The organism is Streptomyces sp. NPDC007088 (assembly GCF_042869355.1).
Lineage (GTDB): Bacteria > Actinomycetota > Actinomycetes > Streptomycetales > Streptomycetaceae > Streptomyces.
This window is the reverse complement of sequence record NZ_JBIAFO010000014.1, coordinates 96,847-154,517: the sequence shown is the minus strand read 5'-3', so window position 1 is coordinate 154,517 and position 57,671 is coordinate 96,847. Positions and strand designations below refer to the sequence as shown.

Annotated in this window: 43 protein-coding genes and 1 pseudogene (1 of these 44 running past the window's edge); 19 read left to right on the top strand and 25 right to left on the bottom strand. The window is 73.2% G+C overall.

Going from position 1 to position 57,671, the window contains the following annotated elements; translation table 11 throughout:
- The 3 genes from ACFYMP_RS22610 to ACFYMP_RS22600 form a co-directional block, all read left to right on the top strand.
- Positions 1 to 7,302, top strand: partial view of a type I polyketide synthase gene (locus ACFYMP_RS22610; protein WP_388860546.1) — the end only. It extends 9,981 nt beyond the left edge of the window; the window shows 7,302 of its 17,283 coding nt (coding positions 9,982–17,283); its start codon lies beyond the left edge, outside the window; the stop codon is at positions 7,300 to 7,302.
- Positions 7,303 to 7,443: 141 nt separating this feature from the next.
- Complete coding sequence (locus tag ACFYMP_RS22605; protein ID WP_388860525.1) at positions 7,444 to 8,292, top strand: methyltransferase domain-containing protein; 849 nt, start codon at positions 7,444 to 7,446, stop codon at positions 8,290 to 8,292.
- 227 nt (positions 8,293 to 8,519) lie between these two features.
- Positions 8,520 to 9,434 carry a HipA family kinase gene (locus ACFYMP_RS22600; protein WP_388860522.1) on the top strand — a complete coding sequence of 305 codons (915 nt, stop codon included), beginning with the start codon at positions 8,520 to 8,522 and terminating at the stop codon, positions 9,432 to 9,434.
- A 122-nt stretch (positions 9,435 to 9,556) separates the two neighbouring features.
- Here the strand turns inward: ACFYMP_RS22600 and aceB are convergent, their stop codons facing one another.
- Complete coding sequence (aceB, locus tag ACFYMP_RS22595; RefSeq protein WP_388860519.1) at positions 9,557 to 11,182, bottom strand: malate synthase A; 1,626 nt, start codon at positions 11,180 to 11,182, stop codon at positions 9,557 to 9,559.
- A 192-nt stretch (positions 11,183 to 11,374) separates the two neighbouring features.
- Positions 11,375 to 12,022 (bottom strand): NTP transferase domain-containing protein, encoded by a 648-nt coding sequence (locus ACFYMP_RS22590; RefSeq protein WP_388860516.1) that lies wholly within the window; start codon positions 12,020 to 12,022, stop codon positions 11,375 to 11,377.
- Positions 12,023 to 12,233: 211 nt separating this feature from the next.
- Between ACFYMP_RS22590 and ACFYMP_RS22585 the strand changes: the two genes are divergently transcribed.
- Positions 12,234 to 12,593, top strand: a complete 360-nt coding sequence (locus ACFYMP_RS22585; RefSeq protein WP_388860513.1) for a DUF5955 family protein — start codon at positions 12,234 to 12,236, stop codon at positions 12,591 to 12,593.
- Between the two features lie 44 nt (positions 12,594 to 12,637).
- Here the strand turns inward: ACFYMP_RS22585 and ACFYMP_RS22580 are convergent, their stop codons facing one another.
- Positions 12,638 to 13,444: an IclR family transcriptional regulator gene (locus tag ACFYMP_RS22580; RefSeq protein ID WP_388860510.1), complete on the bottom strand. Its 807-nt coding sequence runs from the start codon at positions 13,442 to 13,444 to the stop codon at positions 12,638 to 12,640.
- 359 nt (positions 13,445 to 13,803) lie between these two features.
- Between ACFYMP_RS22580 and allB the strand changes: the two genes are divergently transcribed.
- The 3 genes from allB (at position 13,804) to ACFYMP_RS22565 (ending at position 16,925) form a co-directional block, all read left to right on the top strand.
- The gene (gene allB, locus ACFYMP_RS22575; protein WP_388860507.1) at positions 13,804 to 15,156 is read left to right on the top strand and encodes an allantoinase AllB; all 1,353 of its coding nucleotides are present in this window, start codon (positions 13,804 to 13,806) and stop codon (positions 15,154 to 15,156) included.
- Entirely contained in the window at positions 15,153 to 16,271 is a 1,119-nt protein-coding gene (alc, locus tag ACFYMP_RS22570) for an allantoicase (protein ID WP_388860504.1), read from the top strand. The genes allB and alc overlap by 4 nt, the downstream gene beginning before the upstream one ends.
- A 231-nt stretch (positions 16,272 to 16,502) precedes the next feature.
- Complete coding sequence (locus tag ACFYMP_RS22565) at positions 16,503 to 16,925, top strand: ribonuclease (RefSeq protein ID WP_388860501.1); 423 nt, start codon at positions 16,503 to 16,505, stop codon at positions 16,923 to 16,925.
- A 113-nt stretch (positions 16,926 to 17,038) separates the two neighbouring features.
- Here ACFYMP_RS22565 and ACFYMP_RS22560 read toward each other — a convergent pair whose 3' ends face one another.
- The 3 genes from ACFYMP_RS22560 to ACFYMP_RS22550 all read right to left on the bottom strand — a co-directional run bounded on the left by ACFYMP_RS22560 (position 17,039) and on the right by ACFYMP_RS22550 (position 19,687).
- The gene (locus tag ACFYMP_RS22560; protein ID WP_388860498.1) at positions 17,039 to 18,202 is read right to left on the bottom strand and encodes an oxygenase MpaB family protein; all 1,164 of its coding nucleotides are present in this window, start codon (positions 18,200 to 18,202) and stop codon (positions 17,039 to 17,041) included.
- A 161-nt stretch (positions 18,203 to 18,363) separates the two neighbouring features.
- On the bottom strand, positions 18,364 to 19,419 hold the full coding sequence (locus tag ACFYMP_RS22555) for a polyprenyl synthetase family protein (protein ID WP_388860495.1): 1,056 nt from the start codon (positions 19,417 to 19,419) through the stop codon (positions 18,364 to 18,366).
- Positions 19,409 to 19,687, bottom strand: a complete 279-nt coding sequence (locus tag ACFYMP_RS22550) for a polyprenyl synthetase (protein WP_388860492.1) — start codon at positions 19,685 to 19,687, stop codon at positions 19,409 to 19,411. The genes ACFYMP_RS22555 and ACFYMP_RS22550 overlap by 11 nt, the downstream gene beginning before the upstream one ends.
- Before the next feature lie 282 nt (positions 19,688 to 19,969).
- On the opposite strand from ACFYMP_RS22550, the gene ACFYMP_RS22545 reads away from it, so the two are divergent.
- The 12 genes and pseudogenes from ACFYMP_RS22545 to ACFYMP_RS22490 all read left to right on the top strand — a co-directional run bounded on the left by ACFYMP_RS22545 (position 19,970) and on the right by ACFYMP_RS22490 (position 36,184).
- Complete coding sequence (locus ACFYMP_RS22545; protein WP_388860489.1) at positions 19,970 to 21,319, top strand: sensor histidine kinase; 1,350 nt, start codon at positions 19,970 to 19,972, stop codon at positions 21,317 to 21,319.
- The gene (locus ACFYMP_RS22540; protein WP_388860486.1) at positions 21,316 to 21,981 is read left to right on the top strand and encodes a response regulator; all 666 of its coding nucleotides are present in this window, start codon (positions 21,316 to 21,318) and stop codon (positions 21,979 to 21,981) included. Before ACFYMP_RS22545 ends, ACFYMP_RS22540 begins: the two co-directional genes overlap by 4 nt.
- Before the next feature lie 401 nt (positions 21,982 to 22,382).
- Positions 22,383 to 23,147: a GntR family transcriptional regulator gene (locus ACFYMP_RS22535; protein ID WP_388860483.1), complete on the top strand. Its 765-nt coding sequence runs from the start codon at positions 22,383 to 22,385 to the stop codon at positions 23,145 to 23,147.
- A gap of 271 nt (positions 23,148 to 23,418) precedes the next feature.
- Positions 23,419 to 24,423, top strand: a complete 1,005-nt coding sequence (locus ACFYMP_RS22530; RefSeq protein WP_388860480.1) for a sugar ABC transporter substrate-binding protein — start codon at positions 23,419 to 23,421, stop codon at positions 24,421 to 24,423.
- Positions 24,420 to 25,484 (top strand): ABC transporter permease, encoded by a 1,065-nt coding sequence (locus ACFYMP_RS22525; protein WP_388860477.1) that lies wholly within the window; start codon positions 24,420 to 24,422, stop codon positions 25,482 to 25,484. The genes ACFYMP_RS22530 and ACFYMP_RS22525 overlap by 4 nt, the downstream gene beginning before the upstream one ends.
- Positions 25,481 to 26,362 carry an ATP-binding cassette domain-containing protein gene (locus ACFYMP_RS22520; protein WP_388860474.1) on the top strand — a complete coding sequence of 294 codons (882 nt, stop codon included), beginning with the start codon at positions 25,481 to 25,483 and terminating at the stop codon, positions 26,360 to 26,362. The genes ACFYMP_RS22525 and ACFYMP_RS22520 overlap by 4 nt, the downstream gene beginning before the upstream one ends.
- Positions 26,363 to 26,478: 116 nt before the next feature.
- A complete protein-coding gene (locus tag ACFYMP_RS22515) occupies positions 26,479 to 27,615 on the top strand; it encodes an ROK family glucokinase (protein ID WP_388860472.1) in 1,137 nt (378 codons plus the stop codon).
- Between the two features lie 59 nt (positions 27,616 to 27,674).
- Positions 27,675 to 28,187, top strand: a complete 513-nt coding sequence (locus tag ACFYMP_RS22510; RefSeq protein ID WP_388860469.1) for a sugar kinase — start codon at positions 27,675 to 27,677, stop codon at positions 28,185 to 28,187.
- A gap of 212 nt (positions 28,188 to 28,399) precedes the next feature.
- Positions 28,400 to 31,267 carry a DEAD/DEAH box helicase gene (locus ACFYMP_RS22505; protein ID WP_388860466.1) on the top strand — a complete coding sequence of 956 codons (2,868 nt, stop codon included), beginning with the start codon at positions 28,400 to 28,402 and terminating at the stop codon, positions 31,265 to 31,267.
- A gap of 1,214 nt (positions 31,268 to 32,481) precedes the next feature.
- Complete coding sequence (locus ACFYMP_RS22500; RefSeq protein WP_388860463.1) at positions 32,482 to 33,732, top strand: SWIM zinc finger family protein; 1,251 nt, start codon at positions 32,482 to 32,484, stop codon at positions 33,730 to 33,732.
- 235 nt (positions 33,733 to 33,967) lie between these two features.
- Positions 33,968 to 34,837, top strand: a pseudogene (ispG, locus tag ACFYMP_RS22495) (flavodoxin-dependent (E)-4-hydroxy-3-methylbut-2-enyl-diphosphate synthase); the annotation flags it as partial.
- Between the two features lie 684 nt (positions 34,838 to 35,521).
- The gene (locus ACFYMP_RS22490) at positions 35,522 to 36,184 is read left to right on the top strand and encodes a response regulator transcription factor (RefSeq protein ID WP_388860460.1); all 663 of its coding nucleotides are present in this window, start codon (positions 35,522 to 35,524) and stop codon (positions 36,182 to 36,184) included.
- 165 nt (positions 36,185 to 36,349) lie between these two features.
- On the opposite strand, the gene ACFYMP_RS22485 is transcribed toward ACFYMP_RS22490, so the two are convergent.
- From ACFYMP_RS22485 to fabG, 19 genes are all read right to left on the bottom strand, one after another.
- Complete coding sequence (locus ACFYMP_RS22485) at positions 36,350 to 36,787, bottom strand: DUF6069 family protein (protein ID WP_388860457.1); 438 nt, start codon at positions 36,785 to 36,787, stop codon at positions 36,350 to 36,352.
- Between the two features lie 112 nt (positions 36,788 to 36,899).
- Entirely contained in the window at positions 36,900 to 38,432 is a 1,533-nt protein-coding gene (locus ACFYMP_RS22480) for an FAD-dependent oxidoreductase (protein ID WP_388860454.1), read from the bottom strand.
- 225 nt (positions 38,433 to 38,657) lie between these two features.
- Positions 38,658 to 39,326 carry a DsbA family protein gene (locus ACFYMP_RS22475; protein ID WP_388860451.1) on the bottom strand — a complete coding sequence of 223 codons (669 nt, stop codon included), beginning with the start codon at positions 39,324 to 39,326 and terminating at the stop codon, positions 38,658 to 38,660.
- 88 nt (positions 39,327 to 39,414) lie between these two features.
- Positions 39,415 to 40,371 (bottom strand): Gfo/Idh/MocA family protein, encoded by a 957-nt coding sequence (locus ACFYMP_RS22470; RefSeq protein WP_388860448.1) that lies wholly within the window; start codon positions 40,369 to 40,371, stop codon positions 39,415 to 39,417.
- Positions 40,368 to 41,771 (bottom strand): NDP-hexose 2,3-dehydratase family protein, encoded by a 1,404-nt coding sequence (locus ACFYMP_RS22465; RefSeq protein WP_388860446.1) that lies wholly within the window; start codon positions 41,769 to 41,771, stop codon positions 40,368 to 40,370. The genes ACFYMP_RS22470 and ACFYMP_RS22465 overlap by 4 nt, the downstream gene beginning before the upstream one ends.
- 135 nt (positions 41,772 to 41,906) lie before the next feature.
- A complete protein-coding gene (locus ACFYMP_RS22460; RefSeq protein ID WP_388860443.1) occupies positions 41,907 to 42,833 on the bottom strand; it encodes a hypothetical protein in 927 nt (308 codons plus the stop codon).
- 102 nt (positions 42,834 to 42,935) lie between these two features.
- The gene (locus tag ACFYMP_RS22455) at positions 42,936 to 43,700 is read right to left on the bottom strand and encodes an NAD-dependent epimerase/dehydratase family protein (RefSeq protein ID WP_388860440.1); all 765 of its coding nucleotides are present in this window, start codon (positions 43,698 to 43,700) and stop codon (positions 42,936 to 42,938) included.
- Between the two features lie 44 nt (positions 43,701 to 43,744).
- Positions 43,745 to 45,049: a lipopolysaccharide biosynthesis protein RfbH gene (rfbH, locus tag ACFYMP_RS22450; protein ID WP_388860437.1), complete on the bottom strand. Its 1,305-nt coding sequence runs from the start codon at positions 45,047 to 45,049 to the stop codon at positions 43,745 to 43,747.
- Between the two features lie 2 nt (positions 45,050 to 45,051).
- Positions 45,052 to 46,104 carry an NAD-dependent epimerase/dehydratase family protein gene (locus ACFYMP_RS22445; RefSeq protein WP_388860435.1) on the bottom strand — a complete coding sequence of 351 codons (1,053 nt, stop codon included), beginning with the start codon at positions 46,102 to 46,104 and terminating at the stop codon, positions 45,052 to 45,054.
- The gene (rfbB, locus tag ACFYMP_RS22440) at positions 46,094 to 47,077 is read right to left on the bottom strand and encodes a dTDP-glucose 4,6-dehydratase (RefSeq protein ID WP_388860432.1); all 984 of its coding nucleotides are present in this window, start codon (positions 47,075 to 47,077) and stop codon (positions 46,094 to 46,096) included. The genes ACFYMP_RS22445 and rfbB overlap by 11 nt, the downstream gene beginning before the upstream one ends.
- Positions 47,074 to 48,141, bottom strand: coding sequence for a glucose-1-phosphate thymidylyltransferase (locus ACFYMP_RS22435; protein ID WP_388860429.1), 1,068 nt, complete (start codon positions 48,139 to 48,141; stop codon positions 47,074 to 47,076). Before ACFYMP_RS22435 ends, rfbB begins: the two co-directional genes overlap by 4 nt.
- Positions 48,142 to 48,186: 45 nt before the next feature.
- Positions 48,187 to 49,317: a nucleotide disphospho-sugar-binding domain-containing protein gene (locus ACFYMP_RS22430; RefSeq protein ID WP_388860543.1), complete on the bottom strand. Its 1,131-nt coding sequence runs from the start codon at positions 49,315 to 49,317 to the stop codon at positions 48,187 to 48,189.
- A gap of 2 nt (positions 49,318 to 49,319) precedes the next feature.
- On the bottom strand, positions 49,320 to 49,901 hold the full coding sequence (locus tag ACFYMP_RS22425; RefSeq protein ID WP_388860425.1) for a dTDP-4-dehydrorhamnose 3,5-epimerase family protein: 582 nt from the start codon (positions 49,899 to 49,901) through the stop codon (positions 49,320 to 49,322).
- Positions 49,901 to 51,097, bottom strand: coding sequence for a nucleotide disphospho-sugar-binding domain-containing protein (locus tag ACFYMP_RS22420; protein ID WP_388860422.1), 1,197 nt, complete (start codon positions 51,095 to 51,097; stop codon positions 49,901 to 49,903). The genes ACFYMP_RS22425 and ACFYMP_RS22420 overlap by 1 nt, the downstream gene beginning before the upstream one ends.
- Positions 51,098 to 51,123: 26 nt before the next feature.
- Entirely contained in the window at positions 51,124 to 52,416 is a 1,293-nt protein-coding gene (locus ACFYMP_RS22415; RefSeq protein WP_388860420.1) for an activator-dependent family glycosyltransferase, read from the bottom strand.
- Positions 52,417 to 52,545: 129 nt separating this feature from the next.
- Positions 52,546 to 53,757, bottom strand: coding sequence for an MFS transporter (locus ACFYMP_RS22410; RefSeq protein WP_388860417.1), 1,212 nt, complete (start codon positions 53,755 to 53,757; stop codon positions 52,546 to 52,548).
- 17 nt (positions 53,758 to 53,774) lie between these two features.
- Positions 53,775 to 55,802 carry an SDR family oxidoreductase gene (locus ACFYMP_RS22405; protein ID WP_388860414.1) on the bottom strand — a complete coding sequence of 676 codons (2,028 nt, stop codon included), beginning with the start codon at positions 55,800 to 55,802 and terminating at the stop codon, positions 53,775 to 53,777.
- Positions 55,802 to 56,737: an aromatase/cyclase gene (locus ACFYMP_RS22400; protein ID WP_388860411.1), complete on the bottom strand. Its 936-nt coding sequence runs from the start codon at positions 56,735 to 56,737 to the stop codon at positions 55,802 to 55,804. The genes ACFYMP_RS22405 and ACFYMP_RS22400 overlap by 1 nt, the downstream gene beginning before the upstream one ends.
- 19 nt (positions 56,738 to 56,756) lie before the next feature.
- Complete coding sequence (gene fabG, locus ACFYMP_RS22395; protein WP_388860408.1) at positions 56,757 to 57,542, bottom strand: 3-oxoacyl-ACP reductase FabG; 786 nt, start codon at positions 57,540 to 57,542, stop codon at positions 56,757 to 56,759.
- Between the last annotated feature and the right edge of the window lie 129 nt (positions 57,543 to 57,671).

Genomic DNA, 57,671 nt, shown 5'->3' with positions numbered 1-57,671 from the left:
GCGCCCTGCGACGTGGCCGACCGGGAGGCGCTGGCCGCCGTACTGGCGGCTGTTCCGGCGGACCGGCCACTGCGCGGAGTCGTGCACACCGCCGGAGTGCTCGCCGACGGCGTCGTCGAATCGCTCACCCCGGAGCGCGTGGACGCGGTCCTGCGGCCCAAGGTGGACGCGGCGGTCAACCTGCACGAGCTGACCGCGGCCTCGGACCTGTCGGCCTTCGTGGTGTTCTCCTCCGCGGCCGGCACCTTCGGCACCGCAGGACAGGCCAACTACGCCGCCGCCAACGCCTTCCTCGACGCGCTGGTGTGCCACCGCAGGGCCTCGGGCCTGTCCGGCCTGTCGCTCGCGTGGGGCCTGTGGGACACATCGAGCGGTATGGCGGGCGGCCTGGACCGGACCGGTCTGCGGCGCATCGAGAGGTCCGGCGTGGTGGGACTGTCGCCCGAGGAGGGGCTGTCCCTGTTCGAGACCGCCTGCGCGACGGACACCCCGGTGGCCGTCCCCATGCGGCTGGACACCGCCAGGACCCGGGACGCGGGTGAGGTGCCCCACGTACTCCGTAACGTGGTGAGGCCCACGAACCGCCGGGCCGTCGACGCGGGCACCGAGGCGGGCGCCTCCCCCTTGGGTGAACAGCTGGCCGGCGTACCGGCCGCCGAGGGCGAACGCCTCCTGCTGAACCTCGTACGCCGTGCCGTCGCCGCGGTTCTGGGGCACGCGGACGCCGGGACCGTGGAGCCGGGGGGCGCCTTCAGCGACCTCGGATTCGACTCGCTCACAGCCGTGGAACTGCGCAACCGGCTCACCACCGCCACCGGGCTGCTGCTGCCGGCCACGCTGGTGTTCGACTACCCGACGCCCGCCGACCTGGCCCGGCATCTGCGCCAGGAGATCACCGGCCGGGACGACCTCGCCCGCCGCACCGCCCCGGCGGCCCCCTCCGGGACCGGCCGCGACGAGGACCCCGTGGTCATCGTCTCCATGGGCTGCCGGTTCCCGGGAGGCGTCCGCACGCCCGAGGAGCTGTGGGCCCTGCTCGCCGCGGGAGAGGACGCCGTCTCCGGCTTCCCCGCAAACCGCGGCTGGGACACTGAGGGGCTGTACGACTCGGACAAGGACACCGACGGCAAGAGTTATGTGCGCGAGGGTGGTTTCCTGCACGCGGCGGGGGACTTCGACCCCGCGTTCTTCGGAATCTCGCCGCGTGAGGCGCTGGCGATGGACCCCCAGCAGCGACTGCTCCTGGAAACCTCCTGGGAGACCTTCGAACGGGCAGGTATCGATCCCTCGTCCCTGCGCGGCAGTACGACCGGTGTCTTCGCGGGCCTGATGTACCACGACTACGGGTCACAGTTGCGGAGCGTTCCGGAAGGTGCCGAGGGCTACCTGGCGACGGGCGGCTCGGGCAGCATCGCGTCCGGCCGCATCGCCTACACCTTCGGCCTCGAAGGCCCGGCCGTCACCATCGACACCGCCTGTTCCTCGTCTCTGGTGGCCCTTCACCTGGCCGCACAGTCGCTGCGCCAGGGCGAATGTGATCTGGCACTGGCCGGTGGCGTCACCGTGATGTCCACCCCGGCGACCTTCGCCGAGTTCAGCCGGCAGCGTGGGCTGGCAGCGGACGGCCGGTGCAAGCCGTTCGCGGCTGCCGCGGACGGTACGGGCTGGGGTGAGGGTGTCGGGCTGCTCCTGCTGGAGCGGTTGTCGGACGCCCGCCGCAACGGACATCAGGTGCTGGCGGTGGTGCGGGGCTCGGCGGTCAATCAGGACGGTGCGAGTAATGGTCTGACGGCGCCGAACGGTCCGTCGCAGCAGCGGGTGATTCGGGCGGCGTTGGAGAGCGCGCGACTGTCGGCGGCCGAGGTCGACGCGGTCGAGGCGCACGGGACCGGGACCCGGCTGGGCGACCCGATCGAGGCGCAGGCGCTGCTGGCCACCTACGGGCAAGGCCGCCCGGAAGGTCAGCCGTTGTGGCTGGGGTCGATCAAGTCGAACATCGGGCACACGCAGGCCGCGGCCGGGGTCGCCGGGATCATCAAGATGGTGCTGGCGATGCGGCACGGCGTACTGCCGCGCACCCTGCACGTCGATGAACCCTCCCCGCACGTGGACTGGACGGCCGGAGCGGTCGAGTTGCTCACCGGGGCCACGCCGTGGCCCGAGGCCGACCGTCCGCGCCGGGCCGGGATCTCCTCGTTCGGCCTCAGCGGCACGAACGCGCACATCATCCTCGAACAGGCCACGGCAGCCGATGAGACGGAGGGCAGCCCGCGCGAGCTGCCGTCCCCGGTGCCCGCAGTGGTGCCGTGGGTCGTGTCCGCCAAGTCCGAGACGGCAGTGCGGGCACAGGCGGACCGGCTGGCCGCACATGTCCGGCGGGAACCGGCGCTCCCGGTGAGCGATGTGGGGCTGTCCTCGGCCACCACGCGAACGGTCTTCCAGCACCGGGCCGTGGTTCTGGGCAGCGACCGTGACGGCCTCCTGAGCGGCCTTGAGTCGCTGGCGCGGGGCCGTGAGAGCGCCGGTGTCGTCCGGGGTGTCGCGGCGGGTGCGGATGGCCGTGTGGTGTTGGTGTTCCCGGGTCAGGGTTCGCAGTGGCTGGGTATGGCGGCGGAGCTGCTGGAGTCCTCTCCGGTGTTCGCCGGCCGGGTGGCGGAGTGCGGTGCGGCGCTGGCCCCGTTTGTCGACTGGTCGTTGACCGAGATCCTGCGTGATGCCTCTGGTGACGAGGCGTGGCTGGGTGAAGTCGACGTGGTGCAGCCGGTGTTGTGGGCTGTGATGGTGTCGTTGGCCGAGGTGTGGCGGTCGATGGGTGTCGTACCGTCCGCCGTGGTCGGTCACTCGCAGGGGGAGATCGCCGCCGCGTGCGTGGCGGGTGCCTTGTCCTTGCAGGACGGGGCGCGGGTGGTGGCGTTGCGCAGTAAGGCGCTCAAGGTCCTGTCCGGCCGGGGTGGCATGGTGTCGGTCTCGCTGGGCGAGGAGGCCGTTGGTGGTCTGCTCGCCCGGTGGGAGGGCCGGCTGTCGCTGGCGGCTGTGAACGGTCCCGGCGTGGTGGTGGTGTCCGGTGACGCGGATGCCCTGGACGAGCTGCTGGCCGTCTGTGAGGCGGACGGAGTACGGGCGCGGCGGATCGCGGTGGACTACGCCTCCCACTGCGCGCACGTCGAGGAGATCGAGGCCGTTCTGGCGCGGGAGTTGGCAGATGTCGCCCCGCGCACCGCCTCCGTGCCGTTCTACTCGACGGTGACCGGCGGAGTGCTGGACACCTCGGGTCTGGACGCCGGCTACTGGTATCGCAATCTGCGCCAGACGGTGCGTTTCGCGGAGACGGTGGACGCGCTGCTGGATGACGGTTTCCGGTTGTTCGTGGAGTCCAGTGCTCACCCGGTGCTGACGATGGGGATCGAGCAGACCGCCGAGGCCCACGACACCGCAGTGACGGCGGTGGGTTCTCTGCGCCGGGGTGAGGGCGGCCTGGAGCGCTTCCTCACCTCGGCCGCCGAGGCCTTCGTCGGTGGCGCGGCCGTCGACTGGGCCACCCTGTTCGAGGGGACAGGCGCACGCCGCGTCGAGCTGCCCACCTACGCCTTCCAGCACCAGCGTTACTGGCTGGAGTCGGACCCGACGGCCGGTGTGGTGGGTGACGTGGCGGCGGCTGGTCTGTCGGCCGCCGGTCATCCGCTGCTGGGCGCGGCCGTCACTCTTCCGGCGACGGACGGCGCCCTGCTGACGGGCCGGCTGTCGCTGCGGACGCATCCCTGGCTGGCGGACCACGCGGTGGCCGGGGTCTCCCTGCTGCCGGGGACGGCCTTCGTGGAGCTGGCGCTGCGGGCCGGGCAGGTGGTCGGCTGCGACCGTGTGGACGAGCTGACCCTGGAAGCCCCTCTCGTGCTGCCCCCGGACGGAGCGGTCGCGATCCAGGTGGCCGTCGAGGGCCCCGACGAGTTCGGCCGGCGCTCGATGAGCGTCCACTCACAGACCGAGGACGGCCCCTGGACCCGGCACGCCACCGGCGCGCTCACCGAAGCCGGGCCGGTCACCGACCCCGGCACTGAGGAGGTGTGGCCGCCGGCCGGTGCGGAACCGGTCCCTGTCGAAGGGCTCTACGAGAGGTTCGCGAGGAACGGTTTCGGTTACGGTCCCGCGTTCCAGGGGCTGCGTGCCGTATGGCGCCGGGGCCAGGAGGTGTTCGCGGAGGTCGGTCTGCCCGAGGAGCAGTGGTCCGAGGCCAGGCACCTGGGCGTGCACCCGGCTCTGCTGGACTCCGCGCTGCACGCGATGGCCTTCGGCAACTTCGTCCGCTTGCCCGACACCTCCGCCGAGGGGGCGCCGGAGCGAGCCGGCCGGGACGGGCAGGCATCCGGTGGGGACACCGGGCGCGTCCGGATGCCCTTCGCCTGGAACGGTGTGTCGTTGCACGCGGAGGGGGCGTCCGTACTGCGCGTACGACTGGCACCCGCGGGGCCCGAGGCGGTGGCGCTCTCGGCCGTCGACACGTCGGGCCGTCCGGTGCTCTCGGTGGGCTCGCTCGTGACCAGGCCCATCTCACGGGAGCAGCTCGGCCGGGCGCACGGAACGTTCCACGAGTCCCTCTTCCGGCTGGAGTGGAACCCGGTGGCGGTCACCGGCGCCCCCGTCCCCCCGGCCGGGTGGGCGGTACTCGGCGACGGCGAGACGTGGTTGCCGACGGCCCTGAAGTCGGCCCGCGTCGCCGGGGCGCAGGCCGAGAAGTACCCGGAGCTTTCGGTTCTGGCAGAGTCCGTGGCGGACGGCCGGACAGCGCCGGACCTCGTGTTCGTCCCGCTCTGCGCGCCGGACGCGTCCGGCCCCGGGGACGACGGGCCCCGGCCGCTCTCGGCCGGGCGCGTACGCGACGCGGCGCACCGGGCGCTGCGACTGACGCGGGAATGGCTGGCCGACGAGCACTTCGAGCGTTCCCGGCTGGTGCTCGTCACCCGCGGTGCGGTCGCCACCCGTCCCGGTGAGCGGATCGCCGACCCGGCCCAGGCCGCGGCATGGGGCCTGGTGCGGGCGGCGCAGTCGGAGAACCCCGACCGGTTCGTCCTGCTCGACCTGGACGAGCGGGAAGCCTCCTTCGCCGTTCTGCCGCAGATCCTGGGCGGGGAGGAACCGCAGCTCGCGGTGCGCGAGGGACGGCCCCTCGCGGCCCGGCTGGCCCGGGTGCGCGCGGCTCGGACCGACCGCGACCAGCGGGGCGCCGAGCGCGGGGAGACCCCGGCCCTCGCGCCGGTGTGGAACGCGGAGGGGACGGTACTCGTCACCGGGGCGACCGGTGTCCTGGGAGCCAGGGTGGCACGGCATCTGGTGGCGGAACACGGCGTACGCCACCTGCTGCTGACCAGCCGCCGGGGACGGTCGGCGGCCGGTGCCGCCGAACTGGTGGAGGAGCTGACCGCCCTGGGGGCGTCGGTGCGGATGGCCGCCTGTGACGTCGCCGACCGCCCCGCCCTCGCAAAGCTGCTGGCGACCGTGCCCGGCGAGCACCCGCTGACCGGAGTGGTGCACTCGGCCGGTGTCCTCGACGACGGAGTCCTCGGGTCGATGACACCGGAGCGCCTGGACGCCGTGCTGCGCCCGAAGAGCGACGCCGCCGTGCACCTGCACGAGCTGACCAGGGAGCTGCCGCTCTCCGCGTTCGTGCTCTTCTCCTCGGCGGCCGGCGTGTTCGGTGCCGGGGGCCAGGCCAACTACGCGGCGGCCAACGCCTTCCTCGATGCCCTGGCGCAGTACCGCAGGGCGGAGGGCCTGCCCGCGGCCTCACTGGCCTGGGGCCTGTGGGCCGAACGCAGCGCCATGACCGGCCACATGGAGGAGGGAGACGTCCAGCGGCTGGGCCGTTCCGGAGTCGCCGCGCTGACCTCGCAGGAGGGGCTCGCCCTGTTCGACTCGGCGGTCGCGGCGACGCACAGCCGAGCGGACGACGCCCCCGGGGCGGACCCGCTCTTGGTGCCCATGCGCCTGGACCTCGCGGTCCTTCAGGCGCAGGCCGCCTCGGTCGGGACACCCGCCCTGCTGCGCGGCCTGGTCCGCGCCCCGGCCCGCAGGGTGGTCGACGGCGTGGCCGGTACCGCGCAGGACACCGGCGCGGCACCACTCGGACAGCGGCTCGCGGGGCTGACGGAGGCCGAGCAGATACGGACCCTGACCGCCCTGGTGCGTACGCACACCGCGACGGTCCTCGGTCACGACTCGCCGGACACCGTCGACGAGGCCAGCGCCTTCCTGGAACTCGGCCTCACCTCGCTCACCGCGGTGGAGATCCGTAACCGGCTCAACCACGTCACCGGCCTCACCCTGCCGGCGACACTCCTCTTCGACCACGGCACGCCGGCCGCGCTCGCGAGCCACCTGCGCACCCGCCTGGTGCCGGGCGCACCCGGCACCACGCCGTCCGACGAGCCGTCCGCCGGGAGTGGCGCGAGCGGGCAGGCGGCCACCGCCCCGGCGGCCGGGAACGACACCGGTTCCACGATCGAGGCGCTCTACCGGCAGGCCTGCAACGACGGGCAGTACGTCGCGGGGACCCAGTTGCTGATGGCCGCGGCCCGTCTGCGCCCCTCGTTCCGTACGGCCGCCGAGGTGACGGCCGCACCCAAGATCGTCCGCCTGTCCAAGGGGAGCACGGCGCCGGGCCTCGTGTGCTTCCCGTCACTGGTGGCCATCTCCGGGCCCCGGGAGTACGCCCGCTTCGCGGCGGGCTTCCGCGGCCGGCGGGATGTGACGGTGCTGCCCGAACCCGGCTTCGCCAAGGGCGAGTTGCTTCCGGCTAGTATCGACGCGGTGGTGGAGATGCAGGTGGAGGCGGTGCTCCGGAGCGCGGGCGAGGGCCCGGTCGTGCTCGTCGGACGCTCCTCCGGCGGGTGGATCGCCCAGGCGGTCGCCGGGCGGCTGGCGGAGCGCGGAAGCACCCCGTCCGCCGTCGTCATGCTGGACACCTACCTCCCCCGCAGCGAGGCGCTGCCGTGGATTCAGACCAACCTCTCCGGACAGATGCTCGATCGCGAGAAGATGTTCGGCGCGGTGGACGAGAGCAGGCTCACCGCGATGGGCGGATACCTGCGCCTGTTCTCGGACTGGGGGCCGGCCCCGATCGGCGCACCGATCCTCGCGGTGAAGGCCGAGGAGTCCTTCACCGGTTCGGAGCAGGGGGTCGACGAGGAATCGGCCTGGGGAGCCGAACTGACCCGGATCGAAGTGCCCGGAAACCACTTCACCATGATGGAGGACCACGCGGGCACCACCGCGGCGGCCGTCCTCAACTGGCTTGCGGAACACGTGTGACGCGCGGCCCGGCACCCGGCCGGGCGCGCGCTCACGCGACGCGAGATGAGGAAGAGAAGGAAGCCGGAAGGGCGGGCCCGGGGCGTTCCCGGCACGCGTGCCCTTCCGTTGACGCAGATCGCACACAGCAGGAGGAAGTAAGTGACGTCATCGAGTTTCACCCCCGTAGGTCAGCAGGTCGGCCAGTTCTACGACCAGCTGGTGGGTGCGTTCGACGCCTCGCTGTACGGTCCCAACATCCACGTGGGCTTCTGGAACAACCCGGACGACGCCACCGGCCTGGAGGAGGCCGCCAACCGGCTCACGGACATGATGATCGAGCGGCTGCAGGTGGGCCCCGGTGACCGGGTGCTCGACATCGGCTGTGGTGTCGGCGGGCCCGCGATCAGGCTGGCCCAGGTGACCGGTGCCGAGGTGGTGGGTATCAGCGTCAGCGGCAAGCAGGTCGAGAAGGCCAACGAACTGGCCGAGGCCGCCGGCATGAGCGGAAAGGTCAGCTTCCAGCACGGCGACGCCATGGACCTGCCCTTCGACGACGCCTCCTTCAGCGCCGTATGGATGCTGGAGTCCGTCATGCAGATGCCGGACCGGAAGGCGGCGCTCACCGAGGCGGCCCGGGTCCTGCGTCCGGGCGGGCGGCTCGCGCTCACGGACAACTACGAGCGGGAGACCATATCGGAGGAACGCCGGCCCGTGATCGAGGGCATCCTCAAGCGGTACCTCACCCAGTCACCCGCCTCCTTCGATGCGTACCCCGCGCTCCTGCGCGAGGCGGGGCTGCGTCCCACGGAGATCGTCGACGTCAGTGAGAACACCACCAGGCAGTCGGTCAAGCGACTCGGTGAGGCGCTCGCCAAGAACATGAGCGAGCTGGCCTCGAAGATCGACCCCGAGGTCTTCGCCAAGCTGAAGCCCGCCGATGGCGAGAACATGGAGATGCCCGAGCTCGGCTACCTGATCGTGACGGGACGCCGCGCCGCGGCCGTCTAAAAGCGGTCCCGGCCGGGACCGGTACGCGGACGGGGCGGGGCACATCGCCACGGCGGTGCGCCCCGCCCGCTGACCCGGTCCGCGATCACCCCGGGTTACTATGCCCACTTCATGCGGGAAGACGACGCGGGGGAGGGGCGGACCCCGACGGGGCGGCCGGTTCGCCCGGCGAGCGCCTCGGAGGTGGATGTGGACGGCAGGGTCAGGAAGACGGGCTGGCCGGGGACATGCTGACAGAGGTCACCGCCACCCGCTACGTCGAACCGCTCCACGGCGGTGGCTCCGTGCCCGGCGTCGTCGAGGCCGACGACCTCGGGACCTACGTCCTCAAGTTCACCGGCTCGGCGCAAGGCCGCAAGGCGCTCGTCGCCGAGGTGATCGTCGGGGAGCTGGCCCGGCGGCTCGGGCTGCGGGTGCCCGAACTCGTACTCGCCCACTTCGACCCGGCCCTGGGCACCGGCGAACCGCACCAGGAGGTGCGGGACCTGCTCGCGGCCAGCGCGGGGCTCAACCTGGGAATGGACTACCTCCCCGGAGCCGTCGACTTCGTGCCCGGAGGCGACGGGCCCGTCTCGGCCGGGGCGCTGGAGGTCGGCCCCCTGGAGGCGGGGCGCGTCGTGTGGCTGGACGCGCTCACCGCCAACGTGGACCGCACGGTGCACAGCCCCAACCTCATGGTGTGGCCGGTCTCCGGGACGGCGCCCGCCCGGCTGTGGCTCATCGACCACGGGGCCGCGCTCGTCTTCCACCATCGCTGGGACAGCGCGGCGGCCTCCGCCGGCAAGGCGTACGACTTCCGGGCCCACGCCCTCGGCGCCTACGCGCCCGACGTGCGGGCCGCCGACGCCGAACTGGCGCCGCTCGTGACCCGCGAGCTGCTGCACGAGGTCGTCTCGCTCGTGCCCGAGGGCTGGCTCACGCACGAACCGGGGTTCGCCGGGCCGCACGAGGTCCGTGAGGCGTACGTCTCCGTACTCGCCGCGCGCGCGGCGGTCTCCGCGAGCTGGCTGCCCACCGACTTCCCGACGGCCCGTGAACTCCTTGCCGCCGAGGAGCGGCGGCGCGCGCACACCCGCGCGGGACGGCCCGCCTGGCTCCGGCACGTGCCCGACCTGCACGGCAGGCGGGACGACGGCGGGTGAGACGACGGCAGGCGGGACGACGGCGAGGAGGGGGGGAGCGGGCCGGAGGCGTCGTGTCTCCCGGCCCTGACCCCCGGCCTTCCCGGCCCCGTCCCCCGGCCCCCTCTTCCGGCCCCGCCTCCTCAGCCGAGCCGCTCGTAGGCGGGAACGGTCAGGAAGTCCGCGTAGTCCTCGTCCAGCGACACCTTCAGCAGCAGTTCGTGCGCCTCCGACCAGCGGCCGGAGGCGAAGGCGTCCTCACCCAACTCGGTGCGCAGGGAGGCGAGTTCCTCGTCCGCGACGGCGCGTGCCAGTTCCCTCGTCACCGGCACCCGGACGCCCTCCCGCTCGACCTCGACGCCCGCGTTGATCCACTGCCAGATCTGCGAACGGGAGATCTCGGCCGTCGCCGCGTCCTCCATGAGGTGGAAGATGGCCACCGCGCCCGAGCCGCGCAGCCACGCCTCGATGTAGCGGATGCCGACCTGCACGGCGTTGACCAGGCCCTCGTACGTCGGTTCCGCCGCGAGGGAGTCGATCGCGATCAGGTCTCCGGCGGCCACCGAGACGTCCTCGCGCAGACGGTCCTTCTGGTGCGGGCGCTCCCCGAGCACCGCGTCGAAGGACTCCCGGGCGACCGCGACGAGATCGGGATGGGCGACCCACGAGCCGTCGAAGCCGTCGGCGGCCTCCCGGTCCTTGTCGGCGCGCACCTTCTCGAAGGCCACCCTGTTGACCTCGGGGTCCCTGCGCGAGGGGATGAAGGCGGCCATCCCGCCGATCGCGTGCGCGCCCCTCTTGTGGCAGGTGCGCACGAGGAGTTCGGTGTAGGCGCGCATGAACGGGGCCGTCATCGTCACCGCGTTGCGGTCCGGCAGGACGAACTTCCGGCCACCGTCACGGAAGTTCTTCACGATGGAGAACAGATAGTCCCAGCGGCCCGCGTTCAGCCCCGAGGCGTGCTCGCGCAGTTCGTAGAGGATCTCCTCCATCTCGTACGCGGCGGTGATGGTCTCGATCAGGACGGTGGCCCGCACCGTGCCGTGCGGAATGCCGAGCGCCTCCTGCGCGTACGTGAAGACCTCGTTCCACAGCCGCGCCTCCAGGTGCGACTCCGTCTTCGGCAGATAGAAGAACGGGCCGAGTCCGCGTTCCGCGAGCCTGCGCGCGTTGTGGAAGAAGAACAGGCCGAAATCGACGAGAGCGCCCGGCACCGGCCGCCCGTCCACCTCCAGGTGCCGCTCGTCGAGGTGCCAGCCGCGCGGGCGCACCACGACGGTCGCCAGCTCCCCGGCGGGCCGCAGCGCGTACGACTTGCCGGTGCGCTCGTCGGTGAAGTCGATGCGCCGTTCGAAGGCGTCGATCAGGTTCGCCTGCCCGTGGACCACGTTCTCCCAGGTGGGCGCCGAGGCGTCCTCGAAGTCGGCGAGCCACACCCGCGCCCCCGAGTTCAGGGCGTTGACGGTCATCTTGCGGTCCGTGGGGCCGGTGATCTCCACCCGCCGGTCCTCCAGGGCCGCCGGGGCGGGGGCCACCCGCCACGTCTCGTCGGCCCGTACGGCGGCCGTCTGCGGCAGGAAGTCCAGCGAGGAGGTCGCGGCGATCGAGGCCCGCCGCTCGGCGCGCAGCGCGAGCAACTCCTCGCGCCGGGAGGCGAACCTGCCGTGCAGCTCGCCGAGGAAGGCAAGCGCGGCGGGCGTGAGGATCTCGTCCCGCCGGCTCAGCGGCGGGGCGTCGGCGGTGACGACGGCGGGCGCGGACGAGGACATGGGCGGCTCGCTCCTTCGGCGGCCGGCACGGGTGCCGGGGCTCGGTACGGAGAGCGGGGCCCGCCCTCCGGAGATCAGCGGTACTTCTGTTCTGTGGATACTAGTTTTCTCATTGTGGAACTTCAATGCTTTGTTGAGGCCGGGGGTGGGGCCGGGGCGGGGCGGCTGGACGCCGGGCGAGGAGGCCCGCCCTCACAGTGCGTCCAGCCGTCCCAGGTCCGCCGCCGTGTCGATGTCGTAGGGCTGTGCCACGTCCCCGCACTCCACGAGCGTCAACTCCGCCTCACGCGCCCGCAGATACCCGCGCGCGCCCCGGTCGCCCACGGCGCTCGCGGCCACCGCGGGCCAGCGGTCGGCCCCCAGCAGCACCGGGTGGCCGCGCCGGCCCCCGTACGCGGCGCAGGCCAGGCTGCCGCCGTCCCGGTACGCCCGCGCCACCCGGTCCACCGCCGCCGCCCCGATGCCCGGCTGGTCCACCAGACAGACCAGCGCCGCGCCCGCCCCGGTACCGTCGAGCGAGGCCAGGCCCGCCCGCAGCGAGGAGCCCATCCCGGACTCCCAGTCGGGGTTCTCCACCCAGGTGAGCGACTCCGCGAGCCCCGTACCGCCGAAGCCCCCACCCGTTCCCGCCGAGCGCTCCTCGACCTGCCGCCGCACCGCGGCGGACCGGGCCCCCAGCACGACGTGCACCGGTGCGCACCCCCCGTCGCGCAGGGCCGCCACACCCCGCTCGACGAGCAGCAGACCGCCACCCTCCAGCAGCGCCTTCGGCCGGCCGCCCAGGCGGCGCCCGCCGCCCGCCGCGAGCAGCACCCCCGCCACCGTCTCCCGCGTCCGCATGGCCCGCCGCCTCCCTCTTTTCTCGCTCTTCTCCGCCGCCTCTCCGCTCCCGGACCTTACGGGTCACGGAGCGCCGGATACCGACTGGCGCGTCGGCCCGGGGTGGCGAATACTGGCGGCGGTCCCCCGCACCGGAGCCCGACCAGCCCTGGTGGGGACCGCGGTACGGCACAGGAAGACGCACGCAGAAGTGCGAGGGGGGGGTACCGTCATGCACGGTACGGATCAGGCCGCGGCGAGGGAGCTCGACCGGGCGAAAGAGCCGGGAACACGGCGCACGGTGTGCGGCGAGGACGATCCGAGGATCACCGGGCTGTGCGCGGCCGTGAGCGGGCTGCGCCGTGAAATCGCGGCGTACGCGGTGGAGTTCGCCGACCGGGCCGTCGCCGAGAGCGAACTCGCGGCGCTCGCCTCGACCGCGGAGGGCGGGTCCCCGGAGGTCGCGCGGCTGCGCCGGTCACTACTCCTGGTGACGGCGGCCGTCGGCTCGGTCAGCGCGCTGGCCCCGGCGCTGGCCCACGTGCGCGCGGCCATAGAGCTGTTCGGGCCGGCCGCGCCCGCCGCCTCGTAGCGGAGGACCTGGGGAGCGGGTCCTGCCGGCCTCCGGCCCGCCGTTCAGGCCCCGCGCCCCGAGGCCGCCAGGATCTCGGACAGCTCCCGCGCCACCTGCTGGAGTACCGGGACGATGTGCCGGGTCGCCTCGTCGGTGACGCGGCCCGCGGGCCCCGAGATGGACAGCGCCGCCGTCGTGGGGGAGCCCGGGACCGGGACGGCGAGGCAACGCACGCCGATCTCCTGCTCGTTGTCGTCCACCGCGTAACCCGTGGCACGCACCTGCTCCAGCGCGGAGAGGAAGGCGTCGGGGGTCGTGATCGTGCGGTCGGTGGCGGCCGGCATGCCGGTACGGGCCAGCAGCGCGCGCACCTCGGCGGGCGGGAGGCCCGCGAGCAGCGCCTTGCCCACCCCCGTGGAGTGCGGCAGCACCCGGCGCCCCACCTCGGTGAACATCCGCATCGAGTGCTTCGAGGGCGCCTGTGCGACGTAGACGACCTCGTCGCCGTCCAGCAGGGCCATGTTCGCGGTCTCCCCGGTCTCCTCGACCAGGCGGGCCAGGCAGGGCCGCGCCCACGTGCCCAGCAGCCGGGAGGCGGACTCCCCGAGCCGGATCAGGCGCGGGCCGAGCGCGTACCTGCGATTGCTCTGCTGCCGGACGTACCCGGACGCGACGAGCGTGCGCATGAGCCGGTGGATGGTCGGCAGGGGCAGGCCGCTGCTGCTCGACAGTTCGCTCAGCCCCACCTCGCCCCCCGCGTCCGCCATCCGCTCCAGCAGGCCGAAGGCGCGTTCCAGCGACTGCACTCCGCCCGCGGCGGGGGACTTGGCGGCAGGGGAGGTGGCGTCGCTGGCGCTCGACGTCGGCACGGCGCGGTCCTTTCGGGCAGACGGGCAAGTCAGCAGCCTACCCGGCAGGGCGCGGCGCCCCGGCGCCGCGCGAACAGCCCCGCGCCGCGGGCCGCGCACCGGACGCCCGCGGCCGGAACGGGCGCCCGCACGGAACGCCGTACGGCACGTGTTCCACCCTGGTTTCACGGAAGTGTATTTCCGGTTACCGGAAAAAGCGAGAGGGATACGGCCCGCGGGCACCCCTTGACGAGCGTGCGGCGCGGGCCCAGACTCGCCGCGAAAGGTCTTCAACAGAACGTTGAATCCGCAGGGGTGGGCAGCGCCGCCGACAGGGCCCCGCGGCAGGTGTGCCGACCCGTATCGGAGGCTGAGCGACCGTGTCGCCTGAACAGGACCTCGTACTGCGCTCCACCCGCGTCTGCCTCCCCGAAGGCACCCGCCCCGCCTCCGTCCTCGTCTCCGGCGCCACGATCGCCGCCGTACGCGAGCACGCGGCCCCCCTGCCCAGCGGCGCCCGGCTCGTGGAGCTGGGGGACGACGCGCTCCTGCCCGGACTCGTCGACACCCACGTGCACGTCAACGACCCCGGCCGCACCCACTGGGAAGGGTTCTGGACGGCGACGCGCGCCGCGGCGGCCGGCGGGATCACCACCCTCGTCGACATGCCGCTCAACTCCCTGCCGCCCACGACCACCGTGGACCACCTCAAGGTCAAACGGGAGACGGCCGCGCCCAAGGCGCACGTCGACATCGGGTTCTGGGGCGGCGCCCTGCCCGGCAACACCGCCGACCTGCGGCCCCTGCACGAGGCGGGGGTCCTCGGCTTCAAGTGCTTCCTCTCGCCCTCCGGCGTCGAGGAGTTCCCCGAACTCGACAGGGCCGGACTGGACCGCGCGCTCGCCGAGATCGCCTCCTTCGGCGGACTGCTCATCGTGCACGCCGAGGACCCCCACCGGCTGGCCGGCGCCCCCCAGCGCGGCGGGGCCCGTTACGCCGACTTCCTCGCCTCCCGGCCGCGCGCCGCCGAACACGACGCGATCCGCGCCCTCCTGGAGGCGGCCGCCCGCCACCCCGGTGCCCGGGTCCACATCCTGCACCTGTCCTCCGCCGGCGCGCTGCCGCTCGTCGCCGGGGCCAGGGCGGCCGGGGCCCGCGTCACCGCCGAGACCTGCCCGCACTTCCTGACCCTGACGGCCGAGGAAGTCCCGGACGGCGCGACCGAGTTCAAATGCTGTCCGCCCATCAGGGAGGCCGCCAACCAGGACCTGCTGTGGCAGGGGCTCGCCGACGGGACGCTGGACTGCGTGGTCTCCGACCACTCGCCCTCCACCGCCGACCTCAAGACCGGCGACTTCGCGACGGCCTGGGGCGGGATCTCCTCGCTGCAACTCGGACTGCCCGCCGTGTGGACCGCCGCGAAGGCGCGCGGACTGGCCCTGGACGACGTGGTGCGCTGGATGTCCCAGGCCCCCGCGCGGCTCGCCGGGCTCGACACGAAGGGGGCCATCGCCCCCGGTGCGGACGCCGACTTCACCGTGCTCGCCCCCGAGGACACCTTCACCGTCGACCCCGCCCGCCTCCACCACCGCAACCCGGTCACCGCCTACGCGGGCCGCACCCTGAACGGAGTGGTGCGCTCCACCTGGCTCGGAGGCCGGCGCGTCCTGCACGACGGAGCCTTCACCGGCCCGCACGGCCGACTACTCGAAAGGAACACCCCCGCACCGTGACGGCGACACCCGCGACCACCTACGCCGACAACGCCCGGCCCTACACCGGCGGCGACCCCTACGCCGACTACCGCACCGCCGAACTGCCCTTCACCCGGCTCCTCGACCTCGCCGACCGCGACCTCGGCGGCAGCGTCCTCGCCGCCAACGACGAGTTCTTCGCCGAACGCGAGAACCTGCTCCTGCCGCGGCCGGCCGTCTTCGACCCCGAACGCTTCGGGCACAAGGGCAAGATCATGGACGGCTGGGAGACGCGCCGTCGGCGTGGGACGGGACCCGAAGAGCCCTGGCCCGCCGAGGAGGACCACGACTGGGCGCTGATCCGGCTCGGCACCCCCGGCGTGATCCGCGGACTGGTCGTGGACACCGCCCACTTCCGGGGCAACCACCCGCAGGCCGTGTCCGTCGAGGCGGCGGCCGTGGACGGCAGCCCCTCGCCCGAGCGGCTGCTCGCCCCCGAGGTCGACTGGACTCCCCTCCTGCCGCGCACCCCCGTCGGCGGCCACGCCGCCAACGGCTTCACCGTGGACGTGGAGCGGCGCTTCACCCACGTACGGCTCAACCAGTACCCCGACGGGGGCATCGCCCGGCTGCGGGTGCACGGCGAGGTCGTGCCCGACCCGTCCTGGCTCACCGCCCTCGGCTCCTTCGACCTCCTCGCGCTGGAGCACGGCGGCCGCGCCGAGGACGCCTCCGACCGCTTCTACTCACCGCCGGACAACACCCTGCGCCCCGGCCGCTCCCGCAAGATGGACGAGGGCTGGGAGACCCGCCGCCGTCGGGACCGTGGCCACGACTGGGTGTCGTACGCGCTCGGGACGCGCGCGCGGGTCCGGGCGGTCGAGATCGACACGGCGTGCTACAAGGGCAACGCGGCCGGCTGGGCGAGCCTCACCGTGCGCGACGGCGCCGGCGCGTGGACCGAGGTGCTGCCGCGCACCCGCCTCCAGCCCGACACCGTCCACCGCTTCGCCCTGCCCGCCCCCGTGACCGCGACCCACGCCCGCCTCGACATCCACCCCGACGGCGGCGTCTCCCGGCTGCGGCTGCACGGCGAGCCCACCGCCGACGGACTGGCCCGGCTGCGCGAGCGGTACGAGGCGCTGCGCGGCTGAGGCCACACCGCCGCATTCGAGGACCGGCGCGCCCACGCCCTGACCGTGGGCGCGCCCCCGCGCCCCCGCGTCGTACGCCTGCCGGGGGGCGCGCCCGGCTCGCGGTGGTCGCGCGCCCGGCGCCCGAAAGGCGCGCGTCGCACATCTCGTGCACCGCCTGTTCACCAACGCACGGAAATTTCACCCGGGTTGACATGGACAGCGGTCATCTACGCGCGTCATCGTTGAGGCATGCGCATTCACCCCCCACGTATCGCAGCCCTGACCGCTCTCGCCGCCACCCTGCTCCTCGGCGGCCCGGCCACCGCCGAGGCCCTCGCCCCCGCCACCGCCGCGCGTTCGCACCCGGTCCTCGTCTCCGTGGCGGCCGTCGGGGAGATCTGCTCCTCCGACCTGCCCGCCCAGGCCCACGACACCCTCGACCTGATCGCCAAGGGCGGCCCCTACCCGTACAAGCAGGACGGCACCGTCTTCCAGAACCGCGAGGCCGTCCTGCCGTCCCAGTCCACCGGTTACTACCACGAGTACACCGTCAAGACGCCCGGCTCCTCCGACCGGGGCGCCCGCCGCATCGTCACCGGCGCCAAGTCCCGGGAGGACTACTACACCGCCGACCACTACGCGAGCTTCGACCGCGTCGACTTCGGCTGCTGACTGACCCTCCCCACCCGGCGCCCCGCCCCGCGACCCCCCACAGCACCATGGCGCGGGCGGGGCGCCCCCTCGCGTGCCGCCCGCCCGGCCGGCCCCGGTCACGGGCCGACGGTTCAGGGGCCGACGGTCGCGGCCGGCGGGGTCCACCGGCGGGTGCGCGCGGCGCCGGAGGAGACGCCGTAGTCCTTCTTGAGGTCCTCGGGGATCGCGTAGTGCATGACGCGTCCCCGGGTGAGAGAGGACAGTTCGAGGACCGTGGTCAGATGGCCGAGCCGGTCCAGCGCCCAGGCGCCGAGGGGTGAGCGGTCCTCGATGGTCTCCAGTACGCCGAGCAGACGCGGTACGGCCCTGACGAGGGTGTCGAACGGTGTGCGGGGCACCTCCAGCCAGTCGGCGCAGGTGTCCCCGACGAGGTAGCGGACGAGGGCCGGGACGACGGGGTCGAGCAGGGTGCCGGGGACGACCTCCTCGTAGAGGTCGAGGAGCTGCCGGGTCAGGTGAGCGCCCTCGGGGGAGGGCCCCATGTGCCGGATCATGTACAGGTCGAGGAAACTCCGGGCCTCCTCCAGGGTCCGGGGGACGGCCTCCTGATCGACGCCGAGCATCGCGCCCACCACGCGCCACGCGTAGTAGTAGGACTCCGCTCCCTCCGTGGACATGTGGATGCCGAGCCGGTGCAGGCTGTCCAGGACGAGCATCGAGAAGAACATCTGCCCGCCGATCATGTCCTCCTGACAGATCGGCACCCCGAGCGCCCCGGCGTCCCAGCGGTTCTCGCGCCGCAGGTGATGGCGGATCGAGGCGTGCAGCAGACGCACCTTCTGCGCCGCGGGGATGAAGCGGCTGCCGGCCTCGAAGGCGTCGGGCTGCATCAGGTAGACGGTGAACTGCCCGGTCTCCGCCATCCGCTTGGACGGGTACTTCAGGCCGTGCGTCGCCGACAGCAGTCTCGCCACGTGCGGCACGACGTAGCACGCGGGCATGGACGCGAAGGACAGCGCCGTGGAGATGTGCACGTTGTTGTCGACGAAGAACAGCCGGGCCTTCTCCATCTCCGTCCAGTCCACCCAGGACGGCGGGGCGCTCGTGGCGTGCAGGTACTCCCGGGCCACCTCGGGCAGCCCGTCCGGGAGCGGGGCCCCGGCAGTGGACACGTAGCGCATCAAGGTGTTGAACGTCCCGACCTCCCCGCGTTCGAAGAGGGTGGCGACCGTGGCGTCGGCGAGTTCGTCGCCGGCCTGTCGCAGGGCGTCCATCGAGGACTCGGTGTACGTCATGGCGGCACTCCTGTGGTTGGTGGGCGCCTTCCGGGACCCGGTCAGGGACGCGGGAGGCCGCCGGGGACGCGGGGTTCTCGTCGGGAACGCTGAGGGAGCGAGGACTCACCGGGAACGCCGAGCGGGCGAGGACTCACCGGGAACGCCGGGCGGGCGAGGACTCACGAACGGCGGACCGCCGCCGAGGACGCCAGCGCGGTGAGCGCGGCGGCGGCCGGCGCGGGCAGGCGCAGTTCGTCCAGCGCGCGCAGCGCCTCCGCGACCCGGTCGGCGATCATGTCCTCGACCCGTTCGGGCGCCTTCACCCGGCGCATCACCTCGCGTACGGCCGCGAGGTGGTCCCCGTCCGGATCGCGGCGCCCCAGAAGGGAGTCCAGCCGCGCGCGCTCGGACTCCCCGGCGAGCCGCCAGGTCTCCGCGAGCAGGGCCGTGGGGCGACGGCCGCGAAGGTCGTCGCCGTCGGCCTTCCCGGTCAGCTCGCGGTCCCCGAACAGGCCGAGCAGGTCGTCCCGGAGCTGGAACGCCTCGCCCAGCGGCAGCCCGTACGCGGTGAAGCCCTCGCACGCGCGCCGGTCGGCCCCGCCCAGGACGGCGCCGATCAGCAGGGGCTGCTCGACGGTGTACTTGGCGGTCTTGTAGCGGACGACCTTCAGTGAGGCCGCCGTGTCCGGGGCGGCGCCGGTGTGCAGGATCTCCAGGCACTCGCCCGCGATCAGCTCCCGGGCCAGCGCCGCCCACAGCGGCCGGGCCCGGCCCAGATAGGCGGCCGGCAGACCGCTGGAGACGAACAACTGCCCGGCCAGCGACATCAGCAGGTCCCCGGCCAGCATCGCCAGGGCGCGGGCCGCCACCGCGGGCTGCGGATGGTGGGTGACGGCGCCGCGCAGGGCCACGTGCGCGGTCGGCCGCCCGTGCCGCAGCGCGCTGTCGTCGATCAGGTCGTCGTGCACGACCGCGGCGGCGTGCACCAGTTCCATCGAGGCCGCCGCTCGCAGCAGCGCCGCGCTGTCCGGCTGCCCCACCGCCCGCCAGCCCCAGTAGCAGAAGGCCGCGCGCAGCCGCTTCCCGGAGGCCGCCGCCTCCTCCACCTGATCCGCGACCGGCCCCAGGGCGGGATCGACCAGCGTCAACAAGCCGGCCTCCTCGGCGACGAAGCGCTGGAGCACCTCGTCGACGCGCGCCTTGAAGGCGACCGGCTCCCACCGCTCAGACGTCATCGGCGGCCCTCCGGGCCAGCGCGTGGCGGGCCAGCGTCTCCAGATGCGCGGGCGGCGCGCTCGCGTACCGGTCCAGGGCCAGGCGGCCGCGCGCCGTCAGGTCCCGTTCGGCCTCCGCCGCCAGCTCGGCGGCGTCCGAGCGCCGCAGCAGGCCCCGCACGGCACCGAACGCGGAGCTGACACCGCTCACCGCCAGATCCGCGAGCCCCGCGGCCAGCAGCACCGCCTGACCGTCCAGCCCGCCCCGGGCTTCCGTGTCCCCGGCCATACCGTCCCCCATCCGCCGTGCGTCGAGAGCGGCACCCTGCCTGGTCCGCTGCGCCCAGGCTCGGGCCGCGCGCGACCCGGCGGACCCCGAACTCACCAACGAGTGACCGCTCGCCACGGCGTACGAACCCGGCTCCTCCCGGTCGCTGCCCGCCCGGTGCGCGGAAGGCGGGGCGGGCGGGCGTCCCGAGGAGTCCTCTTAAGTAGCCTCCGCGCCGACTTTCGTATCCGCTCCCGTCGCACGAGGGGAGCGGGCACCGGGGAGTGCGTAGATTTGTCGACCATGGCTGCTACGACCTCCCGGACCGGTGCCGCGCCCGAACGCGGGTGGACGGCGCGCCTTCGGCGTCCGGTGCGGCGTCGCCCGCGACCCGACGGGGCCGGAGAGGGCCGGGGCGCGGGGCGGGGCCGCTCCGAGTACCCGTGGCTGCTGCCCTCCGCCGTCGTCGGCCCGGACCCGGGGGAGGGGGCGGCAGGGTCCGGCGGGCCGCCCCGCCGGACCCCCAGGGACTGGTTCGTCGACGCCCTGTGCTTTCTGTTCGCGCTCCTGCTCGGCTTCCTGGGCCTCGACACCCTGACCCGCGATCCGCACCTCTCCGACCTCGCCCTCGGGGCCGACGTCGTGATCGGCGCCCTGTCCTGCTGCGCCGTGTGGCTGCGCAGGCGGTGGCCCCTCGGCCTCGCGATCGCGATGCTCGGAGCCGGACTGTTCTCCGAGACCGCCGGTGGCGCGGTCGTCGTGAGCCTCTTCACGCTCACCGTGCACCGCCCCTTCCGGTACATCGCCTGGGTCGGCGGCCTGACCCTGCTGCTCACCGTGCCCCACTACTACGTCCGGCCCGACCCGGACCTGTCCCTGCGGGCCGCGGCCCTGTTCGTCTGCCTCGTCTACGTCACCGTCATCGGCTGGGGCATGTTCGTGCGGGCCCGCCGTCAGCTCGTCCTGTCGCTGCGCGAGCGGGCCCGGCGGGCGGAGGCCGAGGCGGCGCTGCGCGCCGAACGAGCGCAGCGCCTCGCCCGCGAGGACATCGCGCGCGAGATGCACGACGTCCTCGCCCACCGGCTGAGTCTGCTGAGCGTGCACGCCGGGGCGCTGGAGTTCCGCCCCGACGCCCCGCAGGCCGAGGTGCAGCGCGCGGCCGGTGTCATCCGGGACAGCGCGCACGAGGCGCTCCAGGACCTGCGGCAGATCATCGGGGTGCTGCGCACCGGCGAGGAGCCCGGGGCGGAGGGCAGACCGCAGCCCACGTTCGCGGCCCTCGCCCGGCTGGCCGAGGAGAGCCGGACGGCGGGTGCGCGGGTGGTCCTCGACGTCGCGGTCACCGATCCGGAGACCGTGCCCGCGGCGCTCGGGCGCAACGTCTACCGCATCGCGCAGGAAGGGCTGACCAACGCGCGCAAGCACGCCCCCGGCGCCGAGGTCACCGTCCGCGTGCACGGCGGCCCGGAGGAGGGCCTGTCGGTGGAGATCACCCACCCCGCGCCGCCCGGACGGGTGCGGCCGGTGCCCGGTTCCGGGCAGGGGCTCATCGGCCTGCGCGAACGTGCCGCGCTGGCCGGCGGCCGGACCGGCCACGGACCCCTGCCCGGGGGCGGCTTCCGGCTCTCGGCCTGGCTACCGTGGGCGCCATGACCCCTCTCAGGCTGCTCATCGTCGACGACGACCCGCTCGTCCGGTCCGGGCTGCGGCTCATGCTGGGCGGCGCCGAGGACCTCCAGATCGTCGGCGAGGCGGCGGACGGGAACGAGGTCCCCGAACTCGTCGGCCGCCTCGGCCCCGACGTCGTCCTCATGGACCTGCGCATGCCCGACGTGGACGGGCTGACCGCCACCGAACGGCTGCGCGCCGAGCCGGACGCCCCCGAGGTCCTCGTCCTGACGACCTTCCACGCCGACGAACAGGTCGTACGCGCCCTGCGCGCGGGCGCCGCCGGATTCGTCCTCAAGGACACCCCGCCCGCGCGGATCGCCGAGGCCGTCCGCAAGGTCGCCGCGGGGGAGCCCTTCCTCTCACCCGTCGTGACCCGGCAGCTCATCGGCCAGGTCGCGGCGGGCCCCGCCCCGCACGCGCGCCGCGCACAGGCCCGCGCCCGGCTCGCCTCGCTCGGCGAACGGGAACGCGAGGTGGCCCTCGCGGTGGGCCGGGGCAGCTCGAACGCGGAGATCGCCGGCGAGCTGTACATGAGCGTCGCGACCGTCAAGACCCACGTCTCGCGCGTGCTCGCCAAACTCGGCCTCAACAACCGCGTCCAGATCGCCCTGCTGACGTACGACGCCGACCTGCCGGAGCGGTGAGCGCGGGAGCCCGGCGCGGGGCCGAGCGCGCCGACTGCGCGCGGGCACTGACGACCGGCCCGGGAGCGCGGAGCAGGAGGCCCGGCGCGTGTGGCCGAAGGAGGCGTGACCACCCCGCCGTACGTCCTGACAGGCGAGACCACCTGCCGTGCGTCCGGGCAGGCGGGGCGCTCCGCCCTGCGTCCGGACAGGGCGGGGCCGGTCGCCGTACGTCCGGACAGGGCGGGGCCGGTCGCCGTACGTCCGGACAGGGCAGGACCGATCGCCGTACGCCCGGACAGAGCGAGACCATCCGTCGCATGTCCGTACAAGTCGCATGTCCGGACAATCTGACTTCCGTACTTCCCGTCACGACCCCGCCGCACTACCCTCGCCCCCGTGTCCGAACCAGTGGGGGACCCATGGCCAGACCAGTGAGGCAGCCGGGCGGGCCGCTCGCTCTCGGCGTGGACCGCTCCAGCCCGGTACCGCTCTACTACCAGCTCGCGCGGCAGCTGGAGGCGGCCATCGAGGACGGCCGCCTGACCCCCGGGAGCCTCCTCGGCAACGAGATCGAACTGGCCGCCCGGCTCGGCCTGTCCCGGCCCACGGTGCGCCAGGGCATCCAGACCCTCGTCGAGAAGGGCCTCCTGGTCCGCCGCCGGGGCGTCGGCACCCAGGTCGTGCACAGCAGGGTCCGGCGCCCCATGGAACTCAGCAGCCTCTACGACGACCTGGAGTCCGCCGGTCAGCGGCCCGCGACCTGCGTCCTGTCGGTCACCACGGGCCCCGCCGACGCCGAGACCGCCGCCGCCCTCGCCGTACCCGAGGGCAGCGAGGTCCAGCTCGTGGACCGGCTGCGGCTCGCGCACGGCGAACCCCTGGCCCGGATGCGCAACGCGCTGCCCCCCGGACTGCTCGACCTGGAGGCCGAGCGGCTCGCCGCGACCGGGCTCTACCGGCTCATGCGGGCCGCCGGGATCACCCTGCACAGCGCCCGCCAGTCCGTCGGCGCGACCGTCGCCGCCCCCGAGGAGGCCCGGGAGCTGGACGAGCGGCCCGGTGCGGCGTTGCTCACCATGCGCAGGATCACGTACGACGACACAGGGCGCCCGGTCGAGTACGGAGCGCACACCTACCGGGCCGGCCGCTACTCCTTCGACTTCCGGCTCCTGGTCAGCCACTGAGCCCGCCCGCCCGCCGGGTACGGGCTTCTCGGGCCCCCACGGGCGCGAGGCCCTGCCCCGGGCGGGCGCCTCGTGCCGATTGACGCGGGCCACCGCGCCCCGCTACAACTCGGCGGGGCCGCCGGGGCGGCCCGGGACCCGCCGCGCACGCCCTTTTGGCGCGTGCACGATACTTGGTCGGTCGGGGCGGCCCGCGCCGCCCGCAGCCAGGACGGTAATCCCGGCCTCGCTCCATCCGCACATACGGCAAGACGAAGAAGGGCATGTCCTCGTGGCACGGTTTCGGACCTGGGTGAGCGTCGCGGTCGCAGCGGCGCTCGGACTCTCCCTCGCGGGTTGCAGCAGCACCGGCGGCAAGCGCGCGGAGGACGCCCGCAAGGCCGCGGCCGCGGGCGGCAGGGCGGCGGTGGACACCCCGCGCTGGACCTTCGCCATGATCACCCACTCCGGCGACGGCGACACCTTCTGGGACATCGTCCAGAACGGGGCCAAGCAGGCCGCGCTCAAGGACAACATCAAGTTCCTGTACTCGCACAACGACCAGGGCCAGCAGCAGGCCCAGCTCGTCGACGCCGCCGTCGACAAGAAGGTCGACGGCATCATCGTCACCCTCGCCAAGCCCGGCGCGATGAAGGCGGCCGTGGCCCGCGCCGAGAAGGCCGGCATCCCCGTCATCACCGTGAACTCGGGCTCCGAGGACTCCAAGAAGTTCGGCGCCCTCACCCACATCGGCCAGGACGAGACCATCGCCGGCGAGGCGGTCGGCGAGGAGCTGAACAAGCGCGGCAGGAAGCGGGCGCTGTGCGTCCTGCACGAGCAGGGCAACGTCGGCCACGAGCAGCGCTGCGCCGGAGCGAAGAAGACCTTCGACGGCACGATGGAGAACATCTACGTCACCGGCACCAACATGCCCGACGTCCAGGCGTCCCTGGAGGCCAAGCTCCAGTCCGAGAAGAACATCGACGCCGTCGTGACCCTCGGCGCCCCCTTCGCCGACGCCGCCGTCCAGGCCAAGGACGGCGCGGGCAGCAAGGCCGAGGTCGACACCTTCGACCTCAACGCCAAGGTGGCCGCCTCCCTCAAGGCCAAGAAGCTCGGCTTCGCCGTCGACCAGCAGCCCTGGCTCCAGGGCTACCAGGCCGTGGACCTGCTGTGGCTCTACCGCTACAACGCCGACGTGCTCGGCGGCGGCAGGCCCGTGCTGACCGGACCGCAGATCATCACGCAGGCCGACGCCCCCGCGCTGGAGGAGTACACGAAGCGGGAGACCCGATGACCGCCACCGCCCCCGCGCCCACCCCGCACAGCGAACCACCCCGGGGCGACGAGCGCGTGCTGCGCACCTCCACGCTGCGCAAGCTGCTGCGTCGCCCGGAGCTCGGCTCGGTCGTCGGCGCCGTCGCCGTCTTCGTCTTCTTCTCGGTCTTCGCCGACAGTTTCCTGCGCACCACCAGCCTGGCGACCGTGCTGTACGCGGCCTCCACCATCGGCATCATGGCGGTGCCGGTCGCGCTGCTCATGATCGGCGGCGAGTTCGACCTGTCGGCCGGTGTCATGGTCACCACCTCGGCGCTCGTCTCCTCGATGTTCAGCTACCAGATGACCGCCAACGTCTGGGTCGGCGTCGGGGTGTCGCTGCTGGTCACGCTCGCCATCGGCTTCTTCAACGGCTACCTGCGCAGCCGGACGAAACTGCCGAGCTTCATCATCACGCTCGGCACCTTCCTGATGCTGACCGGCCTCAACCTCGGCCTCACCAAGCTCATCAGCGGCGGCGTCTCGACCAAGACCATCGCCGACATGGAGGGCTTCTCCTCCGCCCGCTCCCTGTTCGCCTCGACCCTCACGATCGGCGGGGTCGACTTCAAGGTCACCATCCTGTGGTGGATCGCCCTCGTCGCCGTGGGCACCTGGATTCTGCTGCGCACCCGCGCGGGGAACTGGGTCTTCGCGATCGGCGGCGACGAGGACGCGGCGCGCGCGGTCGGCGTGCCCGTCACCCGGACCCGTATCGCCCTGTACCTCGGCATCTCCTTCGGCGCCTGGATCGTCGGCCAGCACCTGCTGTTCTCCTTCGACGCCGTCCAGTCCGGCGAGGGCGTCGGCAACGAGTTCATCTACATCATCGCGGCCGTCATCGGCGGCTGCCTGATCACCGGCGGCTACGGCTCGGCGATCGGCTCCGCGATCGGCGCCCTCATCTTCGGCATGACCAGCAAGGGCATCGTCTACGCCGAGTGGAACCCGGACTGGTACAAGTTCTTCCTCGGAGCGATGCTGCTCCTCGCCGCCCTGCTCAACGCGTGGGTGCGCAAGCGTGCGGAGGCCACCTCATGACGACGAACGACAAGAACCCCGCGGCGGGCGAGCCCACCGGGGAGGCGGCGGCCCTCCAGGAGAGCGCGCCGCCGCTGGTCGAGCTGGACGACGTCAGTAAGTACTACGGCAACGTGCGCGCCCTCGAAGGGGTCTCCCTGGAGGTGCGCGCGGGCGAGATCAGCTGCGTGCTCGGCGACAACGGCGCCGGCAAGTCCACCCTCATCAAGATCATCTCCGGTCTGCACCAGCACGACGCCGGCGCCTTCCGCTTCAACGGGGAGGACACCCGGCTGTCCTCGCCGCGCCAGTCGCTCGACCTCGGTATCGCCACCGTCTACCAGGACCTCTCCGTGGTCCCGCTCATGCCGGTGTGGCGCAACTTCTTCCTCGGCTCGGAGCCCGTCACCGGCGTGTGGCCGCTCAAGCGCATGGACGTGAAGTTCATGCGCGAGACGACCCGCACCGAGATGCTCCGCATGGGCATCGACCTGCGCGACGTCGACCAGCCCATCGGCACCCTCTCCGGGGGCGAACGCCAGTGCGTGGCCATCGCCCGCGCCGTCTACTTCGGCGCGAAGGTCCTCGTCCTCGACGAGCCCACCGCCGCGCTCGGCGTCAAGCAGTCCGGCGTCGTCCTCAAGTACGTGGCCGCCGCCCGCGACGCGGGCCTCGGCGTCGTCCTCATCACGCACAACCCGCACCACGCCTACCTCGTGGGGGACCGTTTCGTGCTCCTCAAGCGCGGCACCATGGCGGGCAGCCACCGCAGGGACGAGATCACGCTCGACGAACTCACCCGGCAGATGGCGGGCGGTTCCGAGCTGGAGGAGCTGAGCCACGAACTGGAGCGCACCCCCGCGCCCCAGCTCGGCGGACCCGGCACGCCGAGGGTCTGAGTACCCCGCACGGCTGAGTCCGGCGACGCGACGGGCAATGGCACAATCGAGGGCCGGTGGGCACCGTCCGCCGCCGGCCCGCCGGCCGACCACCCCCGAGATCCAGCAGGGACCCGATGAGCACGTATCGCGGCTCCGCCCGCGCCACCGTCCTGCGCACGCGCACCGTCGGGACCCGTGAGCGGCGCTCCCACCTGAGCGCTCCCCGCGTCCCGACGGTCGGTATCGACATCGGCGGTACGAAGGTGATGGCCGGCGTCGTGGACGCGGACGGCCAGATCCTGGAGACGCTCCGCACCGAGACGCCCGACAAGTCGAAGAGCCCCAAGGTCGTCGAGGACACCATCACCGAACTGGTCCTCGACCTCTCCGACCGGCACGACGTGCACGCGGTCGGCATCGGCGCGGCCGGCTGGGTCGACGCCGAACGCAACCGGGTGCTGTTCGCCCCCCACCTCGCCTGGCGCAACGAGCCGCTCCGCGACCGCCTCTCGGGCCGTCTCGCCGTCCCCGTCATGGTCGACAACGACGCCAACACCGCGGCCTGGGCCGAGTGGCGCTTCGGCGCCGGACGCGGCGAGGACCATCTGGTGATGATCACCCTGGGCACCGGGATCGGCGGCGCGATCCTGGAGGAGGGCCGGGTCAAACGCGGCAAGTTCGGGGTGGCCGGCGAGTTCGGCCACATGCAGGTCGTCCCCGGCGGGCACCGCTGCCCGTGCGGCAACCGGGGCTGCTGGGAGCAGTACAGCTCGGGCAACGCCCTGGTGCGCGAGGCCCGCGAGCTGGCCGCCGCCGACTCCCCGGTGGCCCACGGCATCATCGACCGGGTCGGCGGCCACGTCGGCGACATCACCGGCCCCCTCATCACCGAACTGGCCCGCTCCGGCGACGCGATGTGCGTCGAACTCCTCCAGGACATCGGCCAGTGGCTCGGCGTCGGCATCGCCAACCTGGCCGCTGCCCTCGACCCCTCGTGCTTCGTCATCGGCGGCGGGGTCAGCGCGGCCGACGACCTCCTCATCGGCCCCGCCAGGGACGCCTTCCGCCGCCACCTCACCGGACGCGGCTACCGCCCCGAGGCCCGCATCGCGAAGGCGCAGCTCGGCCCGGAGGCCGGCATGGTCGGCGCCGCCGACCTCGCCCGGCTGGTCGCCCGCCGCTTCCGGCGCGCCAACCGCCGCCGGGTCGAGCGCTACGAGCGCTACACCCAGGCGGACGACCGCACCGGCACGACCCGGGGACTCACGTGAGCGTCCCCCAGCAACCGGGCCCACCCCACGGGGAAAGGGCGCCCGAGACCCGCTCCGGGATGATCCGGCGCCGCTCCCTGACCCTGCTCATCATCGTGCTGCTCATCGGGGTGCCGGCCGGCTACCTGCTGATCTCCGCCGCGCAGAGCCGCGACAGCGGGCGCGACAAGGAGGACAAGTACTCGGCCACCGGGCTCACCGCGGGCTGGCCCTCCAAGGTGCAGCGGCGCATCTACGAGGTGGACATCCCGAAGGGCGGGGTGTCGTCCTTCGTCGCGTACTACGAGACCAACAACTGGCGCGCCAGCCGGCTCTACGTCCAGTTCCGCACGACCGACAAGGGGCTCAGGAAGTTCCTGCACACCCTCGACCGCTCCAAGAGCGATCTGCGGCCGGGCGTCACGATCAAGAAGCGCGACCGGGACATCACCGGGTGGAGCTTCGACAAGGGCGTGAAATGGACCGGGCTGGTCCACCACCAGGACGACCCGAGACCCACCCAGGACGTCACGGTGGACCGCACCGACAAGAAGTACCCCATCGTGTACGTGGTGTCCGACACGACCCCCTAGCCGGGCCGGAGCGGCCCGGGGGCGGGCGGCCCGGACACGGGCCGACCGGATTGTCCGAGCCCGCCCGTAGAGTCGGGAGCGACAGTCCGGCCCTGTGACCAGGGGCGGGCCGGGCACGGTGGCCCGCCAGGGCGCCTCCCCGCACGGGGAGCGCGGCCGCGTGGACGGCGGGTACGGGACTAGCGGTCGGACGGGACCGGGCGGAGGTGGCGATGAGCACGGCGCGCGACGCAAGCGTTCCCGCACGCCCCCAGGCCGCCGCGCACCTGTCGCGGGCCGCCGCCGTCTTCCTCCCCGCCCCCTTGCGCCGTGAGAGCCGCCTCGCCCTCTGGGACCCGTCCGGGGCCGCCCCGCCCGCCACCGGGGAAGGCCGGGAGAGCACCCTCGTCGTCGTGCGCGCGGGGGAGGACGGACAGCCCCGCACCGAAGAGGTCCCGGTCCTGCTGCTCGGTATGGAGCAGGCCCTCCCGGTGCTCGTCGCCGCGACCTCCACCGCCTCCGCGCACCCCGCGACCGCCTGCTGGGGCGCCGCCGCCCTGCACGCCCTGCGCCTCGTGGCCCGGGGCCGGCTCGTCCCCGGGCTCGCCCCCGGCGATCTCGACACCTGGCGGGCCGGACCGCTTGACGCCCAGGACACCGCCCACCTGCGGGCGCTCGCCGCCGCTCTTCCCGCCGAAGGCTTCGCCCACCCCCTGCCGGGCCCCGGCGCCCCGCGCCTGCCCGCTCCCGAGCCGCTGGTGCGGGCCTTCTTCGACGCGGTCGCCGACACCCTGCCGCGCACCCCGGCCGCCCCGCACGCCGCGGGCGCCCCCTTCGCCGCCCGCGAACCGGTCCGGCTGCCCGGCGCCCGCGACTGGGCGGCCGAGGCGGCGGCCGGCACCGACAGCGGGGTCCGCGTGTCGCTGCGGCTCGACCTCGCCGCAGAAACCCTCTTCGACGCCTCCGAGGACGCCGCCGAACGGCCCGGAGGCGCCGCGATCGTCCAGGTCCACAGCCTCGCCGACCCCACCCTGGTGACCGACGCGAGCACGCTGTGGACCGGCGAGGGGGACGGCGGTACGGGGTTCGGCCCGCGCGCCCGCGTCGACGCCGCCCTCGCCCTGCGCCGCGCCGCGCGGGTCTGGCCCCCGCTGGCCCGCCTCGCCGACCTCGACGTCCCCGGCGTGCTCGCCCTCAGCGAGGAGGAACTGCACGACCTGCTGGGTCGCGCCGCCGCCCGGCTCGACGCGGCGGGCGTCGCCGTGCACTGGCCCCGCGACCTCGCCCAGGACCTCACGGCGACCGCCGTCGTCCGCCCCGCCCCCGGCTCCGCGACCGACGGCACCGGCTTCCTGGAGACGGAGGCGCTGCTCCGGTTCCGCTGGCAGATCGCGCTGCGCGGCGAGGAGCTGACCGAGGCCGAGATGGACCAGCTCGCCGAGGCCCACCGCCCCGTGGTCCGGCTGCGCGACCAGTGGGTGGTGGTCGATCCCGAGCTGGTGCGCCGGGCCCGTAAACGCGAACTGGGCCTGCTCGACCCCCTCGACGCGCTCACCGTCGCCCTCACCGGCACCGCCGAGGTGGACGGCGAGACGGTCGACGCCGTCCCCACCGGCAGCCTCGCCACCCTGCGCGACCGGCTCACCGCAGGACTGCGCCCCGCCGAGCCGCCCCCCGGCCTCCACGCGACCCTGCGCGACTACCAGGCGCGCGGCCTGGCCTGGCTCGAACTCATGACCTCGCTGGGCCTGGGCGGGGTCCTCGCCGACGACATGGGCCTCGGCAAGACCGTCACCGTCATCGCCCTGCACCTGAGCAGGTCCCGGCTGCCCGGTGAACGTCCGACGCTCGTGGTGTGCCCCGCCTCCCTGCTCGGCAACTGGCAGCGCGAGATCAACCGCTTCGCGCCCGGCGTCCCGGTGCGCCGCTTCCACGGCGGCGAACGTAACCTCGACCTGCTCGGCGGGGGCTTCGTCCTCACGACCTACGGCACCCTGCGCAGCTCCGCCGCCCGTCTCGCCGCGCGGGACTGGGACTTGGTCGTGGCCGACGAGGCCCAGCACGTCAAGAACCCGCGGTCGGCCACGGCCCAGGCGCTGCGCACCCTGCCGGCCGCCGCCCGGATCGCGGTCACCGGCACCCCCGTCGAGAACAACCTGTCGGAGCTGTGGGCGCTGCTCGACTGGACCACCCCCGGGCTGCTGGGCCCGCTCACCACCTTCCGCGCCCGGCACGCCCGCGCCGTGGAGAACGGCGAACACCTGGAGAACCCGGAGGCCGCGGAACGCCTCGCCCGTCTGATCCGCCCGTTCCTGCTGCGCCGCCGCAAGTCCGACCCCGGCATCGTCCCCGAACTGCCGCCCAAGACCGAGACCGACCGCCCCGTCCCGCTCACCCGGGAACAGGCCGCGCTGTACGAGGCCGTGGTCCGCGAGTCGATGGCGGCCATCGAGGCGGCCGAGGGCATGAGCCGCCGTGGCCTCGTCCTCAAGCTCCTGACCTCGCTCAAACAGATCTGCAACCATCCCGCGCAGTACCTGAAGGAGGGCCCCGGCGCCCGGCTCGCCGGCCGCTCCGGAAAACTCGCCCTGCTCGACGAGCTCCTCGACACGATCCTCGCGGAGGACGGTTCCGCGCTCGTGTTCACCCAGTACGTGAGCATGGCGGGACTGCTGTCCGAGCACCTGTCGCGCCGGGCGCTGCCCGCCGAACTCCTGCACGGCGGTACGCCTGTGGCAGAACGCGACCGGCTGGTGGACCGGTTCCAGGCGGGCCGCACCCCTGTTCTCGTCCTGTCGCTCAAGGCGGCCGGTACCGGGCTGAACCTGACCCGCGCCGGGCACGTCGTGCACTTCGACCGCTGGTGGAACCCGGCCGTCGAGGACCAGGCCACCGACCGCGCGTACCGCATCGGCCAGACCCAGCCCGTCCAGGTCCACCGGCTCATCACCGAGGGCACCGTCGAGGACCGCATCGCGGCGATGCTCGCCGACAAGCAGGCGCTCGCCGACGCGGTGCTCGGCGGAGGCGGCGAGTCCTCCCTGACCGAACTCACCGACCGGGACCTGGCCGACCTCGTGTCACTGAGGAGACAGCCGTGACAGCCGACGACGCGCACGCGTTTCCACGGCGCTCCGAGGCCCCGGGCGCCGCCGGGGCAGGCGACGAGAAGGCACCCGCCGGGACGGACGACGCGAGGCGGCCTTCCGGCCAGGCCGACGACGCGGCACCGGCTGACCGCGCGTCCGCTGACCGCGCGTCCGCTGACCGTGCGCCCGAAGCCGAAGCCGAAGCCGAAGCCGAAGCCGAAGCCGAAGCCGAAGCCGGACTCGGCTCGCGACTCGAAACCGGATCGGAGCACGAACCCGGGCCCGAGCCCGAAACGGAACCCGGGGCCGAGCGCGAAACAGAGTTCGGGCCCGAGCCCGAGCCCGGTGCCGGGGGCTCGACCGGCGGGCCCTCGCCCGCCGAGCGGGCCCGCGCCGCGATCCGTCGCACCCCCCGCCGTGCCGCCTCCGGGCGTCCCACGGGTCCGGCCGCGCGTGCCCGAGCCTCGGCCGGGGCGCGCCACCGCACCGCCCCTGCCGGTTCGCCGGAAGACGCGTCCGAGAACCCGGCGGACCGGGTACGCGCGCAGATCAGAGCACTCGGAACCGGTGGGCCCGCCCCCGCGCCCTCCGCACCGGCAGCCACCGCCCCCGGCCCCGGCGAGGAGCCTGGGCCGCGCCCCGGCGACGCGGCCCGCGCGGCCCTGCGCGCGAGCATCGCGCGAAACAGCGGGCCCGACGCGCGACAGGCAGCCGCGGACGATCCGGGCGCGCGGAAGCCGGCGGCACAGGCGTCAGCGGAACGAGCGCCTGAGGAAGGAGCGCCTGAGGAACGGAAGCCGGCGGAAGGAGCGCCTGAGGAACGGAAGCCGGCGGAACGGGAGGCGACCGCGCAGAAGCCACCCGGACAAGAGCCGGCGGAGCGGAAGCCGGCCACACCCGAGCCCACGGAGGAGGGTGACGGGCGCGAGGACGACCGGCCGCCCCACCGCCCGGCGCGCGCCGGGCGGCCCAGAGCCGCGCGCGAAGCCTCCCGCGCCGACGCTCCAGCGGCCCCCTCTGCGCCCACCGCCCCGCCGGGCGCCGCCGACCCCCTCCTGTCGGCCGCCGCCCTCGCCCGCTCGCGCGTCACCGTGCCCACCGGGGCCGAGTCCGCCCCGGCCCGCCCCCGCGCGAGGCGCCAGGCCGCGAGCACGCCTCCCGGCGGACCCCGCCGCACCTTCCCGGCCGACGCCCCCGCGGGCGACCCCGGCGAAGGCTCCGCGACGGTGTGGTCCCGTGCGTGGGAGGAGGCGGTCGCCGGCCTGTCCGCCGATCCGGGCCGCCTCGAACGAGGCCGGCGCTACGACGAACAGGGTCAGGTCGCCGCCGTCACCGTCACCCCCGGGCAGGCGCTCGCCTACGTCCACGGCAGCCGGGCCAGGCCCTACCGCGCCCGGTTGCGACTGCGGACCTTCGGCGAGGCGGAGTGGGACCCGCTGCTCGACGCGCTCGCCGCCCGGCCCGAACGGCTCGCGGCCCTGCTGGAGAAGGAGCTGCCCGCCGCGCTGCTGACCGCCGAGGGCTCCGCCCTGCCGCCCTCGGCCGGTGAGCCCGTGCCCGAGTGCAGCTGCCCGGACACCGCCCGGCCCTGCAAACACGCCGCCGCCCTCGCGTACCGCGTCGGCCGGCTGATCGCGGAGGACCCCTTCGTCCTGCTCCTGCTGCGCGGCCGGGGCGAGGAGGACCTGATCGACGACCTGACCCGGCGCCACGCCCACCTGGCCGCGGAGGAGGAGGGCCGCGCCGAGCGGCTGCCCGGCATGCCCGCGGCCGAGGCCCTGTCCCGTCCGCTGCGCCCCCTGCCCCCGCCGCTGCCCCGCCTCGACCGGGTCGATCCGCCCCCGCCCTATCCGGCGGCGGTGGGCGGTCCCGACCCCCTGGCCCTCGATCAGGTGGCGAGCGACGCCGCGTCCCGCGCCCTCACCTTCCTGCGCACCGGTACCGACCCGGTCGCGGGCCTGAGCCTGTGGCAGGACGCGGTCAGGCTGGCCGCGTCCCGGCCCGGCTCGGGCCTCACCTCCTCGGGCCGCACGCTGTACGCGCGCCTCGCCGTCGCCGCCGGGCGCACACCGACCGACCTGATGCGGGCCGTGGCGGCCTGGCGACGGGGCGGGGCCGAGGCCCTGGAGATGCTGGAGGGCGAACCGTGGGACCCGCCCGCCGGCCCGTTCGACCGTGCCAGACCCCTGCTCCTCGCGTACGGGCACGCCCCGTACCGCCCCTGGCACAACCGGCTGACCCGGCCGGGCGGGCGGCACCAGCTGCGCATGGGCAGAGACGGCATCTGGTACGGATACGAGTCCGAGCCGGAGGCCGAGGACTGGTGGCCGCGCGGTACCCCCGGCCGGGACCCGGCGGCCGTGCTCGACAGTCTCCTCGGCGAGACGGCGACGCCCGGACCGGGGGAGACGGACTTCGCGGCCGGCACGGACTGGGCGGACGGGACGGGCAGGGACGGCACGCACGCGACGGACTAGACCGACTGGACAATCTGGACAAGTAAGAAATAAGAAAGGGGAGAAACGACACGCGGGCGGCCGTGCCCCACGGCAGGGCGGTGGGCGGATCAGGGGAGCAGCCGGAGTTCGCCCGCGGGCACCAGCCAGGGCTCCGGACCTGCCCGCGCTGGAGCGGGCCGGCCCCGTCGACATCCTGGCACGCGCCGGCGAACAGCCCGCGTCGCTCCCGCTGGTGCCCGTCGGCGACGTACCGATGGGTGGGGACGCCCCGTGTCGGTGCAGTCGATGACCACCACCGTCACCGCGGACATCGAGGCGACGCTCCGCCAGATCGCCTGACTCACCGCCGCCGGCCGCCAGATCGTCCGGGTCGCCTGGCCCTCGCCTGGCCCTCGCCTGGCCCTCGCAGGACGACGCGGACGCCCTCGCGCGGATCGCGCGGAAATCGCGGATTCCGGTGATCGCGGACATCCACTTCCAGCCGAAATACGTGTTCGCGGCGATCGACGCCGGTTGCGCCGCGGTCCGCGTCAATCCCGGCGACATCCGGAAGTCCGGCGCCAAGGTCAAGGCGATCGCGGGAGCGGTCAAGGACGCGGGAATTCCGGTCCGTATCGGGGTGAACGCCGGATCGCTGGACGCCCGGCTGCTGAAGAAGTACGGAAAGGCCACGCCCGAGGCCCTGGTGGAGTCCGCGCTGCGGGAGACGTGGCTCTTCGAGGAGCACGGCTTCCGGGACATCAAGATCTCCGTCAAGCACAACGATCCCGTGGTCATGGTCAACGCCTACCGCCTGCTGGCCGCGCGCAGCGATTACCCCCTGCACCTCGGGTTACCGAGGCGGGACCCGCCTTCAAGGGCACGATCAAGTCGCCGGTGGCCTTCGGCGCCTTGCTGAGCGAGGGCATGGGGGACACGGTCCGGGTCCCGCTGTCCGCCCCGCCCGTCGAGGAGATCAAGGCGGGCATGCGGATCGACCCTCGGCTCGCTCGGCCTGCGTGACCGCGGCCTGGGGATCGTCTCCTGCCCCTCCCGCGGGCACGCGCAGGTCGGTGTCTGCAAACTGGCCGAGGAGGTCACCGCGGCGCTCGAAGGGCTGAGCCTCCCGCTGCGGGGCGCCGTTTCGTGGAGACACTCATCGAGCGGGCCCTGCTCCTGGCCCGGGAGCAGGGCGTCGACCTCAGCGAACCGGAAGGCGCCTGACCCTCCGCGCCGGGCAGGCGCGCCTGTCCGCCGCGCGCAGCCCTACCGGCCGGCCCACTCGACGATTGGGGCCGGCCCGCGTTCCGTGGGAGGGCGGCCGGTGTGACCCAGCTCTCGTATACATCGTACGCGCAGGTGCGTACGATGTATATCGGATGCTGGAACAGGTTTGCGTGAAGAGTGATGCGGTTGACGCCTCAATTACTCTCGCGCGAGATCCGGGAGTAAGGGCCTTTTGGATCAATGAAAACCGGCCACGGTGCAATGGTCCGGCGACCGGGCGAAACGCTCTGGCCTGCGACAAGTGGTAGGTGCCCGCAGGCGATCAATAGCGCGCCGAATCCCCCGTGTTTCGATGGAGTTTCCGTTCTCGATTAATGCCTGATCCGTCCAATAAGTAGCTTTGACGGATGAGGAGTTTCGTCGGTAGGCTTCCTGCGGACGTGATTTGAGGTTGGCTCGACGCTCCGCTCAATCGAATGGACAGTGGGGGACAGCTCGTATGGGGCATCAGTCCATAAGGCTTGTTGAACCGCGTATTCCGCATCAGTTGCCGGCGCGTGCCGCGTCCTTCAGACCAGAGGTACGCAGATCCCGCAAGACCGTGCGCGTGCTCGCCGTGGAGAGCGACGCGCAGGTGGCGAAGAAGTTGACCCACGACCTGTGGCGCCACGGCTACCAGGCGGAGAGCGTGCCGACCGGAGCGCAGGCCCTCCAGCAGTACCGGAACGCCGATCTCCTGCTCGTCGACCTGAACCTCCCCGACCTCGACGGCGTCGAACTCTGCCGGAGCATCCGGGCCCTGTGCGATGTGCCGATCATCGTCGTGACGGCCCGCGACTCCGAACTGGACCGGGTGCTCAGCCTGCGGGCCGGTTCCGACGACTACGTTCCCAAGCCCTACAGCCTGGCCGAGCTGATCGCGCGTATCGAGGCGGTCATGCGGAGGTCGCTGCGGCAGCCCGCCTCGCCCGACGAGGCCATCACCGTGGGCCTGTTGGGCATCGACCCGCGCACGAGGGAGATCCGCCTGGACGGCCGGCCCATCGAGGTCACGCGGAAGGAGTTCGACCTGCTGTACTTACTGGCCTCGCGGCCGGGCAGCGTCGTCACCCGCAAGCAGATCATGGCGCAGGTGTGGCGGGACTCCAGGTCCGAGCCGGGCCGCACCATCGACACCCATGTCAGCAGCCTGCGCGGCAAGCTGGGATCGAGCAGCTGGATCGTCACGGCCCGCGGCGTCGGTTTCCGCCTGGGCACCGCCTGATCCGGCGCGCCGTCTCCTGGAAGGACTGCCCGGTCAACGGCGACCGGCGGTCTTTCTTTCATGTCCGGCCCCGTCGGCCGGGAGCGGGGCGGCACCCGGCCGACGGGGCCGGCCCCGCGGAAGCCGGCAGGTTACCGCGAGGCCACCGTGCGGCCCCGGGGGCTGTCAGGCCCTGGACCTGCGGATGATCTCCAGAGCGGCCACCACCACGACACCGACGAACAGGTGCATCGGGATGAGGGTGGCCGCCGTCCCGCCGTCGGTGTCCTGGACCAGGGGACCGACGGCGGTGAGCACCGCCACCGCGCCGGCCACGGCCTGGCCCACGCGCAGGAACACCGGCCTCCAGCGGGCCAGCAGCAGGGTCACGAGGATGCCGAGCACCGGCGCCACGACGGAGATGAAGACGACGTCGCCGACACCGATCTTGTCCGGCTCGCCGTTGAGTTCGAGGACCAGGGAGGCCCCCGCGGCGTCGCCGATGAGCAGGATGACCACGTCGACGACGGCGGCGACGAGGGCGCTCCCCACCACGACCTGCCAGATGGGCAGCGTCCGCCGCCCCGCGGTGGTGCCGGTGGCGGCGGGGTTACTGCTGGTCATGAAGTCCTCCGGGGATATCGGGCCGGGCCGGCCGGAGAACGCTCCGGCCGGCCCGGACACAGGGGGGAGAGTGCTGATCGCTTCGGTGCCCGGACGGCGACGGCCGCCCGGATCACCCGCGGGTGGGGGGCAGGCTCAGGGCGTGCCGGAAGACGTCGTGCGGGTCGTAGGTGTTCTTCACCCGCTGAAGCCGGGGGTAGTTGTCCTTCCAGATGATCGAGTACCAGGGCACGCCGGAGGTGTTCTGGGCCGGGTCGCGCATGTCGACGTCCGGGTAGTTGATGTAGCCGCCGTCCTGCCGGGCGTTGGGCACCGGGAAGCCGCCGGTCGCCCCGTGCACGCTCTTGCGCAGCGTGCGAATCCACTCGACCTCGATCTCGTCCTGCGCCGGATCGGCCCAGTTGTTCGAGTACCACAGCTTGAGGACGGAGTCCCGCTGGGGAATCGCCGTCGCGGAGGAGGAGACGGTGTTGATCTTGCAGCCGTACGCCGCGAGGTACACCAGCCCGGCGCCGTAGTGGCTCTGATCGCTCAGTGAGCGGTACATCGCGCCCACCTGCTCCACGGTCAGCGGCTTGCGCAGGTGCCCGCCCATGGACTTCTGCCGCGAGTACTCCCCGTAGCTCGGGGTCGGCTCCAGCGCGATCTCCAGCCAGGTGCCCTCCTTGACGGTGACCGTCGGCTCCAGGCCCACCCCGGCGTTGACCGCCCGGATGTAGGAGTCGTGCATCCGCTCCATGCCCGGCGAGGTCGCGTCCCAGCGGATCTCCAGCTCGCAGGTGCCCGCGAAGTAGGAGTGCAGTTGCAGCGAGCTGTGCATCACGGCGTACGGGGAGCCGGGGAAGCTGTTCGCGGCGTGCCAGGCCCCGTGGTTGAGGACCAGGCGGGTGAAGCCCGCCTCGGTCAGCTCGGCCCAGGGCCAGCTCACCACGGTCTTGCGCATGCGCGCGGGCGGTTTGGGCAGCAGGGAGGACGGAGCGCCCGAGGCTCCCGGTGTCCGGAACCAGAACCGGGTCACGATGCCGAAGCCGCCGCCCCCGCCGCCGGTGTGGGCCCACCACAGGTCCCGGTTGGGGTCGCCGGGGTCACGGGTGGCGACGACGGTCCTGGCCCGGCCGCCCCGGTCCGCCACGACGATCTCGATCGCCTGGAGGTGGTCCACGACGAGGCCGTGGCGGCGCGAGAGCGGGCCGTACCCGCCGCCGCTGACGTGCCCGCCGACCCCCACCTCCGGACAGACCCCGCCCGGAACGGTCACGCCCCAGCCCTCGTAAAGGGCCCGGTACACGTCGCTCAGGCGGGCGCCCGCCTGGACGGAGAAGGCGCGCATCGCCGGGTCGTACCTGACCTCCTTCATCTCGGACAGGTCGACGAGGAGGCGGAACTGCGGATCGTCCACCAGCCCCTCGAAGGAGTGGCCGCCGCCGCGCACCGTGATGCGCTGATTCCTGGCGAGGGCCTGGTTCACCGCCTTCTCCACCTGCGCGGCGCCGTGCACGAGCCAGATCTCGTCCGGGGTGGCGACGAAACGGCCGTTGTAGCCGCGTCCCGCGAGCGCGGCGTAGCGGGCGTCGCCCGGCCTGACGATCACCTCCGGCGCGACCTTCGTGGCGGCCTGGGCCGTGGACGGGGTCAGTGCTGTCAAGCCCGCGGTGGCGCCGACCACCGCTGTCGCGGAGCCCAGGAACCTGCGTCGCGAAACCATAGTGAGCCCTATCTGTGCTGAAGTCCTGAAACAACACCGCATGGAGGCATGCGGCCCGGGGCCGAGGGGGGTACTTCAGCCAATCAGGCAGGGGAGGGTTTCAGCGCTCGCTTGACATGGATCTGTGCTGCGCCGGTCGTGGAGTTGAGGTTCCGGACCCCTTCCTCACAGACCGCCGGGCAGACCGGCCGCCTCGCGCAGGACCGCGAACAGGGCGTCCTGCGACTGGGCCCCGCTGAGCGGTGGCCGGTCCGCGACGAAGAACACCGGAACCCCGCGCACACCGAGGCCGCGGACCCGCTCCAGTTCGGCCCGCAACCGCGCGTCCCGCTCCGCGAGTTCCTCCGCGGAGACTCCTTCCTCCGGTTCGACACCGGCCTCCCGGGCGAGACGGGCGAGTACGTCCGCATCCCCGACGTGCAGCCCGTCGGTGAAGTGCGCCCGGAAGAGGCGCTCCGTCATCTGCTCGGCCCGGCCCTGGCGCGCGGCCCGCGCGATCAGCCGGTGCGCCTCGAAGGTGCCGGTGGCCACGGCGCGTTCGTAGTGGAGATCCAGCCCTTCCGACCGCAACTGACCGGCGTACGCGAGGGTCTGCCGCACCGCCTGCGGTCCGAAGGTCCGCTCCAGTACGGGCAGCAGGGGCTGCCCCTCGGTGCCGGCCCCCGGGGCGAGTTCGAACGGCAGGAACTCCACCCGGACGCTCACGCCCTGTTCGCGCAAGCGGTCCGCCGCCCGGGTGAAGCGGGTGTAACCGACGTAGGAGTGCACGCAGATCACGTCCAGCGCGATCCGTACGTCCACCGTGTTCGCGTCCGCTGATGTTGCTTCCCGCACGTCGGCAGCCTCTCTGGAGTCGATGTGCCAAGTATGTCTTCCTTGCGGGGGGTTGTCGCCCCCGTGGGAAGGCGGTGCGTGGCGGGGGTCAGCGGGAGCGCCGGCGGACGTCGGCCAGCAGGACGGCCTGGCGCAGGGTGTCGGCGTGCGGGGCTGAGCCCGCGCGGACCGCGGCGACGAAGGCGGCGACCGTGGCCGCGACCTGATCCGCCGCCGGCAGCCGGATCTCCTCCGTGCTCCCCGCCTCCACGCTGATCATGGTGGCGAGACCGGCCGGAGGGGTGAAGGCCCGGTCCACCGTGATCCGGCCCTCACTGCCCCACAGTTCGTACCGTGAGAGATAGGCGTGCTCCATGCCGAAGCTCAGGTGCGCGGTGACCCCGGCGGGGGTGGTCAGCAGCGCGTCGCCCGCCGTCTCCACCCGCCGCCCCGCGCCCCGGACGAGCCGGGCGCCCACGACGTCGAGATCCGGCCCCAGGAAGTGCAGGGCCGCCCGGAGCGGGTAGAGGCCGACGTCCGCCAAGGCCCCGCCGCCCAGACCGGGGTCGTACCTGATGTCGCCGTCGGGCAAGGGCGGAATGGTGAACGCCGCGTGCAGGGAGCGCGGTTCGCCGATCCGGCCGGTGGCCACCAGATCGCGCACCACCTCGTGCCGGGGGTGGTGGACGAACATCACGTTCTCCATCAGGGCCACCCCCCGGCGCCCGGCCAGACCGAGGAGCCGCTCGGTGCTCTCCGGCTCCGTCGTCAGCGGCTTCTCGGCCAGCACGTGTTTCCCCGCGTCGAGCGCCGCTTCCACCCACCGGGCGTGCAGCGCCGCGGGCAGCGGGACGTAGACCGCCTCGACGTCCTCCGCCTCCAGCACGGCGGCGTACCCCTCCACGGGGCGGCAGCCGAAGTCAGCGGCCACCTTCCCGGCCCTGGCCGCGTCCCGGCTGGCGACGGCCGCGATCTCCACGTCCGGGCTGGCGGCGAACGCGGGCAGCATCCGCCGCACGGCGATGGCGGCGCAGCCGAGTACCCCGACCCGCACCGGCGCGCTCACCGGGCCACCGCGTGGACCGCGTTGAGGCAGGCGAGCAGCGTGCGGGCCTGGACGTTGAGGTAGTGGCCGTGCCGGACCAGCCAGGTGAGCTGGCCCGGAGTGACCCAGGCGTAGCCGGGCGGCGGTTCGAGCGGGGCGTCGCGCTCCTCGGCGTCCACGAGCAGATAGCGGCTCTCGGCGTTGAGGAAGCGGCCGCCCTCCTCGGAGTGCACCGCCTCGTACCGGATTCGCCCGGCGGGCGCCCGCACCACCGCGTCCAGGAACAACGGGCGCTCCTGCGGCGGCAGATGGGCGTAGTTGCCCGGCGTGTACTGGACCGTGGGGCCGAGTTCGACGGTGTCCAGGAAGCCGCCCTCGACCCGGGCGTGCACCAGGACGTGGGGGGTGCCGTCGAAGGTGCGGGTGAGGAAGGCGGTGACGCCCGTGCCCACCGGTTCGAACAAGGGCTGGGTCCAGCTGGTGACCTCCCGGTTGCCGGCCTGCACGGACACCGCCACCACCTTGAAGTAGCGGCCCTCCTCGTGCTCGACGGCCATGTCGTCCCGCCGCCACCCCGGGAGGGCGGCGAGCGGGACCCGCTCGGCGTGCACGTCGTGCCGGGCGCGCTCACCGGTGATCCAGGACAGCAACTGGGTGTCGGAGTGCAGCGCCCCCTCGGCCGGCTGGGTGAGGGGGAGAGCGGAGAGAACGGTCCGGGAGTCCATGTTGACGACGTTGTCCCGGTGCAGCAGCTGTGCCAGCTGCCCCAGCGTGAGCCAGCAGAAGTCGTCCAGGAGGGGCACCTCGCCCTCCGCCTCCACGATCATGTTCCGGTTCGACTTGCGGTAGAACCACGAGCCGTGCTCGGACTGGAGCGCGTCGGCGACGACCCGGCCGCGACCGGGCCCCACGAAGTGTTCGATGTACTTGACGTCCGCGCCCCGGTGGGCCTTGGTGTAGTTGCTGCGGGTGGCCTGCACGGTGGGCGAGAGCTGCAGCAGGTTCGGGTTGCCGGGCTCCATCTTCGCCTGCATCAGGAAGTGCAGGACACCGTCGAACTCCTTGGCCAGGATGCCCAGGACGCCGACCTCCGGCTGCTCGATGGTCGGCTGGTACCACTCGGCTTGCGGACCGTCGCCGTACGGGGCGCCCCGCTCGGTGACGTGCAGACCCCTGACGGTGAAGAACCGTCCGCTGCGGTGCGCGAGGTCGCCGGTGGTCTCCTGGAACGACCAGCCGTCCAGCGCGGCGAAGGGGACCCGGTCCACCCGGAAGGCGTTGGCCAGGCGGCGCCCGGCGAGCCAGTCCCCGAAACCGTCGGTCGACAGGTGCGCGCCCCGGGTGGTGGCGGCCGAGAGCGCGAGCCGGTCCGCCAGCGGCGCCGTGTCGTCACGTGGGGTGAGGGTCAGAGGCAGTGTCAAGGGAACTCCACGGGTGCGAGGGGGTCCGGGATGGGAGGTGTGCGGGGCATGGCCCGGCCGACGGCGGCCTGGGCCCGGCCGGTACCGGCTCCGGCTGAGCCGGCCTCGGCTCGGGCCCGGTCGGCGCACTCGGGCTCAGCCGAGGTCGACGATCGTGAACAGGCCCTTCTGGACGAGCCTGGTCCCGTCGGTGGCGTCCTTCGACCAAGTGATCACCGCGTACCGGTCCCGGTCCAGCGCGAGCCGTACGACCGAGGAGCGGCCTGTGGAGAGGTGCAGGCTCCCCAGGCTCAGCGAGGTGAACGGGGAGCCCGGCGGCAGCGAGCCGTCCTCGGGCAAGGAGTCGAAGTACGCCCGCAGACCGGCCTCAGTGGTGCCCTCCGCGATCTTCACGAAGAGCAGTTCGTTGACCTGGCCGGGGATCTCGTTGACGTAGCGCAGCGGCTCTCCCGCCCGCGGTGTGCCGCGCACCTCCAGGCGCGGCCCGAGGCCGGCAACGTTCTTCGACACGAACGTCGCGGTGGGGGTGAGGCCCTGGTCCACCGGGGCGCCGGTGACCGTCAGCCACCGGTAGCGGGGCGTGGTCTCGCCCGCGGTCAGGTAGTCGAACAGCAGGTACCTGCCCGGCCTCAGCCGCTGGGTGAAGGAGCCCGGTTGGCCGGGCTGGACCACCAGCCCGCCGAGCAGGGTGGCGGTCCGGTTCAGCTCGGCCGCCCCCGGCGGAACCTCGGCGGGGGTGTTGGACAGGGCGCCGGAGAGGGCGCCCAAAAAGTCGTCCCAGCCCTTGCCGTCCTTCAGCCGGGCGAGGCCCACCCAGCCCTTGCCCGCCGCGGTGGTCGAGGCGTGGAAGGTCGTGAGGCCGGGACGGGTGACCGCCGGGGCCGACAGCCCCTCGGCGGTCGAGGTGACGGTGACCGTGTGGGACGCCGGGGCCGGCGCGAGGGGCGGCGCGGCCGCCCGGGACGGGGCCGCCGGCGCGGCCGGGCCCGGGACGCCCGCCCACAGCAGCGCGGCGCCGGCCAGTGCGGTCGTGAGGCGTGTGAGTCGTGTGAGGCGCGTCATCCGGTGGGCCCTCCTCCGTCGTCCGCGGCGGGTCCCGTACGGCGCGTCGTGGGTGCGCGTACGGGCCCTCCCGGTGGGCTGTCCTTCTTCTCGCCCGGCACGTCAGGCGGGGGTGGGGGCGTCGGAGGCCACGGAGGTCGTGAACGGGCCGAGGACGCGCCGGTAGTAGTCGGGACCGAAACCCATCCGGGCGACCTGCGGGACCAGGGAGCGCAGCTTCCGCGTCGAGATGACGTGCTGGCGCACCCCCGTCTCGACGAACTCCCGGCGGGCCCGGAGCCCGAGGACCCGGGCGAGGTGGTCGAGGATGTCCTCCACGGGCACCGCGAACCCCGAGGCCACGTTGACCGTCTCGGCCCGCAGGTCCAGGGCGAGCAGGTGGTCGATGACGGCTACCACGTCCCCGACCTCGATCAGGTCGCGGGCCGCGCCCCGGTGCACACGGACGGTGCCCTGACGCAACTGCCGTACGAGGGTGGGCAGGAGCTGGTGCTCGGGCTGGTCGGGGCCGACCAGATGGCCCAGGCGCAGGATCAGGTGGTCGGCTCCCGACTCGCGGAGCTGCTCCTCAAGGGCGAGCTTGTGCGCCCCGTAGGGGGTGCAGGCCCGTACGGGGATGTCCTCGCGGCCGGGCCCGTCCACGAGCCCGTACATGCCGCTCGCCGCGGTCGAGAAGAACAGCAGCCGCCGGCCGGTCTCCCGGCAGCCCTCGGCCACCACGCGCAGCAGGGCCGCCTCGCGGGCGAAGTCCTCGTCGGAGGTGCCGCTCGCCCAGGACACGCCGGCCGCCAGGGCCACGGTGTCCGGGTGCCGGCCGGCCAGCGGGCGCAGATTCCGGGCGAGGAAACCCGATCCCACAATGTCCATACGTCGTCGTCCCGATCTCTTCAGGGGGCGGAGGGCAGGCCGGCTCAGCCACGCGCGGCCACGAACTCCTTGATCGAGGTGGTGACGTAGTCCAGCATCTCGTCGGTGAGCGCCGGATAGACCCCGATCCAGAAGGTGTGCTCGGTGATGATGTCGCTGTTGGTCAGCTCGCCCACGACCCGGTGCGGCTGGTCGATGTAGGCCGGGTGCCGGGTCAGGTTCCCGGCGAACAGCCGGCGGGTGCCGATCTTCCGGTCCTCCAGGAAGTCCACCAACTCGGCCCGGCTGAAGGGAGCTTCGGGATCGACCGTGAGTACGAACCCGAACCAGCTGGGCTCGGAGCGCTCGGTCGCCTCCGGGAGCAGCAGCCCCGGGACCCCGTCCAGGCCCTCGCGCAGGCGCCGCCAGTTGCGCTTGCGCGCCTCGATGAAGGAGTCGAGCTTGCTCAACTGGGTCAGTCCCAGGGCCGCCTGGATGTCGGTGGCCTTCAGGTTGTACCCCACGTGCGAGAAGATGTACTTGTGGTCGTAGCCGGCCGGCAGATTCCCCATCTGGTACGTGAACCGCTTCAGGCACCGGTCGTTCTCGCCCGGCTCGCACCAGCAGTCCCGGCCCCAGTCGCGCAGTGACTCCACGATCCGGGCCAGCGCCAGGTTGGAGGTCAGTACGCAGCCGCCCTCGCCCATCGTGAGATGGTGGGCCGGGTAGAAGCTCACCGTGGTCATGTCGCCGAAGGAACCGGTGAGCTTCCCGTCGTACAGCGAACCCACCGCGTCGCAGTTGTCCTCGATCAGGAACAGGTCGTGGTCCTCGGCGAGCTGGGCGATCTCGGCGACCTCGAAGGGGTTGCCGAGCGCGTGCGCGAGGATGATCGCGCGCGTTTTGGGCCCGATCGCGGCGGCCACCTTGTCGGCGGTGGCGTTGTAGGTCGGGAGGTCCACGTCCACGAAGACCGGGACCAGACCGTTCTGGAGGATCGGGTTGACGGTGGTCGGGAAGCCCGCGGCGACGGTGACGACCTCGTCACCCGGCCGCAGCCGCCGGTCCTCCAGCAGATGCGAGGTCAGGGCCGACACGGCCAGCAGGTTGGCCGAGGAACCGGAGTTCGTCAGATGCGCCTTGCGACGCTTCAGGCGCCGGGCGAAGGCGGACTCGAACTTGCGGGAGCTGCGCCCGGCGGCGATCCGCATGTCCAGTGCGGCCTCCACCAGCGCCGCGCGGTCCGCCTCGTCCAGCACCGCGCCGGACGGCCAGATCTCGGTCGTGCCCGGTACGAACTCGCGCTGCGGGGAGGTCTCCTGGTGGTACTTGTGGACTTCTTCGAGGATGAGGTCCTTGCGATCGCTCATGATCAGTTCCTTTCCGTGGCCGCTGTGCCGGCCGTGAAACCGAGAGGTGTGCCCTGCGGAAGCCCTTCCGGGGGCAGTACGGAGGCCAGAAGGCTCCGCAGGGAGTCGTCCACGCCACGCCGCGGCCGCCAGCCGAGCAGCTCGCGGGCCAGCGTGACGTCGAGACACTGCCGGGGGACGTCGGTGCGCGCGGCCGGGCCCGAGGCCGTCTCGGTCACGGTCACCGGCAGGCCGCTGAGCGCGATCATGCGGTCGATCAGCCCGCGCACGGGGACGGCCTCACCGCGGCCCACGTTGATCACCCGGCCGGTGACGGCCGCCGCGGGCGCGGTCGCCGCGGCCACCACGGCCTCGGCGACGTCGTCGAGGTCCACCAGATCGCGGGCGGTGCGCAGGGGCGGCAGGTGGAGCGCCGCCGCCTCCGAGCCGAGCGCCCGGGACCGCGCCGCCTCACGCAGATGCGCCGCGAGACGCCCGAACAGACTGCCCTCCGGGACCCCGGGGCCCAGTACGTTGGCGAGCCGGAGCACCACCCCCTCGACGCCCTGTCGCGCCCCGTCGAGCACCGCCTGGGTGCCCTGGAGCTTCGTGCGGCCGTACGCCGTGACCGGCAGGGGCGGCTGGTCCTCGCCGGTGGCGCCGTCGGGGGCGCCGGCCCCGTACTCGTGGACGCTGCCGAGCTGGATCAGCCGCACCGGCGGACCCGGCAGAGCGGCCAGCGCGGCCACCGTCCGCTCGACCAGTTCGGCGTTGCCCGCGGCCATCGCCGCCTCGTCGGCCCGCCAGGCCCGCCCGGCCGCGTTGACCACGAGGCCGGGGCCGCTCGCCGCCAGCGCCTCCACGATCTCCCGGTGGGTCGCCGTGAGCGGGTCGAGACGCGCGGCCGTCACACCGGGGCCGACCGCGCGCACCGCGCCGGGGGACGCGGTGCGCGACAGCAGCCGTACCCGGGCTCCGCGCCCGCTGAACTCCGCGCCCAGACGCCGGCCGAGGAAACCCGTCCCGCCGAGGACCACCACCGACAGCCCGGCGACCGGGCGGTGCTCAGCCGGCACGGTGGGTGCCGTCCTTGACGGCCTTCCACCAGCCGGGGTTGTCGCGGTACCACGCGACGGTGTCGGCCAGGCCCTGCTCGAAGCCGATCCGCGGGGCGTAGCCGAGCTGCTCGCTGATCTTGGACTCGTCGATCGAGTAACGCAGGTCGTGCGCCTTGCGGTCGGAGACGCGGCGGATCATCTCCTCGGTGGAACCCGTGAGTTCGAGCAGCTTCCGGGTCAGGTCGAGGTTGGTGTACTCGTTGCCGCCGCCGATGTTGTAGACCTCGCCGGGCTGCCCGCCGTTGAGGACGAGGTGGATGCCGCGGCAGTGGTCCGCCACGTGCAGCCACTCGCGGACATTGCGCCCGTCCCCGTACAACGGGACCTGGCGGCCCTCCAGGAGATGGGTGACGAACAGCGGGATGACCTTCTCGGGGTGCTGGTAGGGCCCGTAGTTGTTGGAGCAGCGGGTGATCGACAGGTCGATGCCGTGGGTGCGCCAGTAGGCCCGCGCGACCAAGTCCGAGCCGGCCTTCGAGGCGGCGTAGGGGGAGTTCGGGGCCAGCGGCCACTCCTCCGTCCAGGAGCCCTCCTCGATCGAGCCGTACACCTCGTCCGTGGAGACGTGCACGAACCGTTCGACGCCGGTGTCCAGCACGGCGTCCAGCAGCGTCTGGGTGCCCAGGACGTTGGTTCGGAAGAACTCGCCGGCGCCCTCCAGGGACCGGTCCACGTGCGACTCGGCCGCGAAGTGGACGACGGCGTCGTGCCCGGGAAGCAACTCGCGCAGCAGCTCGCGGTCGCAGACGTCGCCCCGGACGAACTCCATGCGCGGATGCGAGACGGGCAGGTTCTGCCGGTTGCCCGCGTAGGTCAGCTTGTCGAGGGCGGTGACCCGTGCGCCTTCCCAGCCGCTGTACTCGTCAGCCAGCAGCCCGCGCGTGAAGTGCGAGCCGATGAACCCCGCCGCTCCGGTGACCAGAATCCTCATGCCGCGACCTCCACTCGGGTGTGATCTCCGACGACCAGGCAGTGGTGACCGGTGCCCCGGCCGGTGGTGCCCACGGAAGCGGCCCGCCCGATCAGCGAGTCGCGCAGTTCGCGCACCCCGGTCACGGACGACTCGTCCAGGGCGATGGACCGCTCCAGCCTGCTGTCCCGCACCAGGCAGTTCCGCCCGATGGACGTGTGCGGGCCGACGTGGCTGTTCTCCACCACCGTCCCGGAGCCGATGACGGCCGGTCCCTCGATGCGGGACCGCACGATCCGGGCGCCCTGCTCCACGACGACCTGGCCGACCAGGACGCTGCCGGCGTCGACCCGGCCCTCGACGCGCCGGGACAGGCCCTCCAGGAGGTGGCTGTTGCACTCCAGTACGTCCTCCACCCTCCCCGTGTCCTTCCAGTAGCCGTCGTACCGGCTGGCCCGGACCTCGGCCCCGGAGTCCAGGAGCCACTGGACGGCGTCGGTGATCTCCAGCTCGCCGCGGGCGCTGGGCGTGATGGCCGCCACCGCCTCGTGGACGGCGGGGGTGAAGAAGTACACGCCGATCAGCGCGAGGTCGCTGCGTGGTTCAAGCGGCTTCTCCACCAGGCGCAGCACCTCGCCCTCGGTGCCCAGTTCGGCGACGCCGAAGGCGGAGGGATCGGCGACCTTGTGCACGACGACCTGGGCCGCGGGCCGGTGCCGGCTGAACTCCTCGGCGATCGGGACGACCCCGTCGGGCAGCATGTTGTCGCCCAGGTACATCACGAAGTCGTCCTCGGCCAGGAAGGGCCGGGCGATGGCCACCGTGTGGGCCAGCCCGCGCGGCGCGTCCTGCGGGATGTAGGTGATGCGCACACCGAAGCGGAGGCCGTCGCCGAGGACCGCCTCGATCTCGGGTCCCCGGTCGCCGATGACGACGCCGACCTCGGTCACGCCGAGGGCGCGGACGGACTCCAGCACATGCACCAGCACCGGGGTGTTGGCGATGGGGATGAGTTGTTTGGGCATCGAGTAGGTGAAAGGCCGCAGCCGGGTACCGGACCCGCCTGCGAGCACCAGAGCCTTCATCGAGAGGTCCTCTCGGTTCGTATGGTCACGCGAGCCGTCCGATGGTCACGCGAGTTGTCCGAGCGTCGCGACCACGCTCGCGGGGGCGGGCATGGCGGCGATCTCACGGGAGAGCTCCCGGGCCCGTTCGCCGTACCCCTCCTTGGACAGCAGCTCCTGGCAGGCGTCGGCGATCGCCCCCGCCGAGTCGTCTCCGGGGAGCAGGGTGATCGCGGCGCCGTAGTCCGCGACCCGCGAGGCCGGCTTCTCCAGTACCGCGCCCTTGGGGACGAGCAGCTGGGGCACACCGGCGACGAGCCCGGTCAGCGTGCTGACACCACCGGCGTGGTGCACGAGCAGGTCGCAGGTCGGCGCCACGAGGTCCAGGGGCACCCAGCCGACCCGGGCGCCCGGAAGTTCCTCGCGCAAGCCCGGGGCGACCTCGTCGGGGGCGGCGACGATCAGTTCGACGCCCCAGGAGGCGACGTCCTTCGCCAGTCCCCGCAGGAAGTCGAAGTTCCTGTCGTAGCTCTCCTTGGCCACCCGGCTCCCCGAGGTCACCAGGACCCGGCGGCGCTCGCCCCTGGCGAGCATCCAGGGCTCCAGCCGCCGTTGGGCGTTCGCCGGGACGTAGCGCATCGGCTGCGCGTCGGCGGCGCCCGCCGGACGCAGGCTCGGCGGGCAGATGTCCACGAAGAGATCCGGTTCGGGCAGCTTGCTCAGCCCGAACTCGGCCAGCTCCGGGCGGAGTTCCGCGTCCGCGCCGGGGTGGATGCCGTCCGCCTCGATGGCGTCCCAGCTCTGCCGCACATGCGGTACGCCCAGATGCAGGGCGAGCAGCGGGGCGACGTAGCTCATCGTGCCGCCGACGATGAGGCCGGGGCGCCAGACGCGGCAGAACTCCAGCATGCCCGGCAGGCTGGAGGCGGCCATGCGGGAGAACCAGCGGCCCGTGAAGAGCGCCTGCTCCACCGGGTCCGCCGGGATCGTCTCGGGCCGGCCCGACCGGTCCGTGGTGATGAAGTGGCGGATGGGCAGTTCGGTGGTCGCGATGCCCGGCAGTCCCGAGGAGGTGATGTACGGGACCATGTCGTCGTTGGCGGCCATCACGACCTGATGGCCGGCGTTGCGGGCGGCGGTGGCCAGCGGGGCCAGGGCGAACACGGTCGCCGGGCTGCCCGCGGCGACGAAGAGCATCCTCACGGCGTCCCCGCCTCGTGGAATCGGGGCAGCAGCCCTGCCCGCACGGCCTCGGCCAGGTTCGGCGCCTTGGCGTCCTTGTCCGAGATGAGCGGGGTCTCGGCGCAGTCCCAGGGCAGTGCGAGATCCGGGTCCAGTGGGTTGATGTCGATCTGCGTTCCGGGCACGTACGTGGAGGTCACGACATAACAGATGCAGGCGTCGTCGCTGAGCGCGAGGAAGCCGTGGCCGACTCCCTCCGGTACCAGGACCGAGGTGCCCGCCTCCGCGTCCAGCACGTTGACCCGGTGCTGTCCGAAGGCCGGCGAGCCGACGCGCAGGTCCACGACGATGTCCCGCAGCGTCCCGCGCACACACGTGACGTACTTGGCCTGCCCCGGCGGGATGCGCACGCTGTGCAGACCGCGCAGCGTGTGGCGTCTGGACACGGAGTAGTTGATCTGGCGCGGCAGGAAGGGGTGGCCGGTGGCCTCCTCCAGCAGGTCCCCGCGCATCGCCTCGTAGAAGGTTCCCCGGTCGTCGGGCCGGTGCCGGGGGGTGATCACGAAGGCTCCGGGAATGGACATTTCCTCGATGTGCACTACACGCTCGCCTTTCTGGGGTGCGCCGCCCCGCGGGTCAGCTGTTCCAGTCGTGCCGCCACCGCGGCGGGGGTGGGCATCGCGGCCATCTCGGCGGACAGGCGGCGCGCCGCCCTGGTGTGACCGGGGTCGGTCAGCAGCGCCTCCAGCGCCTCGCCGAGGATTCGCGGGTCCTCCTGCTCCCGCGGGGTGTCGAAGCTCAGCCCGGCGCCGGTCGCCGCGAGCCGGTCGCCCAGCGGGAAGTGGTCCGCCAGCTGGGGCAGTACGAGCTGCGGCAGCCCGAAGGCCGTCGCGGTCATCGCCGTGCCCGCGCCGCCGTGGTGCACCATCGCGTCACAGCCACCGAGGAACAGGTGCAGGGGCAGCGGGTCCACCACGCGCACGTTGCCGGGCAGCGGACCGACCGCGCCGCGGCGGGAGGCGGGCAGGGTCACGACGATCTCGGTGGCGGGCCGGCGGGCGAGGGCGCGCAGCAGACCGCCGGTGAAGCGCTCGCCGTGCAGCGCCAGGGTGTTGCCGAGGGAGACGGCCACCCGCTTGCGGCCCGCCCCCGGTCCCCGGTCGGCCCGCACCCAGGCCGGTACCTCGCCGCCGCCGTTGAAGGGCACGTAGCGGATCGGCGTCCCCGTGCCGTCCCGCGGAATCCGCAGCGAGGGCGGGCACGGGTCGAGCAGCAGGTCCGGGTCCGGCAGCGTGGACAGGCCCAGCGACTCGCAGCGCTCCCGCGCCCTGGAGCGCGCGTACGCGCGGGCCGGTCCCGAGATGGCGTCCACCGTCCACCGGTGGTGCACCACCGGCACCCCCAGCCGCGCCCCGATGATGAGGGAGCAGTACTCCAGCGGGTCGGCCAGCAGCAGGTCCGGTCGATGGGCCTTCGCCACCTCGGTGTAGCGGTCGAGCAGGGAATCGGCGTGGGCCCACCACAACCGGCCGTAGCCGCCCAGGTGTTCGGGTGCGGGCCGGGGTCTCGCCCGAAGCGGCCGCCGGTCCTCGGGCAGCCCCTTGAGTAGCATCGCGTCGACGTCGAAGGCCGCGCCGACCCCGATACCGACCAGCCCGCTGGTACGGACGGCTTCGAGCACGTCGGGCTGGCCGAGGACGGTCACCTCGTGCCCGGCGGCCCGCAGCGCCCACAACAGGGGTACGGCGGGCAGGAGATGGGTGGGTACGGGGGTGGAGATCACCAGTACGCGCATCGGCGGACAGTCCTTCCGGGGTGCGGTCAGCGGCGTTCGGCGGTCAGCCGCTCCAGCAGCGGGACGATGTCCGAGGGCGCGGGCGTGGCGAGCATCTCCTGGTGGAGGCGGTCCGCGCCCAGCTGGAAGGAGGGCTCCTCCAGGAGCCGTACGAGCTGCTTGTGCAGGCCGGCGGCGTCCGGCGCCTCGTGGTCGGCCACCAGCCCCGCGCCCATGTCCGCGACATAGCGGGCCGTGACCATCTCGTCCCACATGACCAACGGCATCACCAGCTGGGGCACCCGGAAGGCGACGGCCGAGGCGAAGGTGCCGCCACCGCCGTGGTGAATGATCGCGGAGCTGGTCGGCAGCACCTGATTGAGCGGTACGTACTCCACCGCGCGGACGTTGTCCGGCAGCGTCCCGACCTCGGCGAGCTGCTGGCTGTTGACGGTGGCGACCAGCTCGACGTCCAGCGCGGAGACCGATTCGAAGAAGTCCCGCATCGGGAAACCGCTGTACTTGCCGAAGATCTTGCGCCGGCTCACCCCCAGGGACAACACCACCCGGGGCCGGCCGGGCCGCGTGTGGAGCCAGTTGGGCAAGGTGGACGCGCCGGTGTAGGGGACCCGCCGCACCGGGACACGCGGCACCTGTAGCGGCGCCTGCATCCGGGACTGGGTCAGATCGAGGCTCCACTGGCCGAGCACCATCTCGTCGCTGAACTCCAGCCCGTACCGCTCCAGCGCCGGACCGAACCACTCAAGCCAAGGATGCGTGGTCAACTCGGACTCCGGATCAGCGAGTTCCTGCTTCGTCCGCTCGTGGATCACGCCGATGTTGTCCATTCCCCAGAGCAGCCGCGCGTGGGCGGCGCCGCTGACCCGGGCGGCGATCGGCGCGGGGAACATCAACGGGTCCCACAGGACGAGGTCGGGCCGCCAGTCGCGCGCGAAGTCGATCAGGTTGTCCAGTACGGGCCTGCGGGCGTCCGGGTCCTCGGGCGTCGGGTAGTGCAGCCGGAACATGCCGGTGAGGATCGCGCGGGTCGTCTTCCACGAACCGCCGGTCGCGCTCTCGTGGGCGTCGAAGCCGAGCGAGGGCCGGTCCGGCTTGGTGTCCCCGGTGTGCGGGCCGAGCGCGGCCGGCAGCTCCTCCGGGGTGCCGAGCGCCACGGCGTTGAGGCCCGCCGCGCTGATGTTCGCGATCACCGCGGGGTCCACCACCCCCGCGTGGCTGGCGACGACGACCTCGTGCCCGGCGCTCTGCAGCGCCCAGGCCAGCGGTACGACCGGATACAGGTGTGCCGTCGCCGGAAAGATGGTGAACAGGACACGCATCGTTGATCTCCGTTCGCGTTCGCGCGCGTTGGTGGCGTGGAGGAAACAGGGGGCGTCGGTGTGCGGGAGTCTCGGCGGACGTCGTCCGGTGGCGTAGGCGCGGGGGCCGCAGGATGCTCCGTCGTGCGCTCAGGAGGCGGCGGGCTTCGCCGCGCCGCCCCGGTACCGGCAGCCGACCACGGCCCCGGCCGCGGACAGAGCGGTGAGCAGCGCCAGCGCCGGGCGGTAGCCCACCGAGGAGAGTGCCGCGACGGCGGGCAGCGTGAGCACCGCACCCAGTTGCACGGCGGTCTGGTAGACCGGCACCGCCGCACCCCGGTGCTCCGCCGCGACTCCCGAGGTGGCCTGGAGGTTGAGGGCGGCGAAGGACAGGACGAAGCCGGCCTCGACCAGGAGCAGCGCCGGCAGCACCCCGGTGAGGTACCCGCCGGGCTCCCCCGTCAGCAGGGCCGTCGCGCAGCCGAGCGCCGCCGCGCAGCCGCCCGCGGCGATCAGCCGCTGCGTCCCGAAACGCGCCACCGTCCGGCCGGCGAACGGCAGGGACACCGCCAGGGGCACGCAGGCGGGCAGCAGGGCGAGCGCGGTCCGCGGCGGGCCCCAGCCCCACGCGTCGTGCAGCCGGTGGGTGAGAAGCAACAGCAGCCCGAGATACGTGCCGTTGAGCACCGCCGCGCACACCGCCGAGCGCCTGAACGGACCGTCGCGCAGCAGCCGTGGCAGCCTCACCCGCGGCACCGCCACCGCCCCCCGGGCGTCACGGGGGATCAGCCGGTAACCCGCCACCAGCAGGAGCAGGGCGACCGGTGCGGGGAACACCGGAACCCATCGCCAGCTCAGCTCCGTGAGCGCCCCGGCGCACAGCAGGCCGGCGGTGAACCCGGCCGCCCCGAACAGCGAGTACACCGACACCGCCCGGCGCTGCTCGGGGCCCGGCCGGAAGGTGGCGGCGATGATCGCGAGTCCGGCCGGGGCGGTCAGCGCGGCACACGCGCCCTTGACCACCCGGGTGGCGATCAGCACGCTGCCCTGGCCGGCGAGGCCGCCGGCCAGCGAGGCGACGACGAACACCGGCAGAGCCGCGAGATACACCCGCCGCCGTCCCCACCGGGCGACCAGACGGGGGCCGAGAAGCAGCAGCGCCGCGAACCCGGCGGCGAAACCGCTCATGACCCACTGCGCCGCGAAGTCCGAGAGACCGAGGTCCCCGGCCATGGCGGGCAGCGCGACCAGGACGACGGAGACCTCCAGCGCGTCGACGAGCATGTTGCCCGCCAGGACGAACAGCAGCGCCCGCCGTCCGGCACCGGTGCGGGGGGCGGGAGGTGAGGAGAGAGTCGACATGGTGACCGTCCGCCCGTTCAGCCGCCCAGCAGGGTGCCGCCACTGGCGTCCAGGTAGGAGCCCGTGATCCAGCGGGAGTCGTCGCTCGCGAGGAAGGCCACCACGTCGGCGACGTCCCGCGCCTCCCCGACCCGGTTGAACACCGAGTAGCCCGCCATGGCGGCGACCGCCTCGGGGTCGTCGAAGACCGGCGCCCCGTTGTTCGTGATCCCCGGGCCGACACTGTTCACCGTGATGCCGCGCGGGCCCAGGTGCTTGGCGAAGTGCAGGGTGAGCTGGTCGATCGCGCCCTTGGTCATCGCGTACGCCACCTCCTGCGGGTTGGCGACCCGGGTCAGCCCCGAGGAGATGTTGATGATCCGGCCCCCGTCGGGCAGGTTGGTCAGCGCCCGCTGCACGAGGAAGTACGGCGCCTTGGCGTTGACGGCGAAGAGCCGGTCGAACTGCTCGGGCGTGAGGTCCTCGGGGTTCACCCCGCCCATCACCCCGGCGTTGTTCACCAGGATGTCGAGGGTGGTGGAGCCGGTGCGCTCCTTCAGCTCCCGCTCCAGGGTCAGGAACAGTTCGTGGACGTCGCCGTCCACCCCCAGCCGCGCCGGTACGGCGAAGGCCCGCCCGCCGTCCTTCTCGATCGCGGCGACCGTCTCCTCGGCGGCCTCCCCGCTGCTGGAGCAGTGCACCGCGACGAGCGCCCCGTCGCGGGCCAGTCGCAGGGCCGTGGCCCGCCCGATGCCCCGGCTGGAGCCGGTGACGAGCGCGGTCTTTCCGCTGAGCCTGCCCATGGTGATGTCCCTTCGCGTGATGTGCTGACGAATCGGTGCCGGGTCGACGGGGCCGGCGAGGTCCCCGGGGACGGACGAGCCGAGCGGCGCGGGAGGCCGCGACCCCTCGGGGCTCCCGCCGTCCAGCCCGCTGATCATGGCGCCGAGGTGGCGGCGGACGGCGCCGATCCCCAGCAGCTCCCCGAGGACGGAGCGCAGGGCGTCCACCTCGGGCCCCCCGAAGAGGAGCTGGGCCTGCGCGTCGATGTTGGCCAGCACCCGCGCGCCCACCGGGTGGCGGACCGAGTGGTAGCTGTCGAGCAGGTCGGGACCGGACCCCGGCGGCCCCTGCGCGAGATGGCGGGCGAGTTTCCCGCCCAGGTCCATCGCGTCCTGCAGCCCGAGGTTGAGCGCCTGGCCGCCCACCGGCAACTGGGCGTGCGCGGCGTCCCCGGCGAGCAGGAGCCGGCCCTTGCGGTAACGGGCCGCCTGGAGCCGGGCGTTGTCGAAGGCGTTGAGCCACAGCGCGCGGGCCCCGCCGAGGTCCTCGCCGGTGACGTGCTCCCACACCCGCCTGACCTCGGCGAAGGAGGGCGTCCTGGCCGGACCGGGAACCCGGTCGAAGGCGTGCACCATGACGCGGGTGACGCCGTCGGGACCGCGACGGGCGTTGGCCACGCCGTTCGGATGCCGCTCGAAACGGCGCTCGCGCACCTCGACGCCGGCCAGGTCGGCCCGCAACAGCTCCTTGGTCGCCTCGGCCCCGCGCATGAGGAAGCCCCCCAGTCTGCGCACGACGCTGCCGCCCCCGTCACAGCCCACGACGTAGGCGGCGCCGAACCGCCGCTGCCGCCCCTCCGGCGTGGTGGTGGTGACCTCCACCCGGTCGTGCTCCTCGGCCAGACCGGTCACCGTGTGCCCGCGCCGCACCTCGGCGCCGCGCTCCTGCGCCCAGTCGGCGAGTACGGCCTCGACCAAGGTCTGCGGCGCCTTCCACTGCCCCGCGTACGCGCTGTCCCCGGCCTCGGCCAGGTCCAGGCGCAGCCCGCCGAAATGGCCGGGGCCGGCGTCGGGCAGCGGCCCGAACCGGTCCAGCAGGCCGCGCTCGTGCAGCAGTTCCACGGTGCGGGCGTGCAGGACCGAGGCCCGCGACTCGGTGGTGGGCTCGGCCAGCCGCTCCAGGACGAGCACCCGCGCCCCGCCGCCGCGCAGCTCACCGGCGAGCATCAGGCCCACCGGACCCGCGCCGACGACGATCACGTCGGTCTCCGGCCCGGCCGGCATCAGAGCCGGTTCTCGGCGTGGTCCTTGGCGTGCCCCAGGGTGGCGCGGCTGTTGGTGCTCAGCGCGCCGCGCACGTACTCCCGGGCGTCCGCGACGCTCGCCTCCGGTCCGAGGATCCGGGCGATGTTGTCGGTGTTGAGGACGACGGTGTGCTGCGAGGAGGCGGTGGCCCCGCTCTCGTCCTCCGTGAACGTCCAGCAGCCGGTGTGCAGGGTCATCAGCGCGGGAAGGGTGACCTGCTTGTACGCGATCCGGTGGTGCGGGAAGGCGACCCGGTACGACTTGGTGGTGTGCGTCGACCCGTCCTTGGCGCGGGTGTCCATCTCCAGCGTCTGCAGGCCCGGCGTGTCCTCCGAGAAGCGCACCGAGGCGACGTGGGGCAGCCGCTCCACCCACCGGCCCGCCTCGTTGACGAAGTCGTAGGCGGCCTTGGCCGGGCCGGCGATCCGCACACTGTCCTCGAAGGAGAAGGTGAGCGCCTCCTCGGCGTGCACCCGCTCCACATTGGTCTTCAACGCGGCCAGCTCGGAACGCGAGTTGCTGTCGACGGCCTCGTCGATCCACCGCAGGCCGGCCGGGTCGTCGTCGACGGCCCGGTAGTCGTGCAGCAGCCGGACGCGGGCCGACCCGCCGGGCAGCGGCTCGATGATCCAGGTGCCGCCCATGGCCGCGACCGGCGGGGTGGAGACCTCCTGGCGGAAGGTGATCCGCAGCCCGTCCGGGTCCAGGGTGCGCCGCGAGGTCCAGCTCTTGGCCTCACCGCCCGCGGTCGCCCAGATCCGGATGCGTTCCTCGCCGGCGCCGCGCTCGACGTGGTCGACGAAGATGGTGGGCGGGAACAACCGCGGCCAGTTCTCCACCTCGGCGATCAGCCGGTAGACGTCGGCGGCCGGAGCCGCGACGGTGATCTCGTGCTCCACCTGGCGAGTCGTCATGACGATCTCCTCTCGGGTCTCAGAAGTTGCCCAGGCCGCCGCAGACGTTCAGCGCCTGGGAGGTGAGGGAGGCGGCCGTGTCGGAGACCAGATAGCCGACCAGGCCGGCGACCTCCTCGGGGGTCGAGTAGCGGCCCAGCGGGATCTTCGCCTGGAACTTCTCCAGGATCGCCTCCTCGCTCGTGTCGTAGGCGGCCGCGTATCCCTGGCGGACGCGCTGCGCCATCGGGGTCTCGACGTAACCGGGGCAGACCGCGTTGACCGTGATGCCGGTGGGCGCCAGTTCGTTGCCGAGCGCCTTGGTGAACCCGACGACGGCGTGTTTGGAGGCGGAGTACGGGGCCCCGAGCACCACGCCCTGCTTGCCCGCGGTCGAGGCGATGTTGACGATCCGGCCGCGGTCCTTGCCGCGCAGTCCGCCCGTGGTGAGCACGGCGCGGGTCATCAAGAAGACGCTGTTGAGGTTCGTGTCGATCACGTCGTACCAGAGCTCGTCGCTGATGTCGGCCGTCACACCACCGCCCGACCGGCCGGCGTTGTTGACCAGGACGTCGATCGTGCCGAAGCGGTCGACGGCCCGCCGCACGAACCGCGTCACCTCGTCCTTGGAGCGCACGTCGCACGGGGCGCCGTCCACCTCCAGGCCCTCGTCGAGGAGCTCCTTCACCGTGCTCGTCACGCCCGACTCGGTGCGGGCGCAGAGGAACACCTGATGGCCCGCGCGGGCCAGCAGCCTGGTCACCGCCAGGCCGATGCCACTGGTGCCGCCGGTGACGATGGCGACCTTGGGACTTGTCCGCGTCATGTCTGTCTCCTGGATGCGTCTGGGTGCGTCGGTGAACGGCTGCTGACCGGACCCGGGGGCGGGGGGGCCGCGCCGCGGGCGGGGGGGGGGTGGTGTGGGGGGGGGGGCGCGCGCCCCCCCCCCCCGCCC

Excerpts from the sequence above, each read along its gene's own strand:
- ACFYMP_RS22600 (WP_388860522.1), top strand. The coding sequence starts at position 8,520 with ATGCTGACAGAGGTCACCGCCACCCGCTACGTCGAACCGCTCCACGGC.
- aceB (WP_388860519.1), bottom strand. The coding sequence starts at position 11,182 with ATGTCCTCGTCCGCGCCCGCCGTCGTCACCGCCGACGCCCCGCCGCTG.
- ACFYMP_RS22590 (WP_388860516.1), bottom strand. The coding sequence starts at position 12,022 with ATGCGGACGCGGGAGACGGTGGCGGGGGTGCTGCTCGCGGCGGGCGGC.
- ACFYMP_RS22585 (WP_388860513.1), top strand. The coding sequence starts at position 12,234 with ATGCACGGTACGGATCAGGCCGCGGCGAGGGAGCTCGACCGGGCGAAA.
- ACFYMP_RS22565 (WP_388860501.1), top strand. The coding sequence starts at position 16,503 with ATGCGCATTCACCCCCCACGTATCGCAGCCCTGACCGCTCTCGCCGCC.
- ACFYMP_RS22560 (WP_388860498.1), bottom strand. The coding sequence starts at position 18,202 with ATGACGTACACCGAGTCCTCGATGGACGCCCTGCGACAGGCCGGCGAC.
- ACFYMP_RS22555 (WP_388860495.1), bottom strand. The coding sequence starts at position 19,419 with ATGACGTCTGAGCGGTGGGAGCCGGTCGCCTTCAAGGCGCGCGTCGAC.
- ACFYMP_RS22550 (WP_388860492.1), bottom strand. The coding sequence starts at position 19,687 with ATGGCCGGGGACACGGAAGCCCGGGGCGGGCTGGACGGTCAGGCGGTG.
- ACFYMP_RS22545 (WP_388860489.1), top strand. The coding sequence starts at position 19,970 with ATGGCTGCTACGACCTCCCGGACCGGTGCCGCGCCCGAACGCGGGTGG.
- ACFYMP_RS22540 (WP_388860486.1), top strand. The coding sequence starts at position 21,316 with ATGACCCCTCTCAGGCTGCTCATCGTCGACGACGACCCGCTCGTCCGG.
- ACFYMP_RS22535 (WP_388860483.1), top strand. The coding sequence starts at position 22,383 with ATGGCCAGACCAGTGAGGCAGCCGGGCGGGCCGCTCGCTCTCGGCGTG.
- ACFYMP_RS22525 (WP_388860477.1), top strand. The coding sequence starts at position 24,420 with ATGACCGCCACCGCCCCCGCGCCCACCCCGCACAGCGAACCACCCCGG.
- ACFYMP_RS22520 (WP_388860474.1), top strand. The coding sequence starts at position 25,481 with ATGACGACGAACGACAAGAACCCCGCGGCGGGCGAGCCCACCGGGGAG.
- ACFYMP_RS22515 (WP_388860472.1), top strand. The coding sequence starts at position 26,479 with ATGAGCACGTATCGCGGCTCCGCCCGCGCCACCGTCCTGCGCACGCGC.
- ACFYMP_RS22510 (WP_388860469.1), top strand. The coding sequence starts at position 27,675 with ATGATCCGGCGCCGCTCCCTGACCCTGCTCATCATCGTGCTGCTCATC.
- ACFYMP_RS22505 (WP_388860466.1), top strand. The coding sequence starts at position 28,400 with ATGAGCACGGCGCGCGACGCAAGCGTTCCCGCACGCCCCCAGGCCGCC.
- ACFYMP_RS22485 (WP_388860457.1), bottom strand. The coding sequence starts at position 36,787 with ATGACCAGCAGTAACCCCGCCGCCACCGGCACCACCGCGGGGCGGCGG.
- ACFYMP_RS22460 (WP_388860443.1), bottom strand. The coding sequence starts at position 42,833 with ATGACGCGCCTCACACGACTCACACGCCTCACGACCGCACTGGCCGGC.
- ACFYMP_RS22455 (WP_388860440.1), bottom strand. The coding sequence starts at position 43,700 with ATGGACATTGTGGGATCGGGTTTCCTCGCCCGGAATCTGCGCCCGCTG.
- rfbH (WP_388860437.1), bottom strand. The coding sequence starts at position 45,049 with ATGAGCGATCGCAAGGACCTCATCCTCGAAGAAGTCCACAAGTACCAC.
- rfbB (WP_388860432.1), bottom strand. The coding sequence starts at position 47,077 with ATGAGGATTCTGGTCACCGGAGCGGCGGGGTTCATCGGCTCGCACTTC.
- ACFYMP_RS22435 (WP_388860429.1), bottom strand. The coding sequence starts at position 48,141 with ATGAAGGCTCTGGTGCTCGCAGGCGGGTCCGGTACCCGGCTGCGGCCT.
- ACFYMP_RS22430 (WP_388860543.1), bottom strand. The coding sequence starts at position 49,317 with ATGCTCTTCGTCGCCGCGGGCAGCCCGGCGACCGTGTTCGCCCTGGCC.
- ACFYMP_RS22420 (WP_388860422.1), bottom strand. The coding sequence starts at position 51,097 with ATGCGCGTACTGGTGATCTCCACCCCCGTACCCACCCATCTCCTGCCC.
- ACFYMP_RS22415 (WP_388860420.1), bottom strand. The coding sequence starts at position 52,416 with ATGCGTGTCCTGTTCACCATCTTTCCGGCGACGGCACACCTGTATCCG.
- ACFYMP_RS22410 (WP_388860417.1), bottom strand. The coding sequence starts at position 53,757 with ATGTCGACTCTCTCCTCACCTCCCGCCCCCCGCACCGGTGCCGGACGG.
- ACFYMP_RS22405 (WP_388860414.1), bottom strand. The coding sequence starts at position 55,802 with ATGCCGGCCGGGCCGGAGACCGACGTGATCGTCGTCGGCGCGGGTCCG.
- ACFYMP_RS22400 (WP_388860411.1), bottom strand. The coding sequence starts at position 56,737 with ATGACGACTCGCCAGGTGGAGCACGAGATCACCGTCGCGGCTCCGGCC.
- fabG (WP_388860408.1), bottom strand. The coding sequence starts at position 57,542 with ATGACGCGGACAAGTCCCAAGGTCGCCATCGTCACCGGCGGCACCAGT.